This window comes from Ruminococcus sp. YRD2003 (genome assembly GCA_900109435.1).
Lineage (GTDB): Bacteria > Bacillota > Clostridia > Oscillospirales > Ruminococcaceae > Ruminococcus > Ruminococcus flavefaciens_G.
The window spans coordinates 110766-167350 of sequence record FNZT01000009.1; the positions used below are offsets into that span (position 1 = coordinate 110766).

Below are 56585 nucleotides of genomic sequence, written 5' to 3' on the forward strand. Positions count from 1 at the left end.
GTTCGATGTTATCGTGTATTTCCTTCAGCACCAGAATATCGCCGTTTCTCGCGAGCAGCTCCTCTCAAGTGTGTGGGGATTCGAGTTCGGGGGGGAGAGCCGCACTGTGGATATCCACGTTCAGCAGGTCCGCCGCAAGCTCGGACTGAAGGACTGCCTTATCACTATCCCGAAGCTCGGATACCGACTCGAAAGCCGTGACAGCTCATGAAACTCTGGCAGAAGATATTCCTGAGCTCGCTGCTGCTGATAATCATTGCGGTGAACGTCATTTCCGTTACTCTTCTCAATAACAGCCACCGTCTGCTCCTGGAACGCGAACAGTCCCATGCAATTTCCGAGCACGAATTCTTCGAGGCGTCATTCTCGAATGCGGTCGTGTACGCTAAGCTCGCTGACGATAAGATAGCCCTCACGTCCACGGAAATGCGGCGTATTGCTTCGGATGTGGTCGAGGGCAGCGGGCGTTCGCGCGATTCGGCTATTTTCGATAGCCGCGGTACTATCATCGCCGTGAACGGCATGAAGGGAATACTCAGCGGTATCACACAGAGCGGATTCGTCGAGAAAATAGACCCTTCGGGTGCGAACTACAGCACCTCTGTCTTCGAGACGGACAGCGGACATATGCTCGCTGTGGGGTCGGTGATAACCACCGAGGGCGTGAGCTACCGTGCTGTTACTGCGGTGGATATTTCCGAGATCTACGCCATGAAAAAGAAGCAGACCGATTTCGTCCGCAAGGTCAGCATTATCTCTGCGGGGACTATATCGCTCGTGCTGCTTGTAACGGTGCTGCTCATGCTGAGCCCGCTCAGCAGGCTCAATACCTACACAAAGGCTATCGCGGGCGGCAACTACCGCATTCGCATCCGCGAGCGCGGAAGCCTCGAATTCCGCGAGCTGGCGCAGAATATGAACGTAATGGCTGACGCCGTTCAGAATAATGCTGCACGTCTCGAAAAAATAGCTGAGGAACGTCAGACCTTCATTGCCAACCTCTCTCATGAGATGAAGACTCCTTTGACCTCTATACTCGGATTTGCCGATATACTGCGTATCAAAAAGCACGTCGAGGACGGTGAGCGGACCGAGTACGCGGGGGTCATCGTCGAGGAGACAAAGCGTCTGCGCTCACTCTCGGGCAAGCTGATGGGTATCGTCGCAATGAACGGGACCGAGATAGAAAAGCGCCCCGTCAGTCTTCAGGCTATGATAAACGAGACGAAGACCGCGCTCGTGCCGCTTCTTGCTAAGAATGACGTGCGGCTGGATTGCCTGTCGCAGGATATCACCATTTCCGCGGACGAGGAGCTCTTCAAGTCGCTGCTCTATAACATCATCGAGAATGCGGTCAAGGCTTCTCCGCGCGGTGAGAGCGTCGTGCTCAACGCTGCTATGTACGAGGGCGATGCCGTCATCACTATCACCGACCACGGTATCGGTATGACCCGCGAGGTTATGAAAAAAGCCTTCGAGCCCTTCTTTATGGCGGATAAGTCACGCAGCCGAAAGGCGGGCGGCGCCGGTCTGGGACTGGCGCTCTGCAAGCGTATCGCGGAGCTGCACTCCGCAAAGATTGAGATAGACAGCCGCCAGAATGTCGGTACTACCGTATTCATCACTGTCCCTGGGGAGGAATGCTTGTGAAACGTAATCTGCTGTTCGTAGTTCTGACTGCGGTGATACTCGCGCTCGGCTTCAACGGCGCCGATATCATCGGGCACTTCTTTCCGAGCAATACAGCCGAGAATGCGGTCATACCGCGCGACACATCCAACAATACTGCCGTTTATCTCAACGAGAACAGACAGAAGTTCAACCCGATGTCGCTCGTGACAAAGTCATCACAGGCGTTAAACTACGGCAACAGCAACGAGATACGTGCCACTGCTGCTGCTATGATAACCGCTATGGCACGATACAGCGACAAGAGCTATATCTTTATCCCCGCGGGCAAGGATCTCGAAAGCTCGCTCAAATTCGACAAGAGCGGATATATCTATGTCGAAAAGTGGCAGTACCTAAACTCCGACAAAGAGACACGCTTCCTCGACTGTATCGTGTGGACGGCTGATATGAGCATTGCCTATATCCGCTTCTACAGCGACGATGATCAGCAGCTCAGCGGTACGCAGATGAATGCGGGGCTCGACAGGCTCGATAAGTATTCTGCGGAATTCTACCCCTATATCGCCGACCAGTTTTATACGCTGATGCAGCTGAAGGACGAGTTCAGACAAAACTCTTCCGACATCCCCGAAATAACCGACGGCCCCGATGAGACCGAATTGTTCCTGATGTTTGCCGATCTGGCGGATACGATAAGAGTTGACCATATCGGTGACACAAGAGGCGTGCTGCGCTGTACCATCGCCAAATATGACGCTTACAGGGATGTCGTGTACGATAACTGCGGAAAGTCCGATAATCCCCTTGTGACCTATTGGCTGCCGCAGTACGGCTTCGAGGATATCATCACAAGTCAGGGCTATGCTATGGTGGGCGGCAATAAAATAAATGACCTGTTCACTAATCTGTACGGCGTGTGGGTCAAGCCGTCGTACTCCGCGAAGGACGGCATTATCTATCAGACTCTTACCGCAGGCACCTATGAGATAACCGTGATCTATAACGTCGCCGACGATTTGATAGAGGGGTTCTACTTCCCCGACTGCGCTAATATCCCGTGCTTTATCAGCTATCAAGAGGACGGAGAAGGATGATGCAATAAGGGCGTGACAGCTTAAGCTGTCACGCCCTTTGTTATTATCTGTATTCTCTTTCGGGGAGGCGTCTGTTGCGGTTGAAGTATTGTCCGACCGATTCCAGTCCCGATAGACCGCCGAAAACGGCGATAGTGCAGGCGATGGAAACAAGGAACAGTATCACTACCAGTCCGAGGCTGCCCTCATGCTGAGATATCATCAACAGTCCAGGGAATACCTGTATTATTCCCGCGAGCAGATATACGAGCGAGGCGAGCGTCTTGAATATGCCGACTCCGCTTATCGCCATGAGTCCCGTTGCGCCCATCGCGACTGCGATGTACAGCGAGGCTTCCTTGATGATGTTGGAGATGCCGCTCATTCCGGACTTGTATTCAAGTCCGAAGAATTCTCCGCTGTAGAGCAGGAAAAACGCTGCGGCTCCGATAACTCCGATTATTGCAAGTATGATGACTACTTTGAAGCCCTTCTTCGCTTCCTCCTGACGGAGCTGCTCCTTGAGCTCTATCATCATTCGCAGGCTCTCTTTAGAGTCTTTCTGCTCGGAAACGAGTGAGCTTGAAACTGCCTTTTTTGCACCCTCGCGCTTTGCCCTTTCGAGGTCCTCGTCTACGAATTTCGGGACGTATTTGGGGGCTTCGGGCTCGTCGTCGAGTATGGGAGCTGTCACGGGCTCGGCAGGAGCGGCGGGCTTTTCTTCCTTCGGGGGCGGTACGTAGTTGTCCTCATCAAGGATCGGAGCTGTGACGGCAGGTGCAGGGGCTTCGGCTCCGAGCTGCTGACGGCGCATATCTATTATCTGCTGCTGCTTATCCTGCGGCAGATTAGCGAACATTGCCTTTTGCTCGTCGCTCATGCCGTCGATTATCTGCTCGTCGGTCATGATGAGCTTCTCGCTCTTCTGAGGAGCGGTGTATCCCATTCCGTCGTCGAGCACGGGAGCCGTTACACCTGTGGGAGCGCCCTTCTTCTCGGATGCGGGAGCTGTATAGCTGTCCATATCGTCGAGCACGACTGCGGCTACGCCTGTGGGACCGCCCTTCTTCTCGGCGGGGGCTACGTACTCGAAGTCGTCGAGCACGGGAGCGGATACGCCTGTGGGGCCTTCCTTTTTCGGCGTCGGCTCGGCATAGTCGATGTCGTCGAGCACGGGTGTGCCAAAGTTGTTTTCCTCGTTCATTTTTTCACCTTCTTGTTATTAATGGGAAAGCTCTTATCTTTCGAGTATCTGTGACCTGTCGGGACCTATGCCGACCATGCTGACCTTGCAGCCTACGAGCTCTTCAAGACGCTCGATGTACTTCTTGCAGTTGTCGGGGAGCTCATCGAAGCTCGTGCACTTGGAGATGTCCTCTGTGAAGCCGTCGAACTCCTCGTATACGGGAGTGCAGCCCTCGAGCTCCTCGAGCGTGGGCGGGAAGTTCTCTGTTACCGTGCCGTCGGGCTTCTTGTATGCAACGCATATCTTGAGCTTGTCAAGGTTTGCGAGGGTGTCGAGCTTGTTGATAGCGAGGCTGTCGAGTCCGTTCACTCTTACCGAGTGGCGTACGATAACTGCGTCGAACCAGCCTGTTCTGCGCGGTCTGCCTGTGGTAGTACCGAACTCGCCGCCTACGTTTCTTATCTGCTCGCCTATCTCGTCGTCGAGCTCGGTCGGGAAGGGACCCTTGCCGACTCTCGTTGTGTAAGCCTTCGCAACGCCGATGATGTTTGTGATGACCTTCGGTCCTACGCCCGTACCTACGCATACGCCTGCTGAGAGCGGGTGAGATGACGTAACATAGGGGTATGTGCCGAAGTCGATGTCGAGCAGGGTAGCCTGTGCGCCTTCGAACATTATCGTCTTGCCTGCCTTTGCTGCGTCGAATGTGAGGACGGATACGTCGTCAACATAGGGGAGGAGACGCTTGCCGTACTCGGTGTACTCCGCCGTTACTGCGTCGAGGTCGAATGCCTTGCCGCCGTATACGTCGGTGATTATCTTGTTCTTGAGCCTGCCTGTGGACTGTATCTTCTCCGCGAGCACCTCGGGGTGTACGAGGTCGTATACGCGGATACCGCAGCGCTCGTATTTGTCCATATATGTAGGTCCTATGCCGCGCTTTGTGGTGCCGATATCTTTGCCGCCGCGGAATGCCTCCGAAAGTCCGTCGAGTTCGATGTGCCACGGCATTACGACGTGTGCGCGGGGGTCTATCTTAAGGTTGGCGGTGGATATTCCTCTTGCCTCGAGGCTGTCGAGCTCGCCTATGAAGTCCTTGGGGTCGAGAACTACTCCTGCGCCTATGAGGCAGAGGGTGTCCTTATAGAGTATACCCGAGGGGATAAGGTGGAGCTTGTATACCTCTCCGTTATTTACGACGGTATGACCCGCGTTGTTGCCTCCCTGTGAGCGTACAACAACATCGGCGCGGGAGGAGATGATGTCGATTATCTTACCCTTTCCTTCGTCTCCCCACTGTGTACCAACAACAATATTAGCAGGCATTGTGATTCCTCTTTTCATAATGATTATTGCGTGCATAAGCACAATTACAATTAATTATATCACAGTTACAGCAAAAATGCAAGACCTTGGAACAAAAAAAGCCGCCCGCAGGGGAAGGCACAAGTGTATGGCGTCCTTGGGGCGTCCGCAGAGTTCCCGCGTTTGCGGGCGGGCGGATATTATCTGCCCTGCAAATAATCCCCGCGAGCCTGTACTCACGGGGATCTCATTTCATTCATCGAGCTTGGCACCGCATTTGTCGCAGAAACGTGCCGCGTCCACGAGCTCAGCGCCGCATTTTTTGCACACTGTTACCTTTTCAGCCCTGACGTGCTCGGCTCTCTTCTCGGGGCGGACTATCTTTGTCCCGCATTTATCGCAGAATCGCGCGTCCTTGGTGACGAGCGCCCCGCACTGCGGACAGGGGATCTTGTCCTCGAGGTCGTTGAGCTGCTCGGTCAGCTGTTCTATCTCGTGCTCTTTCTCCCTGATGTTGTCGAACTGGGACTTGAACTGCTGAGATTCGGGCTGCTCGGCGAATATCTTCTTTCCGATGCCGATGTAGATGTTGTTCATCTCATTGTTCAGACGGTTTATCTCCTTTTTAAGGCGGGACTTTTCCGTCATCTTCTTATAGCCGTCCGAACCTGTCTTGATGCCCTTATCTACGGTATCGCCGACTTTTTCGGCTATCTCCTGTACTTTGTCAACAAAGCCCATTGGTCATACCTCCTTTTTATCGGTGAGTATATTGTAACACTTTATCAACGTTTCGTCAAGTCAGTGCCGAGGCTGTGAGGTCGCGGAATGTTATGGCATTGTATGCGCGGACGGCTGCTTCGGAGAAGTCGCTGCATACTGTGGAGTACAGCGTCATCAGCGGTGCGTCCATGGATATTTTGTCGCCTACCTCAAAGTCGAGCACTATGCCCGCTGTCGGGTCGATAGCGTCGTCTTTCTTTATCCTGCCCGCACCGAGCAGCAGTGATGCCATTCCGATCTCTTCGGCGTTCACGGCTACTATCTCAACGTCGCGGCTCGCACGTATCTCGTGCTTGAAACGTGGCTGCGGCAGGAGCGATACGTCGTCGCAGATGCGTCCGTCGCCGCCCTGTGCTTCGATGGTAGCTTTGAGGACAGCAAGGGCGCGCCCCGAGGAGATAGCCTCCTCAGCCATGCGCTGACACTCGCCGAATGTGCCCTTGCCTGCGAGCTCGAGAAGGTTCGCTGTCAGCTCTATGCATACGTCGTAAAGTCTGCCTTTGACTTTACCCTGTAGAAGCTCGACCGCCTCTTTCACTTCAAGGGCGTTGCCTATACAGCTTCCGAGAGGGCTGTCCATATCGGTCACGAGGGCGCGGCACTTCTTGCCCGCGGCGTCGCCTACGCGCTCCATGAGGTCGGCGAGCTTGCGGGCTTCGAGATTGGTCTTCATGAAAGCTCCCGAACCGCATTTTACGTCAAGGAGCAGGATGTCCGAATTGAGGGCGAGCTTCTTGCTCATGATGCTCGCGCAGATGAGCGGGATGCTGTCAACTGTGCCCGTCGCGTTGCGGAGGGCGTATATCTTCTTATCGGCAGGGCAGAGCGTTCCTGTCTGTGAGATTATCGAGAAGCCTGTCTTGTTGATTATATTTGTGAAATCTTCGATCGGGAGCTCGGTGCGGAAGCCGCTTATGCTCTCGAGCTTGTCGATGGTCCCGCCCGTATGTCCGAGACCCTTGCCTGACATCTTCGGTACGTATACTCCGCAGGCTGCGGCGGCGGGTCCTATGATGAAGCTGGTCTTGTCGCCGACTCCGCCTGTGCTGTGCTTATCGGCTGTGATACCGTTGATACTGCTCAGGTCAAGGATATCGCCGCTGTCGCGCATTGCTTTGGTGAGGGCGAGGGTCTCGCTGTCGGTCAGCCCGTTGAGGCATACTGCCATCAGCCATGCCGACATCTGATAGTCCGGTATATCGCCGCTTGTGTAGCCGTTTACGACGTAGGTCATCTCCTCATCGGAAAGAGGAATGGCGCGTTTGGTCTTGTTGATGATGTCGATTATGTTCAAAATTTTCACCTCCGTAGTTGTTGTGCCGTACAAGGGAACACTCCGCCCTGTACTTTACATTTATATTTTAGCACATCTTTTCAAAAAAATCAACCGTTTGGGGAAAATATTTGTAATCGCAAAGGATTCTGCCTCGGAGTCCTATATGTACTTGCAGATTATCATTGCCGCTACGAACGGGGCTCCGAGTACAGTGCTGCCGCAGACGTTGAATGCGTTGAGCGGGAGGGCGGCTCCGAGCTCTCCGCCGAAACGGTTGACGAGGAGAAGTGCCGCAAATCCCGAGGCGCTCCCGAACAACGCCGAAAGCAGTTTGTGCCTGCGGCGTGCGTAGTAGACTATCATCGCCGCGAGCACTGCTCCGCACACGATGATGGATATCATGTCCGTATCCATTGTTTCACCACCGTTTCACAGCAATATATAGCCGAGTGCGATGACCAGCTTGATGTCGCCGCCTTCCTTCAGCAGCAGGAACAGCAGTGCCGCTATGAGCAGGGTATCGCTGTCGATGCCGTCGGGGAGTATGCCTCCGAGCAGGTCTCGGCGCCGAGGACTGCCGTGCGGCTGCGGAGGCTTATCTGCCTTCTGCTCAATGGCGGGCGGCGGTGCGGGAGGTATATCCGCATTGCGCCTCTTTTGCGGCTCCCATGAGCCGCGAGCTCTTCCGCTGACATATACGGACATACCTGCACACCTCCTGCCTATACGATGTTATTCAGCAAGCCGCTCTCCTTCGCCATATTCCACACGGCTATCAGCTTCAGGAGCTTGACCGCCCTGTCCACGCGCTTCTGCTTTTCCTCGCCAAGATGCGGCTTCAGCGCGAGAAGCAGGTCGGCGTTCTTGTCGCTTTGTGTGAAGGCTCCCGCAAGGCTCGTCAGTTTCAGTATCGTTTCGATATCGGGCATTCCGCTGCTGTCGGTGCTGCTCTCCTCGTCGGAGGCGGGCTCGTCTGCGGATGCTTCGGAGCTCTCTCCTGCCTCCGACATGAACATCTTCGCGAGCTCCGAGAGCTGCTGCACGCTCTCTTCGTCCGACAGCAAGCCCGATACCTTATCCATTACATCGTCCATTATTTCCCGCCCGACAGCTTCTTGTACAGCGCTTTTGCCTGCGGTGAGCTCATCATCTTCTCAACAAGCTGAGGATTGTTTACCGCCTGTCTGAACTTCGCTGCGTCGCTGCCGCTCATCGCCGAGAGCGCGCTGTCGAATTTGCCTGCTTCAAGCTCGCTGCGGAGCTTATCTGCGGGTACTCCTATCTTTTTGCTGACTACGTTGAGCAGTCCGCTGAGCTTGTCGGGGTCTATCTTGTTGCTGCTGTTCATATGTCCCTCCTGTGTTTCCGAAAATTCGGGCTTGCATTTATGTGTGAAAAGCTGTATAATATTAGTAGATTCAACGACCCTTTCTTTTGGAGGTGTGCTATGCGTATCATCGTTATCTCGGACACTCACGGCAACTACAGTGCTCTTTCTTCTGTTTTTATCCGCAACGGCGACGCTGACTGGTTCATCCATCTCGGCGACGGAGAACGCGAGCTCGACCGCTTCATCATCGAGCACCCCGATTTCATCGAGAAGGTGCTCCACGTCAGCGGAAACTGCGATGTTGGCAGTCTGAGCCCCGAATATACGGTTCTTCCTCTGCCGTACGGACACAGGCTCTTTGCGACTCACGGACACGCCGTCGGTGTCAAGAGCGGGCTCGAACGCCTGAAAGCCCGAGCGGCGAAGCTCGAGTGCGATATAGTGCTCTTCGGGCATACTCACGTCCGCAAGAATTCCTTCGAGGACGGGTTGTATATCCTGAACCCAGGCAGTGCGTCGTGCCCTCACGACGGAAGGCGGCCTGCATTCGGTACTATCGACATCTCGGAGGCGGGCGTCCTTCTTAACATCGCTGATGTATGATATGCCGCCGCGCCGCAGAGCGTTACTGCTCATGCAACATTATATGCGGCGAAATTCGGAATAATGCTGTGAGGTACTGATAATGGACGGAAGTTCGATGACTAAGAATCACGCCGACCTGAATCGGTGTGAGAGGATGTACAGGAGAGTGTCGGCTGTATATGTTTTAGCCTGCGGCTTCTATATCCTCGCAGACGCCCTGCTGTTCCTCATGTCTATGAACGGCGACCTGCTGTATCTTCTGCTGAACGGACTTGTTTTCAAGGGCGCTGTCCTCGCGGCGGGGTTCCTCGGAACATACAGGAAGAGCAACCTTTTCGCGGGGGCGGCTCCGCTGATAATGCTCTTCAACACGGTGCTGTTTTGGAATGCTGACAACTATTTCGACAAGTTCCTCGGCGGTTTGCTCGGCATCAAGATCAATGCGGTGTATCTCGCCGCATCGGTGGTACTTGCGGTGCTGACCATTGTCGCAAATGCGAAGTACCGCTATCTTGAGCAGCAGGAGGGGTTCCCGCAGTTCAGTGAGGTTTTTGAGCAGCAGAAGACCGGAAGACCGCAGTACGGGCTGACTTTCGAGGAGAGAGTCGAGCAGATAAGAAAGAGCGCACGAAGCGATATGGAGGAGCTCTCCGCGGAGGCTCCGCTGACGGACGACAGCCGACAGAGCGTCGGGAAAATGGACGAGATATAAGTCACAGGGAGGCAGCCGCTTCTCTGTGACTTTTTTTGAAATAATTGTAATGATCTCAGGTCTCGTTCGTCTAACTGTATGAGGGGGTGAGAAGATGGACAGGGAATTCCACGAAATATACGAGAAATACAGCTCGGACCTGTATGCCTTTATCATGCGGATGTGCCGCGATGAGCAGCTCGCAAGGGACATCTTGCAGGATACTATGCTGAAAGCTATGACAAGTGCCGACAGCTTCAGGGGCGGCTGCTCTGTGAGGACATGGCTGTGTACTATCGCGAAGAATCTTTACTTCGACTATCTGAAAAAAGCCGAAAACAGGAACTGCCCGCTTGATTCCGTCCCCGAACCCGCAGCTCACGGGTGCATCGAGGCTGACATTGCCGACAAGGACACTGCTATGCGTATCCACCTTCTCCTTCACAGACTTGACGAACCGTACCGCGAGGTATTCACCCTGCGCGTTTTCGCCGAGCTGAGCTTCCCTGATATAGGAGCTGTTTTCGGCAGGAGCGGCAATTGGGCGGGAGTGACCTATTACCGTGCAAAGAAGAAGCTCATCGAGCTTCTCGAAAAGGAGGAAATGCTATGAACAAGAATGAGATATCTTGCAATACCATAATCGACCTGATGCCTATATACAAGGAGAATAGCTGCAGCGAGGAGACAAGGCTGCTCGTGGAGGAGCACCTGAGCGGCTGCAAAAGCTGCCGAAGCCTGTCCGAGGCGTTTTACGTCAGCGAGCCCGTGAAAGCTGAGCTCCCCAACGAGGCCGAGACCTTCCGCAAGGTCGGAAGGAAGCTGAAAAGGAGCCGCTTTACAAAGGCGATGGCGGTGCTGATGTGTTTCTGTGTCATATTATTCGCGGCTGTGAACGGAGCGTGGTACTTCCTGAAGTATCGTCCGATGAAACAGATGTGCAAGGGTATGTCACAGATAGGTACGGGCGACATGAGGGAAACTCCGAACGGGCGAAAGCTTTCGATATACGTCGCACAGGACGAGAACTACTTCTACTCGGTAAGGCTGCCTAACTATCTCAATTTCGGAATGGGAACGGCTACAGTCGCGCCGATAGGAGCGATGGGGATAGACGAAAACGGCATGAATTATTACAATGACTGCACGCAGCCTATCCTGACTATCCCGTACGATGTTTTCGGAACGGATCACTATTTCGTCAACTGTAGTTCGGCTGATTCGGGGGAAGGTTTTGTGTTCGAGACGGATACCGGGCTGAGCAGAGTGATCAAGCCCGCTTTATCTTCGTCAGGAGAGACTTCAGATATTATGGGAGAGATCTCGGATATGAACGACATACTCGAAACGCACAAGGAAGAGCTCGCGGCTATGAAGCAAGCTGCCATGGACAGGTGGGGCAAATACCTTAAATAAGCGAAAACGCGGTTCGTATGAACCGCGTTTTTTTACTGGTATTCCTTGTACATCGGGACAGGATAGGCTTCATAGGGGATACGCCCGTCCATACCGAGGTCGTCGCTGAGAAAGTGTCTGTATGAGGGCGCTTCGTAGCCTATAGAAACATCGTAGACGTCGCAGGAGATGTCTACGAGCTTCCATGAATCTTCGTACCACACGAGGTCCCATGCGTGCCCAGGGTCACTGTCAAGTGCTTTGTCGAATGTTCCGATCACGACTATGCAGTCTATGTCCGCGAGGTCACACAGGTACTTGAATGCATACGCGTAACCGTCGCATACCGAGCTCTTGTCGATGAGCGCGCTGTATATAGTATGTGAATCGTCGCTTATGTCGGAGTCGTATTTGCCGCGGCAGAGACGGTCGTGTATCGCGCGGAGCTTCTCTTCTTCGTCAAGGTCGGCTATGGAATCTATGAAGTTACGGCTGACAGTCTGCACGTCCTCGCGCTTCATCAGGGCGATATCGAGCTCTTCCGAGCCCTCGCGCCTGTGTGCGCAGATGCGCTTGCGGTTGCCGCTGACCTTTTCCATGCGTATGTCGCGGTTTGCAAGGAGCTGGCTGTCAAGCGGATTGTCCATGATGTAGCACGTCATGGCGGTGAGCGCGTCCTTGAGCAGAAAGTCCATGTGGTCGCCCTTGTATTCGTAGATGAGTATCTCTTCGGAAGGCGATCTCATCGACTCTGCAAGCGTGGAGTACATCTTCTTCTGTATCTTGTCGAGCGGGTATTTGTGCGTGAAATCCGCTTTCGAGTTGCGTATCTGAGAAGCCGTTACCGCTGGCTCGCGCTCTTCGGGAGCTTTGGGGCTTCCACAGCCCGCTGACAGCGCAAAAAAGACTGTACATATCAGCACTGACAGTCTTTGTAAGGCGGCATTCAGCCTGTATTTGGTTCTTGTATCTGTAGGAAACATTAAAAACAGCTCTCGGTTTCATCTTGAGTATTGTTGATGTGCGGCGTCGCCACAATTACAATTATAGCTGAACCGTGCGGCAAAGTCAACAGGACCGACACCGAAAAAATGACGAAATTTGGTCGGCTTCCGCAGCTTGTTTTTTACAGCGGCTTGCTTTTTTCGCCTGTTTGTGATATCATATATATGATAAATCCATTCGGAGGGCATAATGAAACGCGATATCGGTTATAATACACGCCAGAAGGAAAAACTCGTAGATTACCTTGTGCGAAATAAGGAAAAACATACCAATGTGCAGGAGATAAGCGCTTATCTCGCGTCGGAGGGCTCGCCCCTCGGCACTGCGACTATCTACCGTCAGCTCGATAAGCTCGTCGAGGCGGGAGTGGTCCGCAAATTCGTCATTGACGGCAAAATGGGAGCTTGTTACCAGTACATTGAAAATACCCGTGAGTGCCGTGAGCACTTCCACCTGAAATGTCTCAAGTGCGGCAGGCTCATACACCTCAACTGCGACCACCTGAAAGGCATCAACGAACACATCGCAGAGCATCACGGCTTCATCATCGACCCGTCACAGACCGTCTTTTACGGTACCTGTTCGGAGTGCGCGCGAGCTTCTGCCTCCGACGAGCAGGTGTAGACCTTTACGTCGTCGGTATCGGGGACAGGCGTTCTATCCGCTCCGACCGACGGGATGTATATCTTCATGTCTTCATCGTTCACTTCTATCACCTCATAGCTATTATCCCGTCCCGAAGCCTTTTTATTCGGGACAAGAAAAGGAAATCCTACTATGCGTTATCTGCGTGTTCTTCTGTATCTCATCGCTGCTGATATCCTCTCACTGTTTGTAGGACTGACGCTTGCAGGTTCGGCAAATCCGCTGATTCGCGTGATATCGGCGCTTTGCGGGGCAGGGATAATGCTCTGCCTTATGGCGAACCTTGCACTGAAAACTGCGGCAGGCGACCTCAAGGACGAGCGCCGCTCGGGGACGAAAACATCGCTCCTGCTGCCTGCGGGTATGACTGTAACGGCTTTGACTGTCCCGCTCGCGAGCTGGCTGGTGCTTCGCATCGGCAGGTTCGACTTCTACCGCTGGCACAAGCTCGTAAACGGCTGGTTCATCCAGTTATACAATATGATACAGCCCGATGCGAGCTCAGCTGCTCTCACTTCGGGACAGATATGGGCAATGCTCCCGCTCGCTTTTGCTCCTGCGGCTGTATTCGCGGTTTTCTATGTGCTCGGATACAGGGGCGTTATATGTCTTGAAAAATAACCGCTGCACCCAAAAAATTAATTGTTAATGCTTGACTTTACGTTAATAGTATGTTAAAATATTGCTGATAGATTTTTAGGAGGTCGAATACCATGGCTTTTTGTAAATATTGCGGAAAAGAACTCGACAAGGACGGAAACTGCACCTGCGAGGCTTCTATGGGCAAGTCAGTGCCCGAAAGAGAACACATCAAGGCTGACAAGGCTCCCGAGGGCGGACTGAAAAAGGCTCTCATCATCATTGGAATTATTGCTGTGCTCGCTGTTATCGGAGGCATCGCACTCTTTATCTTCACAAGTGCCAATGCGTATAAGAAGCCGATAAAAAATATGGTCAAGGGCGTCAACAGAGGCGATACGGACCGTATCATCAGCGCTATGTACACCGAGGACGAGCAGAGTGAGCTCAAGGTCAGAGCTAAGGACAGCGGGCTCGACTGGGATACATACGTAAGCGACAACGATAAGACTATCGACACTATCCGCAAGTCAAAGAATATCAAGCGCATCAAGGTCGATATCGTAGCAAAGGAAAAGCTCGACGGAAGCAATCTCACTGACGTTGAGAATTACTACAAGCAGAGCTTCGGCGAGGAAGTCAAGAAGGCTTACCGTGTAGAGGTCAAATTCACCGTCAAGTACAAGGACGGAAACAAGACCGATGACGGCTGGCTGACTGTCGCGAAGATAAAGGACGGCGGCTGGGTATACTGTCCCGAGGGCAGCGATACCTTCGACTATATGAAGGACCTCACAAAGCTTCTGTAAAATATAACATCAACGGGGGAGACAGTGTTCTTCCCCGTTATTTTTGGAGTGGGAATATGGCTGAAACGATCCTTAAACAAACACTGGTGATGCTCATACTTATGCTGATAGGTGCTCTGAGCGCGAAAACAGGACTGATAAGCGCGTCCGCAAACAAGGACTTGTCAAAGTTCGTTTTGCAGGTGGTGAACCCTGTCGTCATATTTATGTCCTATCAGACCGAACTGAAAGCCGAGCTCGTGAAAAAGCTGCTGCTGACGTTCGCTCTGTCGGCGCTTGCTATGGCGGTAATGCTTGCGGGGGCTTATCTGTTCATTCGTCCGAGAGAGGGCAGGAATACCGAAATAGAGCGGTTTTCGTCGATATATTCAAACTGCGGCTTCATGGGCATACCCCTCGTGAACGCGATGTTCGGAATGGAGGGCGTGTTCTGCCTTACGGCTTTTATCACCGTGTTCAATCTGACTGTGTGGACTCACGGAGTTATTCTCATAACAGGTGAAAAGGACGTGAAATCGGTGCTGAAGGTGCTGCGCTCGCCGACGATGATCGCTATCGCGGTGGGACTTCTCGCTTTCTTCCTGAAAATCAGACTGCCCGAGATACCGTCAAAGGCGCTCGGATATATCTCGGAGCTGAATACGCCGCTTGCTATGGTCGTTTCGGGCGTTACGATATCTCAGACGAGCTTTGCGGGCATTGTGAAAAAGACAGGGGTATACAGAGTATGTTTCTCAAAGTTGATTTTGCTTCCGTTTATACTTATTGTTATATTTTCGCTGCTCCCGATAGATGAACAGGTGAGGATGACAGTCCTCGTCGCTGCGGCTGCTCCGCCCGCCGCAATGTGTACTCTTCTCTGCATTCGGAGCGGTAAGGATTCCCTCTATGCAAGCGAGATCTTTACCGCGGGAACTATACTATCTGTTATCACATTACCGATAGTAGTAAAATTTACGGAATATTTAACAAAAATGATAAGTTAAAATTGTTGCTAACGCTGATTTTTAGATTTTTATCCAAAAAAGGTTTTATTTTTTTTTTATTTGTGTTATACTATATATACGAAAACAAGTATTTCCTTTACTATTGCTAAGCAAAAGGAAAGGAAGGCTGGCCGCGGTGCTGCCGATCGTCCCGTCGGTCTGCCGTTCCGAACTACTATCACTGAAAGAACGGAGTATTAAACATGGAAAAAAGAGGAATCAGCAAGCTTGATCTCAAGAGACGCAACCGTATGCAGATCCTGCGCGTCATCAGAGAATCAGGTCCAATTTCAAGAGTTGACGTGGCAAGCGCTCTCGAAATAACAAGAGCTGCTGTCACAATAATCACCAACGAGATGATCGAAGAGGGTGTTCTCGTTGAGATCGGCGAAGCTCCGATCAATACCGAGAAGCTCCAGAAGGGCAGAAGAAAAATACTCATCGACATCAACGTGAACAGCCGCTTTGCACTCGGCGCTACCGTTGACGAGAAGGAGGTAAGCATCGGCCTTACCAACCTCAATTCCGAGGTGCTCGACAAGTCCAGCATGGTCATTGATGAGAGGACGACCAGCAAGGATATCATCAACTACATAATCAAGGCGAGCAATACCATGATCGAGAACAGCGCCCTCACCAAGGACAAGATACTCGGTCTCGGCGTCGGCGTCGTTCCTTCTATGTGGGGCAAGCTCAAGATATTCTACAAGGACGGTGTGCTCGATTTTACCAACTTCATCGAGAAGCTTTCGAGCAGCCTCGACATCGATATCCACTGCGGAAATGCTATCGGTCTTATGGCTCTCGCCAGCAACGATTTCAGGACCCAGAACGGCTATCAGACAAATACCGCTTTCCTGCATAACGGCAATCAGGTCAACCTCGCTATCGTCAATAAGAACGAGCTCTCAAATGACTATATCTCATACACGTCCATGATCGAGAAATACATCGTCAGCCCCAACGGACGTCCGTATGAGGGCTATCCAAACGGCTCCGTGAAGGCTGAGCTTTCAAGATCGGCAATGCTCTCGGCTTTCTATGATATCTATTCAAAGGACAAGACCCCTGTGCTCTACGAGCTCACCGAGGGGGACAAGTCAAGGATCAATACGGATACCGTGTTCATGGCTCTCATGAGAGGCGAAGAGCCTGTCAAGAACCTTGTTGACGACATCATCGCGAAGTATACCGTGCTGATCAACAATCTGTCTATCAGTCACTTCGCAAAGAAGATCGTTCTTCACAACTATAAGCTCAACGAGAAGCAGTTTGACTACGTTAAGCGCGAGATGATCCGTCTCGTCAGCGAGGACATCGCGGACAGAGTCGTGCTCAGCAAGCTCGACGGAAAGAATAACTTCCTCGGCGGCTGCGCGCTCATCATTCAGGACAACTTCTATACAATGGGCGGTATGCAGAAGTAACACAAAAAATAAAGTGTCGGGTCATTGACCCGACACTTTTTGCATTTCAGACTCCGCAGTCCTCATAGTCCTTCCACTTCTCGAAGTAGAGTTTGTTGCTCCAGCTCTTATACAATATATAAAGTATTGAGCTGACTGCAATGAATATCGCTCCTACGATGGGAAGAAACATATGCAGTACCTTTTTCGGATTTATCTCTTCTTCATTCTTTTTACGTTTACTCATAATTTATCCTCATCCTTTATTCTTCGTTCGTATCCGAGCCTTCAAGAGGTGCTGTTTCGGGGGTTATCTCCTCGGGAGCAGCATTGCCGTTCATCTCGGCTATGAGTCTCTGGAGCTCCTGATCTACTTTTGCTTCATTTTCTATCTGCTGGAATGTCTGCTGGAGGTCGTCCTGCTGAGTGCCCGATATCTCGGCAAATGCGTCAGCCTCGGCTTCCTTCTGCTGCACCTTCTCTTCCATGCGGTTGAGCTTGTCGAAGGCGCTGCTTGCGTCAAAGCCGCCCTGTGCTGCTGCAAGCTGTCTCTTCGTATCAGCCATCTGGGCGCGTGCTATGAGCATCGCCTGACGCGATTTGGCTTCTTCGAGCTTGGATTTCAGCAGCTCTACCTGATCGCCTATAGCGTCTGTCTGTGTGGATATCGACTCGTACATCTGCTTATAGTTCGCAACGTCCTCGTCAGCCTTTACCTTGCGGGAGAGAGCCTGCTTTGCGAGATCCTGCTCGCCGCGTGCGAGGGCTGCTTTTGCCTTGTTTTCCCAGTCAGAGGATACCGACATAGCGTCCTTGTACTTAGTCTCGGCGAGACGCTCGCTCGCCTTCGCCTTTCCGTAGTTCTGAGTAGCCTTGGTAAGCTCCTTCTGCATATCGGCGATTATCTGCTTGACCATTTTCTCGGGGTCTTCAGCTCTGTCGATAAGGTCGTTGATGTTGGACTTGAGCAGGTCGCTCAGTCTTGCGAATACACCCATTTATTCATCCTCCTGTTCACGGTAAAAATAGAGCGGCACGGACTTGACCTGTGCCGCTGATATTATTATAAGATAAAACTTCTGAATTGTCAAGTGCTAAGGCAGCACTCAAAGCTCGCATGACGGCGCTGCCGAAACATGGAACTCAGTGTACGCCGACGGATTTGAGATCGCGCTTCTGTTCGTACATTGATTCGTCGGCACGCTTGAAAACGTCGTTGTAGCTGGTGTCCTTTGAAGCGTCGTAAACAGCAAGTCCGCTTGCTACGACAACTTCGCCGTTTTTCTGGTTTTCTCTGATCTTTTCCCTGAATGCCCGCACAAGTTCCTCGCGGTTTGCGTAATCTTCGCCTTTCAGTATCGCGACAAACTCGTCGCCGCCGACACGGAACACGGGACTATGGTTAAAACTGCGGCAGATAAGGGAGCACCCGCTTTTGATGTATTCGTCGCCTGCTTCGTGGCCTAATGTGTCATTGATTGATTTCAGACCGTTCAGGTCGAAAACAACTATCCCGTATTCGGTCAGCTCGCCGCTCTCGACAGATGTTTCGAGTTCAGCCAGTGCTTCGAGATATGACAGCTTGTTCTTCACTCCTGTCAATCCGTCCTTGTAAGCCTTCTGCTTTGCGAGATCGATCGCCACATTGTGTTCGGCGTCCTTGTCTCTGTATACGAATGTGTGTATCAGACAGGTGCCGAAAAGACAGCCCATGGAATAGAAGGGCATGAGCGGGAAAAGCATCTGTACCGCGATAAAGAAGCACATTATGATGCCCGAAATGCTGATCGTTCGGTAGTGTGATCTGCTGATACCCTTTGAGCGGACTGCCATTATCATGGAATAGACGGATGTGACGAGGAATAGTATCATTTGCAGGAGCAGTCCGATGTATCTTGCGGGGAGCGGCATATATTCGCTGCCTTTCCCGAATGTGAAAACGATCGGGAAAAACAGATTCACAGCCAGAACTATGAACTCGAACAAAAAGATCGCCCAACCGCTCATCACAAGTATCTTGCCGTATCTGCCCTTGCTGCCCGCAAAGGCTACGACGCCTCTTGTCCAGCAAAGGACTGACAATACCATAGAGCCGAAGAACATACAGGTGTCGATATACGTGAGGATCAGCCAGCGCTGTTCGTAGAAAAAGCCCCACATTATGTCCGCTATGAAAAAGGAGATGAGCGCAAAGAGATATTGACGGTATTTCAGGCGTGCTTCGTTTTCACTTGTATTCCTGACCTTCCTCAGAGCTTCGATATTTATGATGACAAGAACGATAAGCGAAATGATCCCTATGCTGGAATAATACATATCATTCCCCCTTGGATTATGTGTTTATCCGCACATTGCAGGCTACACAACGTCTATGACGACTATCTCTGACTTTGTGCCTGTTTTGAACGGGATAGCCCATGCCGATATGCCGCTTGTGACGATGAAATCGGTATTACCGCGTTTTTCGTGACCGTATACACGGTCGTTCGCGCCGATGAGCAGTCCTATCTGTCCCGCGGGGATAAGAGGTCCGCCGTGGGTATGTCCCGAGAGGACGAGGTCGGCTTCCGCATCCGCCTCGGCTGAATAGTCATTGGGCTGGTGGTCGATGACTATATTATACCGCGAGCTGTCGAGGTCTTTCACGAGGTCTGCTATCGGCAGACGCTGCTCGTTCGAGCGGTCGCATCTTCCCGTGACATAGAAGTGCTCGCCTGCGGTGACGGTGCTGTCTGCCAGAAAGGTCACTCCGTTTTCCTTTAGGGCGGATTTTAGGTCATTGGGAGTAAAATCGCGGTAGTTCTCGCCATAGTAGCCGTAATCGTGGTTGCCGAGCGCGAAGTACACACCGTATCTGGTCTCGAGCGAGCCGAGAGCCTCGCACGCGCGGACCATATCGGCTTTTTTTGACTCATCGTCCACGAAGTCGCCCGCTACGATGACCATATCGGGCTCGAGAGCCTGTATACGCTCCATCTGCTCGGCAAATCTTTCGCCGTCGAGGGTGATGCCGAGGTGAGAGTCGGCTATCATGACGATGCGCATATCCTCTCCGATGTTCTTATCGGTGTGCAGCTCGTAATTTGTTATCCATATGTTGTAGTCGAGGTACCAGCCGATGCCGAGGTATACCGCGGTAACAGCAAGAGCTGCGGCACCCGCGAAGTTGCGCTCGGGGCTTTTTCCGCGTATCTTATGTATGACAGCGGCGATAATGTCGCAGACGAGCCATATGATGAAAAGGTGTATCATCACAACGGCAGCAGTCCACGCATTGACGAATGCCCACGCGCCGCATACGACGGCTGCGATGACGAAGGCAAGTGCCCACGCGAGAAAGCTGTGCTTCTCACCGAGTTTCTTAATAAAGCTGAACCTGTGAAAGCCGCAGACGATATATGCTGCGCCTCCGACCGCAAACAGCAGTATTGCGCCGAATATCGCCAGCCACATAGCCAATTACTCTGCGATGACTTCCTTTATTGCCGCGAGGAGCTCGTCATAGCTCTCGAATGCAGGGAACTGAGGGTAGTCCTTCTTTATCTGTTCCGTGCTGCGGAAAAGGAAGCCCGCCTTGCTTGCCTGTATCATGCCGAGGTCGTTGAAGCTGTCGCCGCTTGCTATTGTCTCGTAACCAATTGACTGGAGCGCCTTTACTGTCGTGAGCTTGGACTTCTCGCATCTCATTCTGAAGCCCGTTATCTCGCCGTCGGGAGCTACTTCGAGCGTGTTGCAGAAGATAGTGGGCATTCCGAGCTTCTTCATCAGCGGTGCCGCAAACTGCGTGAAGGTGTCGCTGATGATGATGACCTGACAGAGTGAGCGGAGCTCGTCGAGAAACTCCTTTGCGCCTTCCATAGGCTCTATTTTAGCGATAGTTTCCTGTATCTCCCTGAGTCCGAGACCATGCTCTTTTAGTATGCCGAGACGCCACTTCATAAGCTTGTCGTAGTCGGGCTCGTCGCGGGTGGTCCTCTTCAGCTCGGGGATGCCGCTTGCCTCAGCGAATGCTATCCATATTTCGGGAACGAGTACGCCTTCGAGGTCGAGGCAGGTGATATACATTGACATAGTTGATTCCTCCGTTGGGATAAGTTTTACACCTAATTATACCACATTACATTTAAAATAGCAAGGGGTTTACAACCTCGTATCGGATTTTTGGGAGTTCATGATACGATGACGGGCAAAGCGTGCGGCTTCGTATCGTGCAAAGAAAGCTCATGGCAATTTGTTGACCCGTGTTTTGCCGCGATCATACATTTTATGCCAAATTAAGATTATTTTAAGGATATAGATTTATAATCGGAACCATAGAGAATGATCGTATATATCCGATATACGAAATCAATGATAAGGAGTTTGATCAGAATGAACAATTTGAACGTAAAGAAGCTGCTTGCCGTCCTCTCATCGGCAGCGATGATTGCGGGAAGTACGCCTGCCATGCCCACTATGGCAAAGGCTGCCGATACCGAAACCGTCAGCACTCTCATCGGAGACGTCAACAATGACAACAAGGTAACGGTAGCGGACTCGGTGGCTATCCTCCAGTATATCGCGAACAAGGACAAGTACGACCTCTCGGGGCAGCTCCTGCTGAACGGCGATGTCTACAACCGCGGTGACGGTATCACTGCCCGCGACGCCCTCTCGATACAGCGTCTCGACGCGAAGATGATATCCTCACTTCCCGAATCGGTGATGGAAACTTCTTCAACCACATCGACGGGCACGACGGTGACAACAACTGCCTCTACCACATCGACTGGCACGACGATGACGACAACTGCCTCTACCACGGCGACTGCTGAGGTTACATCCACTACTACCACCGAAACAGACATTCCCATACCTCCCGCCGAGCAGCCGTCGGATCTGACTATAACCCTTGACGGTACTAAAATCTCGACCAATGCCCCCGAGGACACTGCCACCGTCAATAATGGCGTGCTCACGATAAAAAAGCCGTCTGTTTTCGCAGTTACGGGCGAGGGCATGGACACACAGATAATCGTCGATGTCGACAAGTCTGCTTATCCCGATGCCGTTGTTGAGCTCGACCTCAAGGGCATGAGCCTCACAAACTCTGCTACAGCGCCTGTCTTTGTCAATTCCATCGGCGACGAGGTGCAGATAGTTGCCAAGGCAGGCACGGAGAACATTATCTCCGACGGCACGACTCACTCACAGACCTACACCGACAGCGATGGACAGTCCAACACCGTTGAGGGTGCTATCTTCTCGCGCGACGACATCAAGTTCAAGGGCAAGGGCAGCCTCACGGTAAACGGAAATCAGGATGATGCTATCGTCTGCAAGAACGATATCAAGATATATAACGGCAATATCACTGTCAATGCACAGGACGACGGTATCCGCGGCAAGGACAGCGTGACTATCGGCGATTCTGTGAAGTCTGACGGCTCTGCTGCGGATAACTCGAACCTCAAGCTCACTGTCAAAACAAAGGCGGGCGACGGTATCAAGTCCACAGCGACAGATACCGAGTCTGACAAGTCATGCGGCGTGGTTACCATAAACGGCGGAGAGATAAACATCAACTCCTTTGGCGACGGTATACAGGGTGAACAGGACGTTGTTATCAACGACGGTACCCTCAATATCACTACTTCGGGTTCGGGAAATGATTCTTCAAAGGGTATAAAGTCGGTCGGTCTGTATGACGCGGCGGGAACTACCCTTCAGAGCGGCGGTACACTCACAGTGAACGGCGGTCTTATAACGGTAAACTCCAAGGATGACTGTCTCCACTGCGGCGGCGACGCTGTGCTCAATGCAGGCAGGCTGAAACTTACTACCGAAGATGACGCGGTACATTCAGATGCTTCCCTCTATATCGGCGGAAAGGAAGCAGGGAATGACTACAAGAGCCTTGAGGTCTATGTGACAGCCTGCTACGAAGGCATGGAAGCGGTATACATCTATCAGAACAACGGCAATATCTACATCGTCTCAAAAGATGACGGCTATAATGCTGCCGGTGGAGCGGATTCCTCGGGCGGCGGCAACAATACAGGCTTCAGTCAGGGCGGACGTCCGGGCGGCGGTTTCCCGGGAGGAATGAGCAGCACTTACGGTGAGATGTACCTCAACGGCGGCATCGTTTCCGTAAACACCTCTTTCCAGGACGCTGACGGCTTCGATTCCAACGGCAATATCGTCTTCAACGGCGGATACTACTTCGGAAACGGCGGAGACTCCTTCGACTGCGGCGACGGCGGCTACTCTATCACACGTAAGGGCGGATATGCTTTCGGCGGGCTTGGAATGAACGGCGGAAACGGTTACGATACTTCCACTCAGATGGTTTTTGCCACAAGCGACGGAACTGTCCTTGCTTCAAGTATGTCGGGCTCGAGGATGACCTATGCATACGGCGATTCCAATGTAGTTGCCTACTCGGGCGCACAGGTAACGGGCGGAGAGAACATCTCTACACTCGGGCAGCCTTCGGTTTATGTCTCGGGCAAGGTTTCCGGCGGTACAGCAAAGACCCTCGGACAGAGCTCGTCGGGCGGCGGCAATCCGTGGAACCCGTGGGGCTGATTTCTGAAGCATAACATGATAACTTCTCCATAGTTTCTCCAATACAACCTAAGCAAAAGTCCCTGATACAGGGGCTTTTGCTGTTTTTGTCTGTATGCTCGGAAAGTTGTACATACCAATTTTTGATGCGTGTAAGTACAACTGACCAAAAATTGTGAGCGAAAATGACGAGTTTTAGCGATTTGTGGGATGAATTTGCATTTTATCCACTGTAATCTGCGGGTGAAATAGCAAAAATTGACTGATACAAAATTAATCAGCAAGAAATGACTTGAATTGTTCACAAAAATGTAATAAAATATACACAGAAGGTGCGGAGGGAAGGGACACAGAGATGAGCTCTGCGCCCTGCGCGGTAAAAATTCTGTCATTATTATAGAAAGGAATGATACGCATGAGATTAAATGGTATCAAGCGCTTTGCAAGCAGCGTTCTCGCGGGTCTCGTTTGTTTGTCGTCCGTCAGCGTAGGCGGTTTGATGAGCGCACGTGCTGATAAGGTACTCCAGACAAGCCCGAGCCATACTCAGGATACGGGTACCTATAACGGCTACCACCACGAGATTTGGCAGGCTGATACGCCGAATTCGTCAACAATGACTCTTTATGATAACGGAGGCGGCTTCGGAACGAGCTGGAAGTGCGGTCCTAACGGTTCTAAAGGTAACTTCCTCGCTCGCCGCGGACTCTTCTACGGACTTAACAACCCCAAGCACTGGCAGGATTACGGCGGATTTACCTGCGATTTCGATTGCAGCTGGTCGGCAGGTTCTTCGGGTAACTCACGTATCTGTATCTACGGCTGGACTCAGAATCCTCTCGTTGAGTTCTACATCATCGAGGACTGGAAAAACTGGCGTCCGACTTCAAACAACGCTAAGCAGGTAACTATCGACGGCAGCGTTTACGATGTATTCACAAACCCCATGAATTCCTACACTATCGAGGGAAACAAGGCTTTCACACAGTACATCAGCGTTCGCCGCGATACAAGAACAAAGGGTACTATCAGCATTTCCAAGCACTTCGAGGCTTGGGAGTCCCTCGGCATGAAGATGGGCGGTCTCTATGAGGTTGCCTTCAACGTTGAGGGCTGGGAGAGCGACGGTCAGGCTGACGTCAAGACACTCAGCATCACAGAGACTATCCCCCCCGACCACGATGACCCCGTTGATCCTCCCAAGGCTGACGCGAACGGTGACTTCATCACCGAGAACTTTGACTCGGGTAAGGGCGACTTTACTGCAAGAGGCGACAATACTGTCGTTTCGATAGACAGCAAGAACTATTACGACGGCAAGAGCTCTCTCAAGATAAGTGACCGCGGCGATAACTGGCACGGCGGCTCGATATCTGTCAGCTCTTCACAGCTTGCTCCCGGTGAGACCTACAGCATCAGCGCAGCAGGCCTCCAGCAGAGCGGTTCTGCTACAGAACTTAAGCTCACACTCGAGTACACCGTAGGCGGCACTCAGGACTGGATGGATATCGCTTCCGAGACAGCCAAGAGCGGTGAATGGACAAAGCTCGAGAATACAGCATTTACGATACCTTCAGGTGCTACGGGAATGTCTATATATATCGAAGCTCCCGAAAGCCTTACGGACCTCTGGCTCGATTCCTTCCAGGTCTCCGAGAAAGGCAAGGCTTCTTCCGTAAAGACAGGCGGCGGTACAGTTGAGGGCAGCGCTGCTGTTACAACAACTACGACTACTGCTCCTCAGACAACAACAACTACTACAACTACTACCGTGACCGAGGAAGTTACAACAACTACTACTGCGGAACCTGAGCAGCCCACTACTGCAAAGAAGGCGGATACGGCTTACGGCGACGCTAACAAGGATAACAAGGTCTCGGTTGCTGACTCGGTAGCTATCCTTCAGTATGTTGCTAACAAGGATAAGTATGACCTCGACGCTACAGCTCTTGACAACGCTGACGTTTACAACAGAGGCGACGGCGTTACTGCAAGAGATGCGCTCTCTATCCAGCAGCTTGATGCCGGCATTATCCACGCACTCCCCGAGAGCTATATGAAAGGCTACGAGGAGAAAACAGAGCAGCCGACAACAACTACTACAACCACCACCACCACAACAACAACTACTACTACAACTACCACCACTACTACTGCCGAGGTGACTACTACAACTACTACTGCTCCCGCTATAAAGGCTGTTACCGATTCTTTCGATAACGGTGCAGGCAGCTGGGAGGCAAGAGGCGATGCTGCTCTCTCTGCTGAAAGTGACCACTACTACTCGGGCAGCAAGTCCGTTAAGGTATCCGGAAGAACTAAGGAGTGGAACGGTCTCGGCTACACTCTTGGAAGCGATTTCAAGGCAGGCGAGACATACAGCTTCTCCGCAGCAGTTATGCAGCCCACAAGCTCCGCTCAGGAGATGAAGCTCCAGCTTCAGTATAAGGACGCTTCAGGCACTACAAGCTACGACAACATCGCTAAGGCTGCCGTTGACTCAAAGACTTGGACAAAGCTTGAGAATACAGCTTACACTATCCCCGCAGGTGCTACAGAACTCGTGTTTTACATCGAGTCTACCGAGGGTACGTTCGACTTCTACGTTGACGACGTTCAGCTTGCTGCTGAGGGCACAAAGTCCTCCGTTACCACAGGCAGCGGTACTGTCGGCGAGATAAAGGAGCCCGAGATCCACGGTCAGGGCGACATCTCATGGATAGACCCCAGCAAGCCTATGGTGGCTATAAGCTTCGATGACGGTACAAGAGATGCTACACAGGAGAGAAGGATAATCGACGCTCTTAACAAGAACGGTTTCCACGCTACTTTCTTCTATGTCGGCAACTGGATCACAAGCCCCGATACCGTAAAATACGCTTTCGAGAGCGGTCACGAGATCGCAAACCATACAACAACACATCCCTACCTGACACAGATCTCTGCTAACGAGATCCGCAGCGAGTTCGACCAGACACACGCTAAGCTCAAGAGCATAATCGGCACAGAGCCTTCCAAGCTCATGAGACTTCCCTACCTCCAGTCGAATGCTACGGTTCAGCAGACACTTTACGATGTACCGCTCATAAGCTGCGCTATCGACACAGGCGACTGGAACGGTGCTTCAAAGGATCAGATAGTCAACAAGCTGCAGGGTGCTATGAACGATGGCAGCCTCAGAAATGCTATCGTTCTCTGCCACGAGAACTACAGCACAACAGCAAGCGCTATGGAAGAGTTCCTCCCTGTTCTTAAAGCCAAGGGCTGGCAGGTAGTTACTATCTCCGAGATGTATGCTGTAAACGGCAAGGAGCTCAAGGGTGGACAGGTCCACACTCGCTGCTGAGCCACATTGATCAACGCTATTCACACATTCTGATTATCCCCAAATTTCCCTGAAAAAACAGTCGGTTTTAGCCGGCTGTTTTTTCGTTGTGAAAGTATAATGCTGCTCCGTTTAACACAACTATCACATTATGTCACAAACTTGACGTTAAAGTGAAAATAATTACACCTAATCTTTCACAAAATTATACATACGCTCCAAATTCTTTTCACACACGAACTTTATAATAAGCTCAAGAGGTCAGGGAAAAGCCCCTGACAAATAACTGAAAAGGAAAGTGAACAGTATGAATGAATATAATTACAACAGCTTCGAGAACAGAACAGGTTTTGCTACAGACGGAGGCTCTCCCAAGAAGCCTAAGAAGCATACAGCTCTGAAAATTACTGCTTTTGCTATGTCAATGGCTCTCGTTTCTGCGGGCTCTATTGGCATCTACAGCGAGATAGATGCAATGAGAGACCGCAGTAAGGCTGCTGCTGTTGAGCAGATAGACAAGTCGGCTGAAGATGTCGCTGAGGAAGCCGACCTCATTCTTCAGAACGTTGGTCTCATTAACAGCGAGGAGAAGGGCGGCAAGGTCATGGAGACCGAGGATATCGTCGATAAGCTGCTTCCCTCTGTTGTGGGGATCGAGTCAAAGTTTACTGTGACGGGGATGAGCAATAACAACGGCTTCTTTTTCGGATTCGGCGGCAGCAGCCAGCCTTCTGAGTACAAAGCTACCGGTACAGGTACGGGTGTTGTCCTTACAGAGGACGGATATATCGTCACTAATGCGCACGTTATCTACGACAGCGAGAACGGAGGCGGCAAGGCTGATAGCGTGTCGGTCATCCTCGACGACGATGAAAGCTATGACGCTGAGATAATCGGCTACGATACGGACTGCGACATCGCTGTGCTCAAGATAGAAGCAAAGGGCCTCACAGCCGCAGAGTTTGGAGACAGCGACAGCCTCAGACTCGGTGAGTCGGTCATCGCTATCGGTAATCCGCTCGGCTTCGACCTCAAGGATACCGTTACAGGCGGTATGATCTCGGGCCTTGACCGCAATATCACGATAAACGACAAGGCTATGACACTTATCCAGACTGACGCCGCGATAAACAGCGGCAACTCCGGCGGTCCGCTCATCAACAAGTACGGTCAGGTCATCGGTATCAATTCCTCCAAGATGTCGAGCAGCTGGGGCTCGAACGAGGCTTCTATCGAGGGTATCGGCTTTGCTATCCCGTCAAATGAGGTCTCGGACATAGTTGATGATATCATGGAGTATGGCTACGTTACAGGCAAGCCTCAGCTCGGTATAAGCTGTCAGGATGTTACACAGTCTATCTCGCAGATGTATGATATGCCTGTGGGCGTGTACGTTATCTCGGTCACCGAGGACAGCGCTGCTGATAAAGCAGGCTTGCAGAAGGGCGACATCATTACCGCTATCGACGGCGATGAGGTCACGACCACCGAGGAGCTCAACGCCAAGAAGAACAAGCACAGCGCGGGCGACAAGGTCGAGCTGACTATCTCGAGAGACGGCAAGGAGGAGAAGGTCACCGTAACTCTCGATGAGATGTCGAACAGGGAATAACAACTCGGTTCCTTCATTTTGATAAAAAGCAGGTGCTCGCGGGAGTACCTGCTTTCGTTTTGATATCAGCTCTGCAATATAATCGCTTTTTAGTCTCTTCATATTGCTATTTTCAGGCATTTGTGATATAATGTGATAAGTGGGGAGCTCCCCACAGATCATGACAGTAGGAGGGTAAACACTATGAAGCGGTTTTTTTCACATCTTACTACAGCTCTGACCTCGGCGGCTATGCTCGCAGGCTTGCTGACGGGTCTGCCCGCAGATGCGGCAGAGGCTGATACTCCCGAGATAACGGGTTATGCGTCTGTGACGGTAAACGTTTACGACAGCTCGACCGACAAGCTCTTTGATTCCGATGAAGTACTGGTGCATTTCTGTGCCGCTACCGAGGAAGAGCTGGAAAACGGCGTTTCCGTGGGGCTCGACGGCTGGAAAGTCACCGAGAGCAATCCCCGCGTAAGAGATAAGGTGCCTGTCAGTCCCGACTGGCGGTACTTTTTCGAGCTCTCCTGGAACAGCTATGCGCAGTATTATTACACTATTCAAGATATAGAGTGGGACTTCCCGTTCACGCTCGAAAATGACGAGGAGAAGGTCGTTGACCTATACCTCAAAAGAAACTACAGGGCAGGCGTATTCAACAGCTTCTTCGTCTACCTCGGCAGGGACAAGGACGGTCAGGCGGAGTTCATGCAGTTCTTTCCCGCGGGGGACGACTCTGACGCTCCGCTGCGCAGGAAGCAGCTGACCTACCGCGGCGAGCTCGGTGAGGACACACAGTACGGTGATATGTTCGAGACCGACGAGGAGGTCGTGACTACCGGTGCAGTCGACGGTCAGTACCTCGAGCCTCTCGGTAACCTCAAAAAGACCGGCAATATCGCCGATAAATTTGAAAAGTCAACATTCCGCGTGCTGAGCTTCAAGACGAAAACAGGCTTGGAACCGTCCCGCGATACGCTCACGCTGTCCCTGACGAGCGGCGATGACGACTATTCCACATATTCGATAAGGCTCAAAGACCTTGAGCTCCCGTTCAGTTTCGACAACATCAGACAGAATGATACTGTCGAGCTCTACCATATCGGCTCGACACTTATGCTTCCCGCAAGTCAGTATGTTCATGAGCCGCAGTTCATGGGCGACCTCAACAATGACAGGCTGCTCACGGTGGCGGACGTGGTGCTCATGCAGAAGTGGCTGCTCGGCTCGGATGACGTTAAGATGTGGGACTGGTCGGCGGTAGACTACGACAAGGACGGAGTGCTCGATGTGTATGACCTCTGCCTGATGAGGCAGGCGCTGATAGCTGAGCTCAGCGTACCGCGCGCGACTATGGCGGTACACGTCACCTACGGTGGCTACGGTATCGCGGGGCAGGACCTCGGACACGGAGAGTTCGACATGGTCTATACCGTCCGTAAAGGTGACTGGTACGTGGAGCTTTACAACGGTGAATGGCTCAGAAACGAGAAATACTTAGGCAACGGCAATTCGACTATCATCAGGATAACCGACGTCACAGACGAGGGTGTGACCTTTGTTTCAGCTGATACCGAAGCATTAAGGTCGGAGCACGCAGAGAAGGAATACTTCCTCAAATTCGGAGAGGAGCAGCATTTCTATACGATGAACCCCGTTTGTGACGGTACGAACTACGACTACGATGTGACGTTTACGGAATTCCTTGCACCGATAGGGTAAAAAAACAGCGCTGAGGGCAATTGCCTTCAGCGCTTATTTTGGTGGATCTTATTCGATACCTGCCTGCTGCTTGGCAGCTGTGAGGGTGTTCTTCATGAGCATTGCAATGGTCATTGGTCCTACGCCTCCGGGCACAGGTGTGATATATCCTGCCCTCTTCTCCGCAGACTCGAAGTCTACATCTCCGCAGAGCTTGCCGTTTTCGTCGCGGTCCATGCCGACGTCGATAACTACTGCGCCCTCTTTTATCATATCGCCTGTCACGAACTTGGCGCGTCCGATTGCGACTACGAGTATGTCGGCTCCGAGGCATATCTCCTTGAGGTTTTTGGTCTTGGAGTGGCAGATTGTGACTGTGCCGTTCTTCTGGAGAAGAAGCATTGCCTGCGGCTTGCCTACGATGTTGCTCCTGCCGATGACTACGCACTGCTTGCCTGTGATATCAACGCCCGTGCTCTCAATGAGGCGCATAACGCCCGCAGGTGTGCAGGGGAGGAAGGAATACTCGCCTATCATTATCCTGCCCACGTTCTCAGGGTGGAATGCGTCAACGTCCTTGGCGGGTGAGATAGCATTTATGACCGCCTTTTCGTCGATGTGCTTGGGCAGCGGGAGCTGTACAAGTATGCCGTTTACGCGGTCGTCGCGGTTGAGGACGTTCACGAGGTCGAGGAGCTGCTCCTGTGTGGTGTTTTCGTCGAGCGCGTACTCAAACGACTGGAAGCCTACTGCTTCGCAAGCCTTCTTTTTATTGTTGACATATACGCGTGAAGCGGGGTCATTTCCTACGATCACTACAGCGAGTCCTACCTTCAAGCCGTTGGTTTCCTTGAGCTTTGCAGTCTCCTCTGCGACCTCAGCCTTTACGCTTGCGGATACTGCTTTTCCGTCGATTATCTGTGCCATATGTATAAGTCCTCCTTATTTTTTCTTGTGCTTTTTCTTCTTGTTGTGACCGCCCTTGCCTGAGCCGCCCGAAAGGCGTTCGTCGTGCTTTTCGGCGAGCTCCTCGTACTTGTCGGCTGCCTCATCAGCGGTTTTCTCAGCCTTGTCAGCGGCTGTATCGGCTGCTTCCTTTACCTCGTAGGCTGCTGTTTCAGCGGTGTCCTCAGCCTTGTCCTTTACGGCTTCGGCTGCCTTTTCTGCCTTTTCCTCAGCGGTTTCCTTGATTCCCTCAGCCTTATCCTCAACAGCCTCGGCAGCTTCTTCGGCTTTGTCCTTGACAGCCTCGGTGACTTCCTCAGCCTTTTCCTTTACGGCTTCGACCGCCTCTTCTGCTTTCTCCTCGGCAGCCTCGGCGGCGTCCTCGGCTTTTTCCTTGGCGGCGCTGAGCTTCTTTTCGGCTTCCTCGAAGAATTCGTCGTCGTCATCCTCGTCAGGGAGGATGCCTATCTCGTCATCGTCGTCTTCGTCGGGAAGAATGCCTATCTCGTCGTCATCGTCGGAGAGCTCGCCTATCTCGTCGCTTCCGCCCATCATCGCGTCTGCGCCCTTGATGCCCATTGCCTTGCGGCGGGATTCCTCAATGAGCATACGTGACTCTTCGGTGTTCGCGTAGAGAACGAAGCTTTCGGGGTCGCGCTTGGTGCGGAAGAACATTACTATCTGGAGTACCACGGAAACTATGAATATGATCGCGGAGAGAGCCTGTGATACGCGGATATTTCCTATCATGAGGCTGTCTGTGCGCAGACCCTCAACGAAGAATCTTTCAAATCCGTACCATGCCATGTACATGAGCAGTATCTGACCGTCATAGCGCCTTCTCTTGGAGAGGAAAGCGAGTATCACAAAGCCGAGTATGCACCATACCGATTCGTAGAGGAAGCAGGGGTGTACCGCCTTCTCCCACATCATCTCGGGATTGCCGTTGTTGTACATTTCGCCGCCTATCTGTACGGCGTTGTTTATCGTGCGCTGGATAGTTCCGCCCGTCATGCCGAAGAAGAAGTCGGTATTGGTACCGAATGCTTCCTGATTCACGAAGTTGCCCCAGCGTCCGACGCCCTGACCGATGAGAAGTCCGAGCACTGTCACATCGAGCATGGGGAGTATCCTTACCTTGCGTATCTTACAGATGATGAAGCCGACCAGGATAGCTCCGAGGATGCCGCCGTAGATAGCAAGTCCGCCCTTGCGTGTGTTTATCACGGCTTTGAATGTCTCGCCGAACGAGCCTTTGCTGTACTCGTCCCACTTCATTGCGACGTAGTACAGGCGCGCTCCCACGATACCGCCGAGAACTCCGCCGATAACTGCGTCGACGGCTCTGTCGGAGTCTATTCCGAAGCGCTTCATTCTCGGGAATACATACAGTATCGCGAGGATCAGTCCGAGGGTGATGATTATGCCGTACCACTGGATATCGAGTCCGAAAACGGTGAAGGCTGTCGGGTCAATGGTGACGCCGAAGCCGAGGTTCGGGAATTCGATCCTGTGCGGGTCGAGCATCTGTGCGAAAATGGTTGTTGCAGCGTTGATCATGGTGAACCACCGTCCTTTTCTATTACTGACAGAACGATCCTGTCGCTCCGCAGCTCATTCTTTATAAAGCTGTTGATATCTTCCGCTGTCAGGGTCGGGAAGATATCTATAGCGTCGTATGGAGCAATGTCCTCCATATGGCTGTTTATCATCAGGTTAGCGACTGCGTCGACGTTGTTCAGCTCGCGTATGAGCAAGCCGTAGGTCGAGCGTTTCAGCCTTCGGAATATCTTTTCATCCACGCCCTCCCGCGAGATGCGTTCTACCTCGCTCAGAAGAGCCTCGCGCACCTTTTCGGGCGCGTCGGATTCTCCGCTGAATATCACCGAGAAGTAGCCGCCGCCGCAGAACACCTCGGCTCCGAACGTGGAGTTGATGAGCTCGCTCTCGAGGAGCCTGATATACATATCAGTGGAGGCGTCCGTCAGGATGGCAGCAGCAAATGTCGCCTTGAGCGATTTTATCAGCCGCTCCTTTCCCGAGCAGGGCTTGCACTTGTAGCCGATGTGGAATATTGTCGTGCCGATGTGCTGCTTCTCGCGTATCTCAGACTGAACCACGGTGTCGGGCTCGTCGGGGAATACTGTTTCAAGTCCCTTGTCCTCGCTCGGCTTGAGCATTTCGTCGCAGACTGCAAGGACTTCGTCGGCGCTGACGTTTCCCGCTATGGATAGCACCATATTATTGAGGTCGTAAAAGGCGTTGTAACACTTGTAGAGCAGGGGAGCGTCTATCCGTGCTATGCTCTCCTTTGTTCCCGCAATGTCAATGCGGACAGGGTGGGCATGGTACATACATTTGAGCATATTGAAGAAAACGCGCCATTCGGGATTGTCGTTGGTCATCTGTATCTCCTGACCGATGATACCCATTTCCTTGTCGACATTTTCTTTCGTGAAGTACGGCTTCTGCACGAAATCGAGCAGTATCCGCAGATTGTCTGTATAGTTGTTAGAACAGCCGAAGAGATAGCAGGTCTTGTCGAAGGAAGTGAATGCGTTGCCCGAAGCTCCCGTTTTTGCATAGAGCTCGAAAACTCCGCAGTCCTCATTCTCGAACAGCTTGTGCTCGAGGAAGTGGGCTATTCCCTCGGGGACAGTGGTATAGCCCTCGTCCGCTCTCGTCCTGAACATCGTATTTATCGAGCCGTATTTCGTGCCGAAGAGCGCTTCGACGGTGCTGAATCCCTTCATCTCGCAGATGTAGATGTTGAGGCCGCTCGGATGCTTGACGTGTATGCAGCTGTCGCCTGTGACCTTGCTGGTGAGGATATTCTTTTCCATTATTCGTTATCCTCCCTGCAAAGCATATAGTAGCGCGTGTCGAGATTCAGCGACTTTGCGGCTTCGATGACGCGTTCGCGAGTGACTGCACGATAGCGGGCAGCCTGCTGCTGCGGGTCGACTTTGATGCCCTCGCAGAAGCGCTCGAAGTACCATGATGAGTACGATGAGGGGGTATCTCCGACCGCCGCGAGCGCGTTCTCTATCGAGAGCATTGCGCTTTCAAGCTCTGTTTCGGTGATATTGCCGTTCTTTATCTCGTCGAGCTGATGGAGTATCTCCTGCTCGGCTGCTTCGATGTTGACCTTTTCTACGCCCGAGTCAACAGTCAGCGTGTTCTTGGAGCTGATGTACCTGCACGAGCAGTAGTAGCACAGGCTGAGCTTCTCCCTGACGTTGACGAAGAGCTTCGATACGGGCGTCTCGCCGAGCACGGCGCTCAGTATGCGAAGGGCGTATATATCGTCAGATTCGCTTTTGAAGGTGAGTACGGTCTTGCACTGGAGGACGTCCATTTTCTCTGTGACAGTTGCGGGCTCGGACTTGACATGGCTGATCGTTCTGAATGTACATTGGCGCGGGTGACGCTCTATCGCGGCAAATTCGCGGCGGAACATCTCTGCGGCTCGCTCGTCGGCGCAGGGGGCAACGTAGTATATCTCGACCTGAGCCGTGCTTAGTACCCGCTGATACGCGGCATAGGCTTCCGCGGCGGTGACGGCTTCGGCAGATCCACGCGTTCCGTAGCATGAGCACTCGGCGGGTTCGCCTTTGAAGGCTGTCTCGGCGGCACGGGCAAGCGCAAAGCTGCGCTTGTTGTTCATTTCAGCGTCGATACGGTCGAGCAGGTCGTTCTTCGTGATCCTGAAGGGCGTGGCGTCGAATCCGCCGTCCTGCACGTTCGGGGAGAAGAGACAGTCCCGCACGAGACCGAGCATTTCGCCCTCGATGTCCTCGCCGTCGAGCGAGTATCTGTTGCATATCCACGAGGCAGACAGACCGAGTATCTGTATATCGCCGCGCTTGCGGGTGAATGTCCCGAGGGCAGAGCCGTACAGAGACGATAGCCGCTCGTTGAGCTCGGCGACCGAGCGAAGCTTGCTGTTCGAGGCTGACAGCGCGCCTATCCCGAGGGAATTTGCGGCTGCCTCCGCAGGTTCGAGGCGTGTCGCGAACCTCACGTATACAGAGCAGGTCTTGAACTTCTCATCGGTTATGGATGTGAAGCCTATGTTCTCGCCGAGCTCTGTCCGTTTGTATTCCATTATGGCAAACACTCCTAATTTTATTTGATACATCAAAAAAATAAATACATATTTATTATAACACACCTGCGAAAAAAATACCATAGTTTTTTAAAAAAACTTTCCTGTCCGTACAAATTATTACCGCGCAATAAAAAAAGGACGGCATGACCGTCCTTTTCAGGCTCTTTACACAGAGCAGTTAAGATTTGTGCAAAGCTGTGTCAGCGCTCTTCGTTCTTGGAGTAGAGCTTCTTGAAGTCGGTCGGAGTACAGTGCTTTATCTCCTTGAAGATGCGGTTGAAGGTGGTCAGGCTCTTGAAGCCGGAACGCATCGCGACCTCGGTTATAGGGATGTCGGGGTCGAGGAGCAGATTCTCCGCCGAGCGCGTCCTGCGGGCGTTTATGTACTGCAAATACGACATGGAGTTGTACTGCTTGAAGATACGCGAGAAGTGGTACTTGCTGTATCCCGCGACATCGGCAAGCTGGTCGAGGGTGATATCGTACATATAATTGGCGTCGATGTACTTCATGACTGTGCTGAACTTCTCCGAATACTCGTCTATCTTGCCGTCGTCACACGACAGCGAGCTCTTGCTCTGCTCAAGGTGGTACTCGCGCACTGAGATGAGAAGCTGTATCAGCAAAGCGTATATCCTTACATCCGCAAGCTCTGACTTCGTGCCGTACATCGCGTAGATATCGAGCATTGTCTTCTTCGCGAGGACATGGAGCTCCTTGTCGAATTCGGGCGTTATCAGCAGTGGAGCCGTGAGGCTGCGCATTACGGGCTCAAGAGCGGAAACGTCCCCGAGGACGGAGTTGTCGCACTGGAAGATGAGCCTTCGCCCGGGGATAGCGGGCATACTGTGGAGCTCTCCCGGCGGCACGATGAGCACTTCGTTCTCCCTGATGGTAAAGTCGGTCCCGCCGACCTTTACCGCATAATAGTTCTTCAGCGGCATCAGTATCTCAACGGCGTTGTGCCAGTGGACGGGATATGCCTCATTATCGTCGTTATCATAAAGAAGTATCGACCGTTTGCTGTCGTATTCAACGGTCTCGTAGTCACCTGACAAATGCTTTATCATAGATTATACCTCACCGAAAATTGCGGTCGGAACACAGCGCAGGCGAAAATGAACGGAGCGGCTGAGCGACCTTGTGCGAGGCTCAGTGAGAGCCCCTAACTAACCGATTATCCATACATTATTATAATATTTTTTTGCAGAAATGTAAATACTGCGCCGTAAACTTTGGAAGTAATGTACAAATGTGAGCCGCAACTTTTGGTCATTACGTTCGTGTGAAAATGTGAACAAAAACTTTCCGCACTGCTTCTGCTCGTTATGCAATCTGTAGAAAATGCACTGTTTCAGAGCCGCATTTTTCTACAGAATATGACAAGTTGCTACATTTGCTTTTGCTTATTGACATTTACGAAAATACCGTGTAGAATAGTATATAGGGACAATTAAGTTCCTTATTTTGCGGCTGTTTAAAAAGAAAAATAAATTTACAAATGCCGCTTGTAGAACAAAAAACAGGTAATTAAAGGGTGGTAAAATGGTTTTCAGCAGTTTGGAGTTTATTTTTTTATTCCTTCCTGCATTTATGATTTTATACGGGCTTGTCCCAACAAAATATAAAAATGCAATACTTTTCGCGGGCAGTATCTTCTTCTACAGTATGGGCGTGCTAAAAAAGCCGATATACATCGTGCTCTTTCTGCTGACGATACTGTTCAATTTCATCATCGGTGAGTTTATCGATAACTTCCGACGGGCGGGAAAGCTGTGGCTGCTCATCGGTATCGCCTTCAACTTCTGGTGGCTCGCTTTTTTCAAGTATACGGGCTTTATATTCAACAATATCAACATTTTTCTCAGGAACGACCTCCCCGTGAGAGACATAATCCTGCCGATAGGTATCAGCTTCTACACCTTCCAGAACGTCTCGTACATCGTCGACGTTTACAGGCGCAAGGCTAAGGCGGAGACCAATATCATCAACTACGGTGCATATATCAGTATGTTCCCGCAGCTCATCGCGGGACCTATCGTCAAGTACGAGACGGTCGCGGCTCAGCTGCGGAACAGGACTCACAGCATCAAGCGCGTTGAGGACGGACTCAAAACTTTCACTATCGGACTCGGATACAAGGTGCTGCTCGCCAATCAGATAGGTGGCTTGTGGAAAAAAATAGGCGATATCGGCTATCAGAGCATTTCTACCAAGTTGGCGTGGCTCGGAATAATCGCCTTCACTTTCCAGATTTATTTCGATTTCTGCGGCTACTCCTATATGGCGATCGGTCTCGGGCGCATTATGGGCTTCGATATCCCGAAGAACTTCGACCACCCGTATATGTCCACCACTATGGGCGAATTCTGGCGCAGATGGCATATGACGCTCGGAAGCTGGTTCAAGGAGTATGTGTACATACCGCTCGGAGGAAACCGCGTTAAGACCTCGCTCGTTGTCCGCAACTTCTTCGTGGTGTGGCTCTTCACGGGCGTCTGGCACGGCGCGAGCTGGAACTTCGTTATCTGGGGAATGGTGCTGTTCGGTCTGATCATGCTCGAACGCTTCGTCATTGGCGATTTCCTCAATAAATACAAGATAGTCGGTCATCTGTATATGTTCCTCGTGATACCGCTGACGTGGCTGCTCTTTGCGATAACCGACTTCAGGCAGCTCGGTATATACTTCTCACGCTTGCTGCCGATCTTCCATGTGAAGACCTATGCGGTAAATGACAGAGATTACGCAAAATATCTCGGTATCTACTGGAAATATTTCCTCGCAGGCACCATATTCTCGACCAATATCCCTGAAAAGATCTACAAAAAGATAAAGGATTCCTATTTCATCGTGATATTGCTTATAATAGTGTTCTGGGCTTCCGTATACTGTATGTATCAGGGTATGGATGATCCGTTCCTGTATTACACTTTCTAAGGAGACTTCGGTTATTATGAATAAATTCAAACAGTGCGCTTATACGCTGCTTCTGTTGTTTACGTGCTTTATCGCCTCGCCGTTCATCTTCGTGAAGATATGGAAGACGAGCGATTTCGTACAGGATACCAAGGCGGTGTCAGCTCCGCCTGTGGTAAACAGGAACAAGGAGCAGACTACTACCCCCGAGGGCGAGCCTGTTACTCAGGCTGACGGCTCGACACCAGCAGCTACAGGTACGGGCACCGATTCGGCTGCTGCTCAGCCCGACGCAACGGAGACGACTACCGCTCCTGTCCAGCCTGACATCTTCGTCGAGAGTGACCTCTCTTACTTCGATGATGCGCTCTTCATAGGTGACTCTCGTACCGTCGGTATCAAGGAGTACGGTGACTTCGAGAACTCTGACTTCTTCTGTAACGAGGGGCTTGCGACCGACCAGATAAACAAGGTCACTATCAACGGAAAGACTTTCGACCAGCTGATAGATTCAAAGCAGTACGGTAAGGTCTATGTTATGCTCGGCATAAATGAGGTCGGCAACGACCATGAGTATGTGCTGACCTCCTACCGCGCTATAATCGAGAAGCTCAAGGTCCACCAGCCTGACGCTGTCATTTATGTGCAGGCTAACCTGCACGTCTCTTCATACGCTGAGAACGGCGTTATCACCAATGCCTCTATCGACGATCTGAACAGCGGTATCGCCTCTCTTGCCGATAACAAGAGAGTGTTCTACCTCGATATCAATGAGCTTTACGATGACGAGTATGGCTATTTCAACCAGAGCTACACCCACGACGGCGTTCACCCCATGGGTATGTATTATACTCAGTGGTGCGAGTGGCTCTGTACCAAGACCGTTCCCAAGGACGGCTTACAGACTACGACTGCTGCGGCAGAGTGACAGAGTACGGAAGGTCCTGTTGCGTGAGTGAAAAGGAGGTATCTGCCATGGGATTGTTTTCAAAGCTTTTTGGCGGCAACTCGGAGCTGAGCGAGCTCATTAACGATGTTGCGAACGTTATAAAGCAGGAATCGGTAAATCTTCACGAGAGTGAGGAGACTGAGACCGAGACTGCGTATGACGGGACGACTATGACCGACTTTGACACCGAGGTCTACGCCAGCGGCAGAGACTGCGGAGAGGATTACGGCTTCTCGTGGGGACCTGTGATGCCAGATGAGGAGAATCAGTACAACTACAACGGCACCTACAAGGAATATTTCAGCGACGTTTTCAGGAGTACCTATCCGATGTACAGCATTGAGGACTATGAAGCCCACAACGGCAGAACTACCGTATTCGTCTTCCGTGAGGGCGAGAGGAAGGCGCTCGTTGTCGAGCTGCTGTCGCGAAAGAGCTCCGCGTATAAGCTGCGCTCCGACTGCAAGGCGGAGGGGATACCGTATCTGCGCTTCTACTACGATTACGACGGCTGGTGGAACACAAAGGAGTACGTCAAGCAGCGTACCCGCATTGCCCTGATGGGCGGCTAAATATGATAAAAACAGAAAGAGAACGCTTTGCGCCTGCGGCGGATCAGGCACGGCTCTGCTATGGCTTCGCAGGCAGCCGAACCGTGTACGGTCTTGTACTTCCAGGAATTTTCCTGGATTTAACGATTTCTCTTTCTGTTTTTTTCTGCCTTCAAGGAGTTGGATATGACTATACTTGACAGGCTCACTCAGCGTGAGCAGTGGGAGAGCTTTTACAGATACAAGTGCTCGCTGACGGGCAGCTCCGCCTTTTGCAGGGAGCTCCGCCGCTTCATCGACGAGGGGGGCTACCTGCCCGTATGCGAGAGAATAAGGCGCGGGGAGCCCTTCCCGCTGCCGAGAAAGTCCTTCATCAGCAAGCTCGATACGCAAAAGAAACGTGTCGTTTACACCTATCCCGAGGCAGAAAATACGGTGCTGAAGCTGCTGACATATCTGCTTCTCAGGAAGTACGACGGGCTTTTCGGCAGCGGACTGTACTCCTTCCGCCCGAACAGGACGGCAAAGGACGCGATAAGGCGGCTGACGGGCACTCGGAATATAGACGGTTTGTACTCGTATAAGGCTGATATAAGCAACTATTTCAACTCTGTACCGACGGCGAAGTTACTGCCTGTGCTGGAGGAGGTCACCGCAGGGGACGGGGAGCTTTACGACTTCCTGAGCAGACTGCTCTCGGAGCCGCGCGTCATCGACGGCAGGGACGTTGTGACCGAGGATAAGGGCATCATGGCGGGAACCCCGCTTTCTGCATTCTACGCGAACATCTACCTCATGGAGCTCGACCGCTTTTTTGAACGGCAGGGGATACCCTATGGGCGCTACTCCGATGATATCATCCTGTTTGCGGACTCTATGGAGGAGTGTAAGCGGTATGCCGAGATACTTCGCGGTCTCATCGCAGAACGCGGTCTCACGATAAATCCGTCAAAGGAGTGCTTCAGCGCACCGCATGAAGGCTGGACTTTCCTCGGCTTCTCTTACAGGGACGGCACAGTCGACATTGCACCTGCTTCGGTGAAGAAGCTGAAAGGCAAGATGAGGCGCAAGGCGAGGGCGTTGGTGCGCTGGAGGAAGCGTAATGAGATCGACGGTGAAAAGGCTGCCCTGGCGTTTATCCGCATATTCAACAGGAAGCTGTTCGAGTGCTCCGAGGGCAGCGAGCTGACGTGGAGCAGGTGGTTTTTCTCGGCGATAACGACGGACGTGAGCCTCCGCGGGATAGACCGCTACGCGCAGGACTGCGTGCGCTTCATCATCAGCGGCAGCCGCACGAAATCACGTTATAACGTGAGATACGAGGAGATACGCCGTCTCGGACTGCGCAGCCTCGTACATGAGTATTATAAGTTCGGGGAGGATAATACCTGAAAAAAGCCCGCATACGGCGTTGTTCCGTATGCGGGCTATATTCATTCGTTTTTACTTTTTCTGTTTTTCAATGTATACGTCGAATTTTTCATCGCCGCCTGTTGAGAGGTATGAATAGTACGCGAGCACTATCGATGCATCCTTGGCGTCTATCTTGTTGTCTTCGTTGACGTCGGCAGCGTATTTTTCATTTTCGGTGAGTAATCCACTGCCGCCTGTAGAGAGCTTTGAATACTGCACAAGCACGAACGATGCATCGTTTGCATCGACCTTGCCGTCGTGGTTCGGGTCGCCGAGGTCAACGGGTAACTCGCCGTGTCTGAGGTTCAGAGCCTTGCCCTCAGAAACGTAGAATATAAGGTCTGTGCCGTCATGTGCGAGGTCAAAAGTGCTGCCGTCGGACTGGGTGATAGTAAGCTTTTTGCCGTCTGCCGAGGGTGCCCATGTGAAGTCGAACGACTTGTTCTCCAATACTGCTCTTCCTGTTTTGTTGGGTGAGATAACGAACTGGTAGATCTCATCTGACGTAACATCTCGCGGGATGCCCTTTACCACTGCTCCGTATACCAGCCAGTTTCCACAGAAATCGGACATATCAGGCCCATCGGGGGTTGCAGATGTGGTCACAGCGGGCTCTGTGGTGGAAGCCGAAGCTGTGGTGGTCTGTGTTGCTGTGGTCGTTGCCGATCCTGTAGTCGAAGCAGCAGACTGTGTTGTCGAGGGCTGTGTTGCTGTAGTTGTAGTCTGTTCGGCAGATGTAGTTGTGGACTCGGTTGCAGTAGTGGTGGTGGTAGTTGTAGTAGTAGTAGTAGTAGTAGTAGTTGTTGTTGTTGTTGTTGTTGTTGCGGTCTCCTGCGCCTTGTCGTAGTCGTCAAGGAGCTCAAACTTGAGGTTGTTCTCCTTGGCGTAGGTCTCGGCTGTAGAGTCCTTATATCCGACGATGATAGTATCACTTACATTGTTGATATTGCACTCGGGATTCCTGAATATTATCCTCTCGGTTTTTGCCTTGCAGCCGCCGTTGCTGTATACTTTGTATTCGCCTGTGGGTTCATAATTCCATGTCTCACTGTTGTACTTGTATTCGGGGCAGAGGCGACCTGTATAGCATTCCATGGTCTCGGGGAGGTCGAGTACCTTGAGTTCGCAGCCTGCGAGCTCGCCCCAGTCCATATCCTTGACCTTGCTCGGTACCTTTATCTCTTCAAGGGAGGTGCAGCTGGAGAATGCTCCGCCCCAGTCATAGCAGCCGAATATGTTCTCGACCGTTTCCGGTATCTCTACGTGCTTGATGAAGCTGTTGCCCTCGAATGCGCTTACCGCGATGATCTCGGTGCCGTCGGGGACTGTGTAGGAGCTGTCGGTCTTGGACTGCGGATAGTATTTCAGCGTCTTCATATCCTTGCTGAATATAACGCCGTCAAGTGATGCGTAGTTCTTGTTTGCGGGGTCGATGTTGACCGCGGCTATCTGCTCGTGGTCAAGGACGAATGCGCCTATCTCTTCAAGCGAGGCGGGAATATTGATAGCGCCGATGTTGCCTTCTGCGATGCCCCACCACGGGATACAGGAAGTACCCTCCTTGATTGTGAGGTCGAGAGGAGTATCGCTGTCAGAGCCTTTTAAAACGACAGCCTTGTCACCGAAATAGACAACGCCTTCGGTAAGGTTTTTGTACCACGGTGTTGAGGATACCCACTCCTTATTAAAGTAATCAAGCTTGCCGTTTATTTCAAGTTCTGTAAGCGAATCACAGCCAATGAAGCCCTCGAACTGCCAGTCAAAGTCTGTGTTCTTGCCGAGCTTTACTGATGTGACCTTTTTGCAGTTCTCGAATGCAAGTCCGCAAATGGTGAGCTTGATATCGTCGTCGGTCGTGAACTCGCCCTCATAGCCCTCGGGGAGAGCGATGAGGTCACGGTGTTCAAGGTCATCATACCATGTGTAGCGTCTGCAAAGAGCGCCGTTTACCGAGAAGTAATAGGGGTTGTCCTTGTCGACGTTGAAAGCGGTCAGCGAAGGCATATCCGAGCAGAATAAATTGTCCATATATGTAAGGCTTGCGGGGATATTGATAACAGTGATGTCGGGGTTGCCTCTGAATACCGCGCTCATCGAGCTGATACCGTCGGGGATAGTTACCTCGCCTGTAAGGTGCTTGAGCACCTTTATTGCCTTGCTCTTCGGAACGTATTTCCCCTGCTCGCTGTCATAGCGGTAATCGCCATTTTTAGCAATGAGGAAATCACCGCTGACCTCAAAGTTCTCACTGCCTTCCTTTGCCTTGATATCGCAGGTATCAGGGATGTTGATAGTCTCAAAGACCGACAGGTACTTCGGAAGCGTTATGGATGTCACCTTGTCCTTCCACGCAGAGCCGTGGATATCAAGTGTTGTGACCTTTGTGCCGTCTATCTCGTCGGGGATAACGACGTCGCCCTTGACGGTGTTATCAAAGCCGAATACTGTGGCATACGTGACCTCAGTGCTTATCCTGTTCCCGTTTTCGTCGTACTTGTAGTTTCCGTTTTCATCGTATTCGTACTGAGTGGATGTATAAGTATAATACTTGAAGCCGTTATAGGTCTTGAACTCTTTATGTTTTTCGGAGAAGAGGATATCAACTCTTCTTGAAATGTTAATATACGAGAAATCGTCTGGAACAGTAAGCGAGCTGAGTCTGCTTAGGTCAGCGCCCCAGCCTATACCATCAACGGGCGCGCCGTCTATCTCTGCGGGAAAAACGAAGTCCTTCGGAGCGTCGCTGTTGACGTGTACTATCCTCAGCGTTGTCTGTTCCACGTATTCGTAGGTGCCGTCGTCCTTCTCATTGCGGACGTTGCTGATGTTTTTTGAATACACTACTCCGTCTTTGAGAATGAATTGTTCATTGCCTTCGGGAATGATGATATCGACATTTGCGGGAATGTAGTCGATACCGCTCCGAAATGCCTTTGTGACCGTTATTGACCTTACATTGCTCAGGTCTGCATTACGGAATTCCCATTCCAGTTTTTTGACGGGCAGACCGTCTATCTCGTCGGGCAGTACGATATCGCCCGCAGCCTCGCCCTCGAAGCCTGTTATCGAGGCGCAGTAGACTGTCACGTTTGATGTCGTGCCGTCATCGTTCTCAACAGTTTTCGAGCCGTCATTTGACTTCCAGTAGGTGAATGACGTGGGCTGGACTGTGACAACAGTCTCTTCTGCCGCAAATACCATAGATACGCACTTCTGCACTATGGTTGACGGCGTGAACGCGCCGACTGCTGCCATTGCGGTGGTGACAGCAAGAATTTTCCTCCAATTCATGAATTGACCTCCTTACAAACTTGACATTGTTATTTCAAAATAACAATATAAATATTATATCACGCTATATCAAAAATTGCAAGGGGATATGGTGAAATAGTGAAAAATAATTCAAATCAACGCGGTTTACATACAAATTTAACGAAAAATCAGTCGGAAATTGCGGGCTTTAGCGCAGCAAAGTGACAAATGTAACATAAATTGTGATTTTTGTAATCTTTACAAACCTTTTAAAATGATGGTAAAATTATATATATTTTTTGTTTTCGACTCGGCACTCGGTCGGGTCTCTTTTAGGATATGTTGGGGGTCAATACACAAAAAATGGACAACAGAACAATAAAAAGCGATTTTTTCAGGTATATTTTCGCTAATATCATCAGTTCGATAGGTGTTTCGGTGTATATTCTTATCGACACCTTTTTCATCTCGAAGGGCCTGGGGGCGGACGGTCTTGCCGCGCTCAACCTTTCACTTCCCGTTTTCAGCTTTCTTAACGGATTCGGACTTATGCTCGGTATGGGCGGCGGAAGCATTTTCTCCATGCTCTATTGCAGGACCGAGCGCAGAGAGACCGACAGGGTGTTCACTAACGCTTTCTTTTGCCTTGTGCTGATTGCCGTGCTCTTTGAGGCGGCGGGGCTCTTCCTCTCGGGGCAGATAACTCATCTTCTCGGAGCCGATGACAGCGTTTTCGCTCTCTCGCATGACTACCTGAAGACGATACTGCTCTTCTCACCCGCGTTCCTGCTCAACAATCTGCTGGTATGTTTCCTGCGCAACGACTGCGCTCCGAAGCTCGCAATGCTCGGCATACTGAGCGGCAGCCTTGCGAACGTGGTGCTCGACTACGTTTTCATATTCACTCTGGGTATGGGAATGAGAGGGGCGGCGCTCGCGACAAGCATTGCCCCCTTCGTGAGCATGGCGATAATGAGCCTGCACTTCCTCACGGGCTGGAATGCGTTCAGCCTGCGTCTGATGCGTCCGTCATGGAGCATCATCAGGGAGATAGTCTCGCTCGGACTTCATGCTTTCTTCACCGAGGTCTCGGGTGGACTGGTCATACTCGTTTTCAACTTCGTTATCTACCGTCTTATGGGCAATACTGGTATTGCTGCATACGGCGTAATAGCCAATATCGCCATTGTGTTCACGGCAGTGTTCATCGGTCTTGCGAGCGGTGTTCAGCCGCTGATGTGCCGCTATCACGGACGCAGTGCGGATTCCGCGATAAAGTATCTGCTGCGTCTGTCAGTTGTGACCGCTGTCATTCTTGCTGTATTGTCTTATATTATAGTATTCGTTCACACATCGCTGATAGTGAGCGTGTTCAACGGCTCCGACGACGGAATGATGCGTGAGATAGCCGAGAACGGACTCAGAAGCTACTTCCTCTATATGCCGTTCATGGGTGTCAACGCGATAATGTCGGTGTTCTTCTCTGCGAACGAAAAGCCTCATATCGCGCAGATGATATCGCTGCTGAGAGGTACGTTCCTTGTCATACCTGCTGTATTCCTTGCATATGTCCTCCACAGTATCGGGCTGGTCTGGCTGGCTGTTCCTATATCCGAGCTCATCACCACTGTGACCGCACTCTGTATCTACTTCGTCAGACAGAGAAGAAGCCAGGAGGTATATACGGCTATGACTCTGTCGCAGAACAAAAAGATAATCGCCAGGAATTGACCTCCTTTCCTGTATCTATGAAGAAAGACGCACGCTCAGCGTGCGTCTTTCTTCTTTTAATTGACAATTCTGCGTATTTGGTTTATAATTTGATTGTTATAAAAACGTACAGGAGGAATGTCTATGCCGCCGCCGAATGGCAGGTTCGGTCCTGGTTACCTGACCGATGAGGAAAAAAAGAACAAGCCGAAAGTGACAAAAAAACTCATAAAGCGTATATTCTCATATCTGCTTCCCTACAAGCTGCAAATGCTCTTCGTCCTTGCAGCGATACTCTGTTCGGCTGTCCTTACTCTTCTGCCGTCGGTACTGACAGGAAGGATAATCGACGATGGTCTGATCGCAAAGAATATGCGTGCTCTGGTGCTGTATATACTGCTGTCGTTCGGAGTCACTCTCCTTGCGAACCTGATCGGTATACTCGAGAGCTACCTCAATACGTGGATAGCTCAGCACATCACGTTCGATATGCGGAATTCCATGTATGCTCACCTGCAAAAGATGTCCATGCGCTTCTTTACAAGCAACAATCAGGGCGATATAATTACCCGTATGACAAGCGATATCTCAGGCGTTCAGCAGATAATCACAAGCACCCTGACAAGCATAATCTCCAACACTATCACACTGACCGTCGCACTGATACTGATGTTCAGCGAGAACTGGAAGCTCGCTCTCGTAGGCATAGCTGTAGTACCGCTGTTCGTTATACCGACGCGCAGCGCGGGCAAGCGCCGCTGGTCGATAACAAAGGACTCACAGGCTTGCAGCGATGAGATAAACGGCATACTCAACGAGACCCTTTCCGTCAGCGGGCAGCTCCTCGTGAAGCAGTTCGGAATGGAGGAGAAGGAGTATGAACATTATGAGTCCGTCAACCGCAAAATGATAGGCCTCAACATCAAGGAGAGCATGGCGGGCAGGTGGTTCCGCATGGCGCTCGGAACGTTCACGAACATCGGTCCTATGCTGATATACCTCGTCGGCGGTATCATAATGATGCGCTTTGACAAGACGATAACCGTAGGACAGATAAGCGTTCTCGTGGCACTGCTCGGCAAGATGTATATGCCAGTGAATCAGCTCCTGAACATACAGGTGGACTGGATACGCTCTATGGCGATGTTTACCCGTATTTTCGACTACTACGACATGAAGCCCGAAATAGAGAATGCTCCCGACGCTGTTCGTCCGAGTTCCGCTGAGGGAGAGGTCGAGTTCCGCAATGTGCGCTTCTATTATGAGCCCGAGCGCGAGATACTCCACGATATAAGCTTCACTCTCGGCAAGGGCAAGTGCATTGCTATCGTAGGACCGTCAGGCTCGGGCAAGAGCACGCTCATAAACCTTATCCCGCGATTTTATGATGTCATCGGCGGCAGCGTGCTGTTCGACGGCAAAGATGTCCGCAGCCTTGACCTCGGTTTTCTCCGCGAGAATATCGGTATCGTCAGTCAGGAGACCTACCTGTTCAACGGTACGATACGCGAGAACCTTCTCTATGCCAAGCCCGACGCGACTGAGGCGGAGCTCATCGAGGCGTGCAAGCGGGCGAACATTTACGACTTCATCGAGAAACAGGAGACGTGGCTCGATACGGTCGTCGGCAACCGCGGTCTGAAGCTCTCGGGCGGCGAGAAGCAGCGCATCTCTATTGCGCGTATTCTGCTGAAAGACCCTGCACTAATGATATTCGATGAGGCGACCTCGGCGCTCGATTCCATATCCGAGCAGAAGATACAGGACGCGATAGAGCCGCTCATTGCCTCGCGAACGAGCATACTCATCGCGCATCGCCTCTCTACTATTCTCGCTGCGGACGAGATACTCGTCATCAAGGACGGCGAGATCGCCGAGCGCGGTACTCATCAGGAGCTCGTCGGAGCGGGCGGTGTGTATACTCAGCTCTACGAGACACAGTTCAGCAAGGCGACCGAGCATATTCAGCCCGAATTCAGCTACTCCGAGGGAGAAAACTGAGATGTTTCCGATGTCCCGACTAAAGGCAGCACCAATCAAATAACAAAAGCCTGTGTCCGTTTTTAGCGAACACAGGCTTTTTCTTATTCTTCGGTCTTTATCGTTACATCGCCCGACGCGGTGTCTATCGACACCTTGTTCGTCCCCGAGCCGCAAACGTAGGTATCGTCCTTCTTGGTAAAGGGGATATCTGAATCAAAGCTGCCTGACGCTGTGTCTATGTCAGCTGTGAAGTCCGCGTCCTTCGGCAGCCACAGCGTTATATCGCCCGATGAAGCGTCCATTATCGTCTCGGAGGGCATAGCTCCGAGGCGGAGCTTGACATCGCCGCTCGACGAATCTGTGCTTATCTTTTCGGCACTCTTTACGTCGAGCTCTGCCTTGCCTGAGGAGCAGTTGGTGCTGACCTCACCGACTTTCTCTGCTTCGAGGTTTATGTTTCCCGATGAGGTGTCAATGGTTATCTTGTCGGATTCTCCTGTCTGCGTGAAGTAAATATTGCCCGACGAGGAGTCAATATCGAAAATGTCGGCGGAGCAGCTGTCGAGCTGTGCTGCTCCCGAGGAGGTGTCAATGCTGAAATTCTCGGCATAGATACCGTCGAAGTGCGAACCTGCCGACGAGCCGTCGTAGCGCAGATCTTTCAGCTCGGTATTCTTCGGAAGCTTGACTTCGAGCTTTTTCTCGGCGTTATCAAGACTGAAGTTTGTGCCCGACTTGCAGTAGCGGATATGGAGGGTGCTGCCGTCGAGCCATGTGTGTACCTGCTGAGCCTCCTTCAGCTCGACATTGCAGGTCTCGGTGACAGTGACGGTGTCTTTGTCGTGGTAGGAAACGTCCACATTGCCCGCGCTCCAGTCGATGTCGAGGGCGGTTATTGCGGTCGTGGTCTCAAAGTCTCCCGCTGAGTAGCTGTCTGCGTGGTCGTATACACTGGCGTTGTAGCTGAGTACGCAGCTCGTGAGCGGGAATATCATTGAAGCGGCTGTGAGTGCAGTCATTATTTTAGCAGATGTTTTCATTATTCTTTCTCCTTTTTATCCTTATTGGCAAGCTTTATGGCTCCTGATACCGCAAATATCACGGAAATGACAGTTCCGAGCACGAGCACGCTCCAGCATATCACGCTGTTGAGGCTGTCGGTCGTCGTGAGGGAGGAGTCAAATGCGGGGAAGTATAATCCGTCGCCGAGTATGAGGTAGACGATGGTGTCGTTGAAAAAGTATATCAGCGAGCCCGCGAGTATGCATGAGGCAGCTTTTAGCAGTCCGTTCCACTTGGGATAGCGTATCAGCGCGAATATAGCCCACATGAACATCAGGAACGGCAGCGAGAATGCCGCAGCATAGCGGAAGAAGCTGAGTGAGCCTTCCTTTATCCCTATGCACAGCATCATCAGCGCGTAGGTCAGAGTGATAGTACCTACAGCCGTCAGCCCTTTGTTGTTCCCGATGAGTTTCGCGACGGGCTTGCAGAAGACGATGAACGGCATGAACGGTATCGAAAGCCCGAAAAGTGTTGCCGACGCCGCGATGAAGAACCAGCCTCCGTGTGAGTATATGCAGCACACCGCATAGAGCAGGAGCAGGCTCGCGGTGAAGGAGCCGACTGTCCACAGGAAGCGGTTGTCGGGCATCATCAGCGGCACTACGATGAGCGACGCGGGTATCAGCATTGCCGCAAGCACGATGAAGAACCATGTAAGTCCCGCGCCCGTTGCAATGTTGACGATGAGGCAGACAAGTATCGGGAGAGCAAATATTGCTCCGATTATGCAGCCTGCAATGGCTGTGCGGCGCTTGAAGAATCTCGCCTGCTTGGAGATGACCTCGGTGCGCTCCTTCGCGATTGCCTTGTCAATGGTCGTGTCGCATTTCCGCATATCCGCAAGCAGTCCCGAGCAAGCCTGACACTCGCTCAGGTGCTGCTCGACGGCTTCTTCGCTCGACTTGCTGCACGCCTTGTCGATATACAGCGGCAGCAGGTCGGCTATCATATCACAGTTATATTTCATTCTTATCCATCCTTTCCTTGAGCTTCAGTCTGGCGCGGTGATAAGTTACGCGTGCCCATGTTTCGGTCTTGCGGAATATCGCTCCTATCTGGGTGAACGACAGCTCGCCGAACACGCGCAGCTCAAAGACTTCCTTGTACGGATCTTCCATGTCGTGCAGAAGCATATGGATCCTGAATGACGTCTCGGAGTCGGTAATGCTCTGCTCAATATCGGTGTTGATGTCTGCGAGAGGCTCGTCAGGCTCTTCCTGATAGCGTGAATTGCGCCGCGTTTCGTCGATAAAGACGTTCTTTGCGATAGCGCACAGCCATGAGAGACACTCGGATTCGCCGCGGAAGGTCTGCTTGGTGGTCATTGCCTTGAAGAAGGTCTCCTGAGTTATCTCCTGAGCTTTGTGGCTGTCCTTTGCGAGGGTCATCACGTAGGAATACACCTGCATATAGCAGGTCTCGTACAGCTTTTCGGCAGTCTTTTTGTCCAATCATCGCACCTCCTTCCTTGGCTTCTGTCGGTTAGACGGACTAAGTACGGAAACGTTACAAAGTTTTTCAAAAATTTTCAAAAAAAATTTTTTGCGGGAGTTTACGGCTTCTGAACAGCCCTTCCCGCAACGTATGACAGCTTTGCCGCCGACTCCGTGCCGACGGCAATTTCTTATCTGTTACGCGAGCCTCACCACCAGAGTGATGCTGAAGCACCCGCTCTCTATCTCGGCATAGACCTCGCCGTCCATGAGGCTCATGAGCCTCTTGCAGTTGAAGAGCCCGAGACCGTTTCCCTGCGCCTTATCGGCGCTTGCGCCGCGGTGGAAGCTCTCGGATATCTGCGGGAGCTCCACGTTCTCGTCGTCGATGACGGCAGTGCGGTCGGATAGATTGAGTGTGACGCCGTCAGCCGTGATCTCTTCGCGCGGAGGAAGTCTGTCAGCAGCGAGGCGAGCTCCTTGTCGTCCTCGACGATAAGTATGGCGGTCATATGATCACCACCTGTATCCATTTTATCATAATGCGGTAAATAAAGCAAGTAGGGCGGACTGAAATGTCCGCCCGTGTGAGATGTTTGTAAAGTCGGGTATCGGGTGGCTCACCGCTTACCAGCCCTGTTCCATGAGGCAGTTTTTGAGCGCGCGCTCACGCTCGCGCAGCTCCTTTTCTCCGCCGTCGAAGCTGCCCATTACCTTCTCGCCGACTACGTTCGCGACAAGAGCCTTTATGAAGCAATAGGCAAGGTACAGATTACCTTTGATGAGAACGCGCCTTTACAGCAGCTTATATGCTCCGTGACGGCTCAGGAAAAAGCGTTCAGAAAGTTAAAGGTAAAAAGTTTTCCCGAAAGGAAAAGGACTATTACGGCGTACATATGGACGTTCTGCAAATGCACTTCGGCGAATATCCGAACATCGAGTATGACTTCGAGGGCGGTAATGTTGTTGGTATAAGCACAGCGTATAAAACGCCTGAAAAGATACACAAGTCCAAAGTCGAGGGCAACAAAGCCTATGCTGAAAAGCACGACGGACATACTCAGTTCTTCAATGAGGACGGTAGAAGTACAGCGTTTCACGAAATGGGACATATCTATGCTGATAAGAAAGGCATTCCCGAGGGCTTTGCCGAGGATGCTGAACGTTGGCTCAAAGAGAGCAAATGCGATATGCTGAAATCTACTGATGAGGCGTGGGCAGAAGCGTGGGGAGCTTACCACACTAAGAATCCTGATTTGCCTGATTATATGCTGAATATGTTGAAAAGGTTTCAAATGCACCTATTGACATTTCGGCAGAAAATGGTATAATAGAATCAGGAAATAATCACGCTCTTGGAGATTCCTCAGCAGAACAATATGAGCCTAACTATTCTTTTGAACCTAAAGTTACTCCAGAAGTTCAGGAAGCCTTTAACGAAGAGTATAATAAGGCTGTTGAATTATATGGTGAAATCAATACTGTTTCTGGTGTTGATGTGATGACAGATGTTTCAAAAGATGAAGGAAATTACAATGATAATAGTCGCTGGATTTCACTTCGCCATGCAAAAAAGAAAAATGGTTTAAAATTAATGGCTGCTGTTGCGCAAGAGAAATATAAAAACGGTAAATGGTCAACTGGTCATCCACGACACGCAATGAGACATGAAATAGGTCATGCTATACAGCTCCATTATAGTATGAATGACACAAACTGGTCGGAAAAGTTGCTTAAAATATCTGATATCTTTCAAAAAGCCATTCAAGAAATTGAGGGGTATACAATGCCGTCATCATATATTGGTGACGATATTGAGGAATTCATTTCCGAATGTGTAGCTGCAAGCTTTTTAAATCCTAAGAAGCAATCAAAAACTGTTAAGGATGTTTTCAGAATAATTACAGGGGGTGCGTAATATGCAGGAAATGCCAATTAAAATTGCAGAATGGACTGAACTAAGATTCCCAGAAGGAAGACGTTTCCTTAAAGACGATGCTCCTGATGATGTTCGCCGTGAAGCTCTTGAATGGGAAAGAGAGTTCAATAATAAAACAGGCCGCAGACGTATAGTAAATATTGATATAGAAACCGCCCAGCAATGAGCGGTTTTCTTATACCCATTTGAAGGAGGTGAGGAGAATGGATAGTTCAGACCGTATCGAAATAACCTTCAAGAGCGGTGAGACTATCTCTTACGATAGCTTAATGGCATTACGTCTGAGGGGAGGTTTTTTTACATACAATTTTACATACAATCGAGACATTATTTCACCGAATCTAATAAGGCAGAACTCGAAAAATAGCCGTTTTCATAAATGGAAAAGGTCGCGATTTTAACAAGTCTTTAACTTTTCTTTAAGGCAGCACCGCACAAAGAGCGTTTGATTGCTTTTAACACTTTTGTGACGTCCCGCATACAATGAGAAAGCGGCTGTATACAGCCGCAAACGCAAAGGAGGTGTGAAAGCGATGACTAAAAACGGAATTGATGTTTCCGAGTGGCAGGGTGATATCGACTGGTCGGCGGTACGCACGGACTTCGTGATCATACGAGCGGGCTATGGCAGGGAGATATCGCAGAAGGACAAGAAGTTCGAGCGCAACTACGCGGGCGCAAGGGCGGCAGGGATACCCTGCGGCGCATATTGGTACAGCTACGCGATGAGCGAGGATGAAGCACGCCGCGAGGCTGCTGTGTGCATCGAGGTGCTCCGCGGGAAGCAGTTCGAGTATCCGATATATCTCGACGTTGAGGAGCAGAAGGTGCTCGCTCTCGGTCGGGAGAAGGTCAGCGGAATAATAGCTGCTTTCCTTAAAGAGCTTGAAAATGCGGGCTATTTCGCGGGACTGTATATGTCAGCAAACCCGCTGACGAACTGTACCACTGACTATATAAAGAAGCGTTTTGCGATATGGGTAGCGAACTATGATGTTCCGAAGCCGAGCTACAGCGGCAGTTATGGTATGTGGCAGAAGTCGAGCAAAGGCAGGGTCGCGGGCATCAGCGGAAATGTGGATACCGATGAGTGCTATGCCGACTACCCGAAGGCAATAGTCGAGGCAGGCGACAACGGCTTTTCGGCTGCTCCCGTCAAGGACACGAAGGAGGTAACTCTCACTATCGACGGTCAGACCTACAGCGGGATGCTGAATGAGGTATAAACAGCCGCATAACACAAAAAGGCTCACCAAACAGGTGAGCCTTTGCTGTATTGGATCAGTGCTGACGAGGATAATCAGAACTTCGGATAAATACCGCCGATTATTCTACGGGAACTATCCAGTTGAATGTATCCTCTACCTTGCCCCACTGGATGCCTGTCATCGTATCATAGAGCATCTGAGATATCTTGCCTATCTTGTTGCCGTTTATCTCCATTACCTTGTCGCCCCATTTGAGGTGTCCGACAGGAGAGATAACTGCGGCTGTACCTGTGCCGAATACCTCGTCGAGCTTGCCTGCGTCGTAGGCGTCGGCTATCTCCTGGATGTCGATGCGTCTTTCCTCGACCTCGAGACCCTTGCTCTTGGCTACCTCGATAGCAGACTTACGTGTGATACCGGGGAGGATAGAGCCCTGAAGCATAGGTGTTACTACCTTGCCGTCAATTACGAAGAAGATGTTCATAGCGCCGACTTCCTCAATGTACTTCTGCTCAACGCCGTCGAGCCAGAGCACCTGTGAGTAGTTCTGCTTGTGAGCCTCGTCCTGACCGATAAGGGAAGCAGCGTAGTTGCCGCCTGTCTTTGCAAATCCCATACCGCCTCTTACTGCACGGACATACTTGCTCTCAACGTAGATGTTGACGGGGTTGAGTCCGCTCTCGTAGTAAGCGCCCGAGGGTGAGAGGATGATGATGAAGAGGTAGTGCTCGCCGGGCTTAACGCCGAGGAACGGGTCAACTGCGATGATGAACGGACGGATGTAGAGTGACTCGCCTTCCTTGGAGGGTACCCAGTCCTTCTCGACCTTGAGGAGCTCCATGAGGCACTGCATACCGAGTTCTTCGGGGAGCTGCGGGATAACAAGTCTCTCGTTGGACTTGTTGAGTCTCTTGAAGTTCTCCATAGGACGGAAGAGCTGTACCTTGCCTTCAGCGGTACGGTAAGCCTTCATGCCCTCGAAAACTTCCTGACCGTAGTGGAAGCACATAGCGGCAGGGGAGAGACCGATCTCGCCGTAAGGCTTGATCTCGGGGTCATGCCAGCCCTGTCCCTCATCGTAGGGCATTACGAGCATATAGTCTGTGAAGATGTGACCGAAGCCGAGCTTGTCACCGGGCTGGGGCTTAGCCTTGAGAGCTGATGCTTTTGTGAATTTGATTTCCATAGTATTCAACCTTCTTTGATATATTTTCCGTACACATCTTTGAGCACGGAATAATGATAAACTCAGTTAGCGGAGAAGTATTTCTTCTCGTAGATCTTCTTGCAGACGATGACGGTAGCGGTCGCTGCGGCACCTACTGCCACGACAGCGCCTGTTATCGACACTGCAAGGATGAGCTTGGTTTTCTTATCCATAGTTTTTCCTCCCTGTTAGAGTTGGGGACAATTACCGTTTTTAATTATACCATATTTTTCAACTATTTTCCATAGGGCAAATCCAAAAAACTGCACAAATAATAGTGTTGATGTTTGTGCATACTGTCAATCATCAAATGTGCGTATGCGGAGGGTGGCTCCGAGGCTCTCGCACACCTCGCGTGAAGCGTCTATCTGCTCCTGCGGGATAACATCGACTATTGACATAATGACCTCGGCATTGCCCGTCTTTACGCAGTCGGAGGTGAAGCTCTGCATAGCTTCCCATGCGTTATCGAATTTCGGGCGCGTCACTGCCATGTACTCGTCTTTGGTGCCTGCATTGAGGCTGACGGAGACGGTGTCCATGACCTCGCAGAGCTCCGCCGCGACGCTCCTGCCGTTGATAAGGTCGCCGAGACCGTTGGTGTTTATGCGGAGCTTTGGACATTTCCGCACCATTCTCAGCGCCTTTGCCACCGTGACAACATCGCTGACACGTTCGGTCGGTTCTCCGTAGCCGCAGAATACTATCTCGTCGTACTTGGAAAGGTCGCGCTTGGCGAGGTCGTCGAATATCTCGTCAAGTGAAGGCTCGTGCTCGAGCCAGAGCGGGTCGGAACCGTATGCGCCGTCGGCGTGCGTGCGTATGCAGAATGTGCAGGCACACGGACATTTATTGGTCAGGTTTATGTAGAGGTTTTTTCCGACCTCGTAGGAAATGGTCATTGCTTTTTTCATTTCTTATCGTCTCCGATCTTGTGTTCTGTTATTTCGAGTCCGCAGGGGAGAGCTCCGCTGTCTATGGCAGCAGCGAGCTCCATTGACGATTCAGCTGTGAGATCGCCCGAAATCACGGCGCTGCCGTTAAGTATCTGAGCTGACACTGTCGGTGCGGAGATGAGCTCGTTATCGAACCATATCGCGAGCGGCGTGGATGTGCCTGCGAGCTCGCCTGTAGCTTCAGCTAATTTGTCCTTGCCTGCATTGTTCGCCGTGATAACTACTGCGTATTCCATATCGTTTTCGGTATGCATCATCGTTGCGGATACTGTGTCAATATCCGAATTATCGAGTACGACCTCTCCCGTCGGGACAGTCTCTCCTTCGGAGTTCGTCTCGCTCCCGTCGCCCTTTCTGAACGTCATCTCACCGTGTCTGGTGATAATGTCCGGCGTGTCGTCGTTCCAGTTTTCGGCCGATACATCGAACTTTATCGTTGACGTGTCGTCGTTGTTGTAGGATACATCATACTGTACACCCGGGTAGATGCTCCCGAGTCTGCGGCAGGCTATCTCGGTACACTCGTGGAGCTTGCTGCTGTCTTCAGCTTTGAGCGTGATGCTGCTGTTAGCACTTTTGGAATTGCTTTTATCCGAAGCGTCGGGATTAGCAGCGCACCCGCTGAGGAGCATTGCCGCCGTGGCTGCGATCACAAAACATTTTTTCATTTCTTTCTCCTTAATCAATGTAGATCCTCGGTACACGCTTTGAAATGCCGCATACCACTTCATATCCGATAGTACCGTAGACCTGTGCGAGGTCGTCGGCAGTTATGATGTCGTCTCCGTCGCGTCCTATCATTGTCACTATATCGCCCGCCTTAGCCTCGGGGACATCAGAAACGTCCATCATGAGCTGGTCCATGCAGACACGTCCGACTATCTTACAGCGCTTGCCGCGGACAAGTATCTCGCCCTTGCCTGACAGGAGGCGTGAGTAGCCGTCCGCATATCCTATAGTTACTGTAGCCACGCGCATTTCATGCTCTGCGACAAAGGTGCGCCCGTAGCTGATACAGTCTCCCTTGTTCACGGTCTTGACGTGCGAAATGACGGCTTTCAGCTCCATGACGGGTTCGAGCCCCTC

57 protein-coding genes (2 of these 57 cut by a window edge) are annotated in these 56585 nt (G+C 51.5%); 27 read left to right on the forward strand and 30 right to left on the reverse strand.

The window, feature by feature from the left end:
- The 3 genes in view from BMX22_RS08605 to BMX22_RS08615 are tightly spaced (each overlapping or abutting the next) and all read left to right on the forward strand, a layout consistent with a single transcriptional unit that may run on beyond the window.
- A protein-coding gene (locus tag BMX22_RS08605) for a response regulator transcription factor (RefSeq protein ID WP_074742067.1) crosses the window boundary here: on the forward strand, positions 1 to 211 show its final stretch. Its footprint begins 455 nt before the window's first position; the window shows 211 of its 666 coding nt (coding positions 456–666); its start codon lies off the left edge, out of view; its stop codon occupies positions 209 to 211.
- Positions 208 to 1650 (forward strand): HAMP domain-containing sensor histidine kinase, encoded by a 1443-nt coding sequence (locus BMX22_RS08610; RefSeq protein WP_074742068.1) that lies wholly within the window; start codon positions 208 to 210, stop codon positions 1648 to 1650. The genes BMX22_RS08605 and BMX22_RS08610 overlap by 4 nt, the downstream gene beginning before the upstream one ends.
- Positions 1647 to 2726 (forward strand): hypothetical protein, encoded by a 1080-nt coding sequence (locus tag BMX22_RS08615; RefSeq protein ID WP_074742069.1) that lies wholly within the window; start codon positions 1647 to 1649, stop codon positions 2724 to 2726. Before BMX22_RS08610 ends, BMX22_RS08615 begins: the two co-directional genes overlap by 4 nt.
- A gap of 43 nt (positions 2727 to 2769) precedes the next feature.
- On the opposite strand, the gene BMX22_RS08620 is transcribed toward BMX22_RS08615, so the two are convergent.
- The 8 genes from BMX22_RS08620 to BMX22_RS08655 all read right to left on the reverse strand — a co-directional run bounded on the left by BMX22_RS08620 (position 2770) and on the right by BMX22_RS08655 (position 8603).
- Positions 2770 to 3909, reverse strand: coding sequence for an MFS transporter (locus tag BMX22_RS08620; RefSeq protein ID WP_074742070.1), 1140 nt, complete (start codon positions 3907 to 3909; stop codon positions 2770 to 2772).
- A 33-nt stretch (positions 3910 to 3942) separates the two neighbouring features.
- Positions 3943 to 5217: an adenylosuccinate synthase gene (locus BMX22_RS08625; RefSeq protein WP_074742071.1), complete on the reverse strand. Its 1275-nt coding sequence runs from the start codon at positions 5215 to 5217 to the stop codon at positions 3943 to 3945.
- Between the two features lie 231 nt (positions 5218 to 5448).
- Positions 5449 to 5937, reverse strand: a complete 489-nt coding sequence (locus tag BMX22_RS08630; RefSeq protein WP_074742072.1) for a zinc ribbon domain-containing protein — start codon at positions 5935 to 5937, stop codon at positions 5449 to 5451.
- Positions 5938 to 5992: 55 nt separating this feature from the next.
- Positions 5993 to 7273 carry a thymidine phosphorylase gene (locus BMX22_RS08635; protein WP_074742073.1) on the reverse strand — a complete coding sequence of 427 codons (1281 nt, stop codon included), beginning with the start codon at positions 7271 to 7273 and terminating at the stop codon, positions 5993 to 5995.
- Positions 7274 to 7414: 141 nt separating this feature from the next.
- Entirely contained in the window at positions 7415 to 7669 is a 255-nt protein-coding gene (locus BMX22_RS08640) for a pro-sigmaK processing inhibitor BofA family protein (RefSeq protein WP_074742074.1), read from the reverse strand.
- Positions 7670 to 7684: 15 nt separating this feature from the next.
- Positions 7685 to 7960, reverse strand: coding sequence for a hypothetical protein (locus tag BMX22_RS08645; RefSeq protein ID WP_074742075.1), 276 nt, complete (start codon positions 7958 to 7960; stop codon positions 7685 to 7687).
- A 17-nt stretch (positions 7961 to 7977) separates the two neighbouring features.
- A complete protein-coding gene (locus BMX22_RS08650; RefSeq protein ID WP_074742076.1) occupies positions 7978 to 8349 on the reverse strand; it encodes a hypothetical protein in 372 nt (123 codons plus the stop codon).
- Entirely contained in the window at positions 8349 to 8603 is a 255-nt protein-coding gene (locus BMX22_RS08655) for a hypothetical protein (protein ID WP_074742077.1), read from the reverse strand. The genes BMX22_RS08650 and BMX22_RS08655 overlap by 1 nt, the downstream gene beginning before the upstream one ends.
- Positions 8604 to 8702: 99 nt before the next feature.
- Here BMX22_RS08655 and BMX22_RS08660 point away from each other — a divergent pair, with 99 nt between their 5' ends.
- The 4 genes from BMX22_RS08660 (at position 8703) to BMX22_RS08675 (ending at position 11277) form a co-directional block, all read left to right on the forward strand.
- Positions 8703 to 9188: a metallophosphoesterase family protein gene (locus BMX22_RS08660; RefSeq protein WP_074742078.1), complete on the forward strand. Its 486-nt coding sequence runs from the start codon at positions 8703 to 8705 to the stop codon at positions 9186 to 9188.
- Positions 9189 to 9285: 97 nt separating this feature from the next.
- Entirely contained in the window at positions 9286 to 9882 is a 597-nt protein-coding gene (locus BMX22_RS08665) for a hypothetical protein (protein WP_143055504.1), read from the forward strand.
- A gap of 94 nt (positions 9883 to 9976) precedes the next feature.
- Positions 9977 to 10474, forward strand: a complete 498-nt coding sequence (locus BMX22_RS08670; RefSeq protein ID WP_074742080.1) for an RNA polymerase sigma factor — start codon at positions 9977 to 9979, stop codon at positions 10472 to 10474.
- Positions 10471 to 11277: a zf-HC2 domain-containing protein gene (locus tag BMX22_RS08675; protein ID WP_074742081.1), complete on the forward strand. Its 807-nt coding sequence runs from the start codon at positions 10471 to 10473 to the stop codon at positions 11275 to 11277. Before BMX22_RS08670 ends, BMX22_RS08675 begins: the two co-directional genes overlap by 4 nt.
- 32 nt (positions 11278 to 11309) lie before the next feature.
- Here the strand turns inward: BMX22_RS08675 and BMX22_RS08680 are convergent, their stop codons facing one another.
- Positions 11310 to 12239 (reverse strand): transglutaminase domain-containing protein, encoded by a 930-nt coding sequence (locus BMX22_RS08680; protein ID WP_074742082.1) that lies wholly within the window; start codon positions 12237 to 12239, stop codon positions 11310 to 11312.
- Between the two features lie 211 nt (positions 12240 to 12450).
- Here BMX22_RS08680 and BMX22_RS08685 point away from each other — a divergent pair, with 211 nt between their 5' ends.
- Positions 12451 to 12885, forward strand: a complete 435-nt coding sequence (locus BMX22_RS08685; RefSeq protein WP_074742083.1) for a Fur family transcriptional regulator — start codon at positions 12451 to 12453, stop codon at positions 12883 to 12885.
- Here the strand turns inward: BMX22_RS08685 and BMX22_RS16455 are convergent.
- A complete protein-coding gene (locus BMX22_RS16455) occupies positions 12831 to 12968 on the reverse strand; it encodes a hypothetical protein (protein WP_177172999.1) in 138 nt (45 codons plus the stop codon). The two genes, BMX22_RS08685 and BMX22_RS16455, sit on opposite strands and share 55 nt — an antisense overlap.
- A 70-nt stretch (positions 12969 to 13038) precedes the next feature.
- Here BMX22_RS16455 and BMX22_RS08690 point away from each other — a divergent pair, with 70 nt between their 5' ends.
- The 4 genes from BMX22_RS08690 to BMX22_RS08705 all read left to right on the forward strand — a co-directional run bounded on the left by BMX22_RS08690 (position 13039) and on the right by BMX22_RS08705 (position 16707).
- On the forward strand, positions 13039 to 13527 hold the full coding sequence (locus tag BMX22_RS08690) for a hypothetical protein (RefSeq protein WP_074742084.1): 489 nt from the start codon (positions 13039 to 13041) through the stop codon (positions 13525 to 13527).
- A 92-nt stretch (positions 13528 to 13619) separates the two neighbouring features.
- Complete coding sequence (locus tag BMX22_RS08695) at positions 13620 to 14294, forward strand: hypothetical protein (RefSeq protein WP_074742085.1); 675 nt, start codon at positions 13620 to 13622, stop codon at positions 14292 to 14294.
- 56 nt (positions 14295 to 14350) lie between these two features.
- On the forward strand, positions 14351 to 15280 hold the full coding sequence (locus BMX22_RS08700; protein ID WP_074742086.1) for an AEC family transporter: 930 nt from the start codon (positions 14351 to 14353) through the stop codon (positions 15278 to 15280).
- A gap of 203 nt (positions 15281 to 15483) precedes the next feature.
- Positions 15484 to 16707, forward strand: a complete 1224-nt coding sequence (locus BMX22_RS08705) for a MarR family transcriptional regulator (RefSeq protein WP_074742087.1) — start codon at positions 15484 to 15486, stop codon at positions 16705 to 16707.
- A gap of 46 nt (positions 16708 to 16753) precedes the next feature.
- Here BMX22_RS08705 and BMX22_RS08710 read toward each other — a convergent pair whose 3' ends face one another.
- The 5 genes from BMX22_RS08710 to thrH all read right to left on the reverse strand — a co-directional run bounded on the left by BMX22_RS08710 (position 16754) and on the right by thrH (position 20751).
- Positions 16754 to 16933 carry a hypothetical protein gene (locus tag BMX22_RS08710; protein WP_074742088.1) on the reverse strand — a complete coding sequence of 60 codons (180 nt, stop codon included), beginning with the start codon at positions 16931 to 16933 and terminating at the stop codon, positions 16754 to 16756.
- A gap of 16 nt (positions 16934 to 16949) precedes the next feature.
- Complete coding sequence (locus BMX22_RS08715) at positions 16950 to 17684, reverse strand: PspA/IM30 family protein (RefSeq protein WP_074742089.1); 735 nt, start codon at positions 17682 to 17684, stop codon at positions 16950 to 16952.
- A gap of 145 nt (positions 17685 to 17829) precedes the next feature.
- Positions 17830 to 19002 (reverse strand): GGDEF domain-containing protein, encoded by a 1173-nt coding sequence (locus tag BMX22_RS08720; RefSeq protein ID WP_074742090.1) that lies wholly within the window; start codon positions 19000 to 19002, stop codon positions 17830 to 17832.
- A 42-nt stretch (positions 19003 to 19044) separates the two neighbouring features.
- Positions 19045 to 20139 carry a metallophosphoesterase gene (locus tag BMX22_RS08725; protein WP_074742153.1) on the reverse strand — a complete coding sequence of 365 codons (1095 nt, stop codon included), beginning with the start codon at positions 20137 to 20139 and terminating at the stop codon, positions 19045 to 19047.
- A gap of 6 nt (positions 20140 to 20145) precedes the next feature.
- On the reverse strand, positions 20146 to 20751 hold the full coding sequence (gene thrH, locus BMX22_RS08730) for a bifunctional phosphoserine phosphatase/homoserine phosphotransferase ThrH (RefSeq protein ID WP_074742154.1): 606 nt from the start codon (positions 20749 to 20751) through the stop codon (positions 20146 to 20148).
- 306 nt (positions 20752 to 21057) lie between these two features.
- Between thrH and BMX22_RS08735 the strand changes: the two genes are divergently transcribed.
- From BMX22_RS08735 to BMX22_RS08750, 4 genes are all read left to right on the forward strand, one after another.
- Positions 21058 to 23256: a carbohydrate-binding domain-containing protein gene (locus BMX22_RS08735; RefSeq protein ID WP_074742091.1), complete on the forward strand. Its 2199-nt coding sequence runs from the start codon at positions 21058 to 21060 to the stop codon at positions 23254 to 23256.
- A 394-nt stretch (positions 23257 to 23650) separates the two neighbouring features.
- Entirely contained in the window at positions 23651 to 26581 is a 2931-nt protein-coding gene (locus tag BMX22_RS08740; RefSeq protein ID WP_177173000.1) for a carbohydrate binding domain-containing protein, read from the forward strand.
- Positions 26582 to 26867: 286 nt separating this feature from the next.
- The gene (locus BMX22_RS08745) at positions 26868 to 28172 is read left to right on the forward strand and encodes a S1C family serine protease (protein WP_074742093.1); all 1305 of its coding nucleotides are present in this window, start codon (positions 26868 to 26870) and stop codon (positions 28170 to 28172) included.
- A gap of 183 nt (positions 28173 to 28355) precedes the next feature.
- Positions 28356 to 29879: a dockerin type I repeat-containing protein gene (locus tag BMX22_RS08750; RefSeq protein WP_074742094.1), complete on the forward strand. Its 1524-nt coding sequence runs from the start codon at positions 28356 to 28358 to the stop codon at positions 29877 to 29879.
- 48 nt (positions 29880 to 29927) lie between these two features.
- Here the strand turns inward: BMX22_RS08750 and folD are convergent, their stop codons facing one another.
- The 5 genes from folD to BMX22_RS08775 all read right to left on the reverse strand — a co-directional run bounded on the left by folD (position 29928) and on the right by BMX22_RS08775 (position 35984).
- Positions 29928 to 30785 (reverse strand): bifunctional methylenetetrahydrofolate dehydrogenase/methenyltetrahydrofolate cyclohydrolase FolD, encoded by an 858-nt coding sequence (folD, locus tag BMX22_RS08755; RefSeq protein ID WP_074742095.1) that lies wholly within the window; start codon positions 30783 to 30785, stop codon positions 29928 to 29930.
- A gap of 15 nt (positions 30786 to 30800) precedes the next feature.
- Positions 30801 to 32363, reverse strand: coding sequence for a prolipoprotein diacylglyceryl transferase (gene lgt / locus BMX22_RS08760; RefSeq protein ID WP_074742096.1), 1563 nt, complete (start codon positions 32361 to 32363; stop codon positions 30801 to 30803).
- Positions 32360 to 33646: an EF-P 5-aminopentanol modification-associated protein YfmH gene (yfmH, locus tag BMX22_RS08765; RefSeq protein ID WP_074742097.1), complete on the reverse strand. Its 1287-nt coding sequence runs from the start codon at positions 33644 to 33646 to the stop codon at positions 32360 to 32362. The genes lgt and yfmH overlap by 4 nt, the downstream gene beginning before the upstream one ends.
- Positions 33646 to 34911 carry a M16 family metallopeptidase gene (locus BMX22_RS08770; RefSeq protein WP_074742098.1) on the reverse strand — a complete coding sequence of 422 codons (1266 nt, stop codon included), beginning with the start codon at positions 34909 to 34911 and terminating at the stop codon, positions 33646 to 33648. The genes yfmH and BMX22_RS08770 overlap by 1 nt, the downstream gene beginning before the upstream one ends.
- A gap of 203 nt (positions 34912 to 35114) precedes the next feature.
- Complete coding sequence (locus BMX22_RS08775) at positions 35115 to 35984, reverse strand: AraC family transcriptional regulator (RefSeq protein ID WP_074742099.1); 870 nt, start codon at positions 35982 to 35984, stop codon at positions 35115 to 35117.
- A 598-nt stretch (positions 35985 to 36582) separates the two neighbouring features.
- Between BMX22_RS08775 and BMX22_RS08780 the strand changes: the two genes are divergently transcribed.
- The 5 genes from BMX22_RS08780 to BMX22_RS08795 are packed head-to-tail and all read left to right on the forward strand — an operon-like array spanning position 36583 to position 40725.
- Entirely contained in the window at positions 36583 to 37854 is a 1272-nt protein-coding gene (locus tag BMX22_RS08780) for an MBOAT family O-acyltransferase (protein ID WP_413777959.1), read from the forward strand.
- A gap of 16 nt (positions 37855 to 37870) precedes the next feature.
- Positions 37871 to 38761, forward strand: coding sequence for a GDSL-type esterase/lipase family protein (locus tag BMX22_RS08785; protein WP_074742101.1), 891 nt, complete (start codon positions 37871 to 37873; stop codon positions 38759 to 38761).
- A gap of 47 nt (positions 38762 to 38808) precedes the next feature.
- Positions 38809 to 39354 (forward strand): hypothetical protein, encoded by a 546-nt coding sequence (locus BMX22_RS08790; RefSeq protein ID WP_074742102.1) that lies wholly within the window; start codon positions 38809 to 38811, stop codon positions 39352 to 39354.
- A gap of 2 nt (positions 39355 to 39356) precedes the next feature.
- Positions 39357 to 39533: a hypothetical protein gene (locus BMX22_RS16460; protein WP_177173001.1), complete on the forward strand. Its 177-nt coding sequence runs from the start codon at positions 39357 to 39359 to the stop codon at positions 39531 to 39533.
- Positions 39520 to 40725 carry a reverse transcriptase/maturase family protein gene (locus tag BMX22_RS08795; protein WP_074742103.1) on the forward strand — a complete coding sequence of 402 codons (1206 nt, stop codon included), beginning with the start codon at positions 39520 to 39522 and terminating at the stop codon, positions 40723 to 40725. Before BMX22_RS16460 ends, BMX22_RS08795 begins: the two co-directional genes overlap by 14 nt.
- A 51-nt stretch (positions 40726 to 40776) precedes the next feature.
- Here BMX22_RS08795 and BMX22_RS15870 read toward each other — a convergent pair whose 3' ends face one another.
- Positions 40777 to 44037, reverse strand: a complete 3261-nt coding sequence (locus BMX22_RS15870) for a leucine-rich repeat protein (RefSeq protein WP_081349149.1) — start codon at positions 44035 to 44037, stop codon at positions 40777 to 40779.
- 324 nt (positions 44038 to 44361) lie between these two features.
- Here BMX22_RS15870 and BMX22_RS08810 point away from each other — a divergent pair, with 324 nt between their 5' ends.
- Positions 44362 to 45729, forward strand: a complete 1368-nt coding sequence (locus BMX22_RS08810; protein ID WP_081349150.1) for an MATE family efflux transporter — start codon at positions 44362 to 44364, stop codon at positions 45727 to 45729.
- A 123-nt stretch (positions 45730 to 45852) separates the two neighbouring features.
- A complete protein-coding gene (locus tag BMX22_RS08815; RefSeq protein WP_143055505.1) occupies positions 45853 to 47709 on the forward strand; it encodes an ABC transporter ATP-binding protein in 1857 nt (618 codons plus the stop codon).
- A gap of 83 nt (positions 47710 to 47792) precedes the next feature.
- Here the strand turns inward: BMX22_RS08815 and BMX22_RS08820 are convergent, their stop codons facing one another.
- From BMX22_RS08820 to BMX22_RS08835, 4 genes are all read right to left on the reverse strand, one after another.
- A complete protein-coding gene (locus BMX22_RS08820; RefSeq protein ID WP_074742106.1) occupies positions 47793 to 48731 on the reverse strand; it encodes a DUF4097 family beta strand repeat-containing protein in 939 nt (312 codons plus the stop codon).
- Positions 48731 to 49723, reverse strand: coding sequence for a zf-HC2 domain-containing protein (locus BMX22_RS08825; RefSeq protein WP_074742107.1), 993 nt, complete (start codon positions 49721 to 49723; stop codon positions 48731 to 48733). The genes BMX22_RS08820 and BMX22_RS08825 overlap by 1 nt, the downstream gene beginning before the upstream one ends.
- Positions 49713 to 50207 carry an RNA polymerase sigma factor gene (locus BMX22_RS08830; RefSeq protein ID WP_318259718.1) on the reverse strand — a complete coding sequence of 165 codons (495 nt, stop codon included), beginning with the start codon at positions 50205 to 50207 and terminating at the stop codon, positions 49713 to 49715. The genes BMX22_RS08825 and BMX22_RS08830 overlap by 11 nt, the downstream gene beginning before the upstream one ends.
- Positions 50208 to 50387: 180 nt before the next feature.
- Positions 50388 to 50564, reverse strand: a complete 177-nt coding sequence (locus BMX22_RS08835; RefSeq protein ID WP_318259719.1) for an ATP-binding protein — start codon at positions 50562 to 50564, stop codon at positions 50388 to 50390.
- Between the two features lie 521 nt (positions 50565 to 51085).
- On the opposite strand from BMX22_RS08835, the gene BMX22_RS08840 reads away from it, so the two are divergent.
- From BMX22_RS08840 to BMX22_RS08860, 4 genes are all read left to right on the forward strand, one after another.
- Positions 51086 to 51520, forward strand: coding sequence for a hypothetical protein (locus BMX22_RS08840; RefSeq protein ID WP_143055506.1), 435 nt, complete (start codon positions 51086 to 51088; stop codon positions 51518 to 51520).
- A gap of 170 nt (positions 51521 to 51690) precedes the next feature.
- Positions 51691 to 52107 (forward strand): hypothetical protein, encoded by a 417-nt coding sequence (locus BMX22_RS08845; protein WP_074742109.1) that lies wholly within the window; start codon positions 51691 to 51693, stop codon positions 52105 to 52107.
- Position 52108: 1 nt separating this feature from the next.
- Positions 52109 to 52294: a hypothetical protein gene (locus BMX22_RS08850; protein WP_074742110.1), complete on the forward strand. Its 186-nt coding sequence runs from the start codon at positions 52109 to 52111 to the stop codon at positions 52292 to 52294.
- Positions 52295 to 52661: 367 nt separating this feature from the next.
- The gene (locus BMX22_RS08860) at positions 52662 to 53354 is read left to right on the forward strand and encodes a glycoside hydrolase family 25 protein (RefSeq protein ID WP_074742112.1); all 693 of its coding nucleotides are present in this window, start codon (positions 52662 to 52664) and stop codon (positions 53352 to 53354) included.
- Between the two features lie 100 nt (positions 53355 to 53454).
- Here BMX22_RS08860 and BMX22_RS08865 read toward each other — a convergent pair whose 3' ends face one another.
- From BMX22_RS08865 to alr, 5 genes are all read right to left on the reverse strand, one after another.
- Complete coding sequence (locus BMX22_RS08865) at positions 53455 to 54522, reverse strand: branched-chain amino acid aminotransferase (RefSeq protein WP_074742113.1); 1068 nt, start codon at positions 54520 to 54522, stop codon at positions 53455 to 53457.
- Positions 54523 to 54584: 62 nt separating this feature from the next.
- On the reverse strand, positions 54585 to 54716 hold the full coding sequence (locus BMX22_RS16865) for a hypothetical protein (protein WP_318259720.1): 132 nt from the start codon (positions 54714 to 54716) through the stop codon (positions 54585 to 54587).
- A gap of 126 nt (positions 54717 to 54842) precedes the next feature.
- Positions 54843 to 55457, reverse strand: a complete 615-nt coding sequence (locus tag BMX22_RS08870; RefSeq protein ID WP_074742114.1) for a TIGR04100 family radical SAM protein — start codon at positions 55455 to 55457, stop codon at positions 54843 to 54845.
- Positions 55454 to 56167, reverse strand: coding sequence for a SecDF P1 head subdomain-containing protein (locus tag BMX22_RS08875; RefSeq protein ID WP_074742115.1), 714 nt, complete (start codon positions 56165 to 56167; stop codon positions 55454 to 55456). Before BMX22_RS08875 ends, BMX22_RS08870 begins: the two co-directional genes overlap by 4 nt.
- Before the next feature lie 10 nt (positions 56168 to 56177).
- Positions 56178 to 56585, reverse strand: the 3' portion of a protein-coding gene (gene alr / locus BMX22_RS08880; protein ID WP_074742116.1) for an alanine racemase. It continues 729 nt past the right edge of the window; only the last 408 of its 1137 coding nucleotides appear in the window; its start codon lies beyond the right edge, outside the window; it ends in the stop codon at positions 56178 to 56180.

What these genes read in the sequence shown, in the direction of transcription:
- BMX22_RS08865 (WP_074742113.1), bottom strand. Translation starts at nt 54,522, where the DNA reads ATGGAAATCAAATTCACAAAAGCATCAGCTCTCAAGGCTAAGCCCCAG.
- BMX22_RS08700 (WP_074742086.1), top strand. Translation starts at nt 14,351, where the DNA reads ATGGCTGAAACGATCCTTAAACAAACACTGGTGATGCTCATACTTATG.
- BMX22_RS08790 (WP_074742102.1), top strand. Translation starts at nt 38,809, where the DNA reads ATGGGATTGTTTTCAAAGCTTTTTGGCGGCAACTCGGAGCTGAGCGAG.
- BMX22_RS08815 (WP_143055505.1), top strand. Translation starts at nt 45,853, where the DNA reads ATGCCGCCGCCGAATGGCAGGTTCGGTCCTGGTTACCTGACCGATGAG.
- BMX22_RS08695 (WP_074742085.1), top strand. Translation starts at nt 13,620, where the DNA reads ATGGCTTTTTGTAAATATTGCGGAAAAGAACTCGACAAGGACGGAAAC.
- BMX22_RS08640 (WP_074742074.1), bottom strand. Translation starts at nt 7,669, where the DNA reads ATGGATACGGACATGATATCCATCATCGTGTGCGGAGCAGTGCTCGCG.
- BMX22_RS08725 (WP_074742153.1), bottom strand. Translation starts at nt 20,139, where the DNA reads ATGTGGCTGGCGATATTCGGCGCAATACTGCTGTTTGCGGTCGGAGGC.
- BMX22_RS08735 (WP_074742091.1), top strand. Translation starts at nt 21,058, where the DNA reads ATGAACAATTTGAACGTAAAGAAGCTGCTTGCCGTCCTCTCATCGGCA.
- BMX22_RS08620 (WP_074742070.1), bottom strand. Translation starts at nt 3,909, where the DNA reads ATGAACGAGGAAAACAACTTTGGCACACCCGTGCTCGACGACATCGAC.
- BMX22_RS08795 (WP_074742103.1), top strand. Translation starts at nt 39,520, where the DNA reads ATGACTATACTTGACAGGCTCACTCAGCGTGAGCAGTGGGAGAGCTTT.
- BMX22_RS08645 (WP_074742075.1), bottom strand. Translation starts at nt 7,960, where the DNA reads ATGTCCGTATATGTCAGCGGAAGAGCTCGCGGCTCATGGGAGCCGCAA.
- BMX22_RS08675 (WP_074742081.1), top strand. Translation starts at nt 10,471, where the DNA reads ATGAACAAGAATGAGATATCTTGCAATACCATAATCGACCTGATGCCT.
- BMX22_RS08710 (WP_074742088.1), bottom strand. Translation starts at nt 16,933, where the DNA reads ATGAGTAAACGTAAAAAGAATGAAGAAGAGATAAATCCGAAAAAGGTA.
- BMX22_RS08850 (WP_074742110.1), top strand. Translation starts at nt 52,109, where the DNA reads ATGCAGGAAATGCCAATTAAAATTGCAGAATGGACTGAACTAAGATTC.
- BMX22_RS08665 (WP_143055504.1), top strand. Translation starts at nt 9,286, where the DNA reads ATGACTAAGAATCACGCCGACCTGAATCGGTGTGAGAGGATGTACAGG.
- BMX22_RS08845 (WP_074742109.1), top strand. Translation starts at nt 51,691, where the DNA reads ATGACAGATGTTTCAAAAGATGAAGGAAATTACAATGATAATAGTCGC.
- BMX22_RS08745 (WP_074742093.1), top strand. Translation starts at nt 26,868, where the DNA reads ATGAATGAATATAATTACAACAGCTTCGAGAACAGAACAGGTTTTGCT.
- BMX22_RS08680 (WP_074742082.1), bottom strand. Translation starts at nt 12,239, where the DNA reads ATGTTTCCTACAGATACAAGAACCAAATACAGGCTGAATGCCGCCTTA.
- BMX22_RS08660 (WP_074742078.1), top strand. Translation starts at nt 8,703, where the DNA reads ATGCGTATCATCGTTATCTCGGACACTCACGGCAACTACAGTGCTCTT.
- BMX22_RS08705 (WP_074742087.1), top strand. Translation starts at nt 15,484, where the DNA reads ATGGAAAAAAGAGGAATCAGCAAGCTTGATCTCAAGAGACGCAACCGT.
- BMX22_RS08785 (WP_074742101.1), top strand. Translation starts at nt 37,871, where the DNA reads ATGAATAAATTCAAACAGTGCGCTTATACGCTGCTTCTGTTGTTTACG.
- folD (WP_074742095.1), bottom strand. Translation starts at nt 30,785, where the DNA reads ATGGCACAGATAATCGACGGAAAAGCAGTATCCGCAAGCGTAAAGGCT.
- BMX22_RS08825 (WP_074742107.1), bottom strand. Translation starts at nt 49,723, where the DNA reads ATGAAATATAACTGTGATATGATAGCCGACCTGCTGCCGCTGTATATC.
- BMX22_RS08720 (WP_074742090.1), bottom strand. Translation starts at nt 19,002, where the DNA reads ATGTATTATTCCAGCATAGGGATCATTTCGCTTATCGTTCTTGTCATC.
- BMX22_RS08810 (WP_081349150.1), top strand. Translation starts at nt 44,362, where the DNA reads ATGGACAACAGAACAATAAAAAGCGATTTTTTCAGGTATATTTTCGCT.
- BMX22_RS08820 (WP_074742106.1), bottom strand. Translation starts at nt 48,731, where the DNA reads ATGAAAACATCTGCTAAAATAATGACTGCACTCACAGCCGCTTCAATG.
- BMX22_RS08875 (WP_074742115.1), bottom strand. Translation starts at nt 56,167, where the DNA reads ATGAAAAAATGTTTTGTGATCGCAGCCACGGCGGCAATGCTCCTCAGC.
- BMX22_RS15870 (WP_081349149.1), bottom strand. Translation starts at nt 44,037, where the DNA reads ATGAATTGGAGGAAAATTCTTGCTGTCACCACCGCAATGGCAGCAGTC.
- BMX22_RS08770 (WP_074742098.1), bottom strand. Translation starts at nt 34,911, where the DNA reads ATGGAATACAAACGGACAGAGCTCGGCGAGAACATAGGCTTCACATCC.
- BMX22_RS08690 (WP_074742084.1), top strand. Translation starts at nt 13,039, where the DNA reads ATGCGTTATCTGCGTGTTCTTCTGTATCTCATCGCTGCTGATATCCTC.
- BMX22_RS08870 (WP_074742114.1), bottom strand. Translation starts at nt 55,457, where the DNA reads ATGAAAAAAGCAATGACCATTTCCTACGAGGTCGGAAAAAACCTCTAC.
- BMX22_RS08685 (WP_074742083.1), top strand. Translation starts at nt 12,451, where the DNA reads ATGAAACGCGATATCGGTTATAATACACGCCAGAAGGAAAAACTCGTA.
- BMX22_RS08840 (WP_143055506.1), top strand. Translation starts at nt 51,086, where the DNA reads ATGGACGTTCTGCAAATGCACTTCGGCGAATATCCGAACATCGAGTAT.
- BMX22_RS16460 (WP_177173001.1), top strand. Translation starts at nt 39,357, where the DNA reads ATGATAAAAACAGAAAGAGAACGCTTTGCGCCTGCGGCGGATCAGGCA.
- BMX22_RS16865 (WP_318259720.1), bottom strand. Translation starts at nt 54,716, where the DNA reads ATGGATAAGAAAACCAAGCTCATCCTTGCAGTGTCGATAACAGGCGCT.
- BMX22_RS08630 (WP_074742072.1), bottom strand. Translation starts at nt 5,937, where the DNA reads ATGGGCTTTGTTGACAAAGTACAGGAGATAGCCGAAAAAGTCGGCGAT.
- BMX22_RS08740 (WP_177173000.1), top strand. Translation starts at nt 23,651, where the DNA reads ATGAGATTAAATGGTATCAAGCGCTTTGCAAGCAGCGTTCTCGCGGGT.
- BMX22_RS08655 (WP_074742077.1), bottom strand. Translation starts at nt 8,603, where the DNA reads ATGAACAGCAGCAACAAGATAGACCCCGACAAGCTCAGCGGACTGCTC.
- BMX22_RS08860 (WP_074742112.1), top strand. Translation starts at nt 52,662, where the DNA reads ATGACTAAAAACGGAATTGATGTTTCCGAGTGGCAGGGTGATATCGAC.
- BMX22_RS08750 (WP_074742094.1), top strand. Translation starts at nt 28,356, where the DNA reads ATGAAGCGGTTTTTTTCACATCTTACTACAGCTCTGACCTCGGCGGCT.
- BMX22_RS08650 (WP_074742076.1), bottom strand. Translation starts at nt 8,349, where the DNA reads ATGGACGATGTAATGGATAAGGTATCGGGCTTGCTGTCGGACGAAGAG.
- BMX22_RS08780 (WP_413777959.1), top strand. Translation starts at nt 36,583, where the DNA reads ATGGGCGTGCTAAAAAAGCCGATATACATCGTGCTCTTTCTGCTGACG.
- BMX22_RS08670 (WP_074742080.1), top strand. Translation starts at nt 9,977, where the DNA reads ATGGACAGGGAATTCCACGAAATATACGAGAAATACAGCTCGGACCTG.
- BMX22_RS08715 (WP_074742089.1), bottom strand. Translation starts at nt 17,684, where the DNA reads ATGGGTGTATTCGCAAGACTGAGCGACCTGCTCAAGTCCAACATCAAC.
- yfmH (WP_074742097.1), bottom strand. Translation starts at nt 33,646, where the DNA reads ATGGAAAAGAATATCCTCACCAGCAAGGTCACAGGCGACAGCTGCATA.
- lgt (WP_074742096.1), bottom strand. Translation starts at nt 32,363, where the DNA reads ATGATCAACGCTGCAACAACCATTTTCGCACAGATGCTCGACCCGCAC.
- thrH (WP_074742154.1), bottom strand. Translation starts at nt 20,751, where the DNA reads ATGTATATCACCTGCCTCGACCTCGAAGGCGTACTCGTTCCCGAAATA.
- BMX22_RS08610 (WP_074742068.1), top strand. Translation starts at nt 208, where the DNA reads ATGAAACTCTGGCAGAAGATATTCCTGAGCTCGCTGCTGCTGATAATC.
- BMX22_RS08775 (WP_074742099.1), bottom strand. Translation starts at nt 35,984, where the DNA reads ATGATAAAGCATTTGTCAGGTGACTACGAGACCGTTGAATACGACAGC.
- BMX22_RS08625 (WP_074742071.1), bottom strand. Translation starts at nt 5,217, where the DNA reads ATGCCTGCTAATATTGTTGTTGGTACACAGTGGGGAGACGAAGGAAAG.